Origin of the sequence: Bradyrhizobium sp. 41S5 (genome assembly GCF_011516665.3) — a bacterium.
Taxonomy (GTDB): domain Bacteria; phylum Pseudomonadota; class Alphaproteobacteria; order Rhizobiales; family Xanthobacteraceae; genus Bradyrhizobium; species Bradyrhizobium quebecense.
Window position 1 is genome coordinate 6906625 of sequence record NZ_CP083721.1, and the last position, 56073, is coordinate 6962697.

The following is a 56073-nucleotide window of genomic DNA, read 5'->3' on the forward strand; positions in this document are numbered from 1 at the left end:
GGTAGAGCCGGAGCTCGTCGCCGTCGTTCCACGGGCGCGGCAGTTGCAGCTCGTAAAAGATGCCGAATTTCATGGCGTCACTCCCAAGGTCGTCCCGACCACTTGTGGTGGTCCCGACCGCTTGTTGTTTTCGATCAGTCTAGTGCCGCCCCGGGTCAAGTCTAGCCTCGAGCGCGAAACCGCAATTCCGCGCGGCGGGAGACTGCTTGCTTGGGACGCATGAATGTTTAGCTTGTGCGGGTGCGAGTCGCGGCGCTATCGGTCGCGCGCTCATTCTTCCGAAAGCCACATGACCACCTTTACGCCGCACCAGGACTCCGCGCTGAAAGCCGTTGCCGACTGGCTGAAATCCAAGCCGGGCAAGAACGGGACCCCGCCGGTGTTCCGCCTGTTCGGCTATGCCGGAACCGGAAAGACCACACTTGCCCAGCACATCGCCGAAGGCGTCGAGGGCGAGGTGAAATTCGCGGCCTTCACTGGCAAGGCGGCGCTGGTCATGCGCAACAAGGGCTGCGACAGCGCCTCCACGATTCACTCGCTGATCTACCGCGCCCGCGAATCGGGCGTCGAGCAACCGAGTTTCGAGCTGTGGGATGACGCGCCGGCCTCAAAGGCCAAGCTGATCGTGATCGACGAATGCTCGATGGTCGATGCCGAGCTCGGCCGCGATTTGATGTCGTTCGACTGCCCGTTGCTGGTGCTCGGCGACCCCGCGCAATTGCCGCCGATCCAGGGCGGCGGGTTCTTCACCGACGCCGAACCGGACGCGATGCTGACCGAGGTGCACCGCCAGGCGCAGGACGATCCGATCGTACGGATGTCGATGGATATCCGTGAGGGCCGCGAGCTCGAGATCGGCCGCCATGGCGAGAGCGAGGTGGTGTCGCGCAAGGAGCTCGATCCGGACCGCGTGATGCGCGCCGACCAGGTGCTGGTCGGCCGCAACAACACGCGCCGCGCCTACAACATGCGGATGCGGCAGCGGCTAAACATCGAAGATCCTCTCCCCGTCGCCGGCGACAAGCTGGTCTGCCTGCGCAACAACCGCAAGAAGGCGCTGTTCAACGGCGGGCTGTGGCGGGTCAAGGCGCGCGCGCAGTCGAAGTCCAAGATCATCACCATGCGCGTGATGCCGGACGAGGATTTCGGCCACAAGGTCACCAAGGTGTCGGTGCGCGGCGAATGCTTCGACGGCGGCATCGAGGGCATTCCGTGGGAGCAGCGCAAGCCCTATGACGAGTTCGACTACGGATACATACTGACCGTCCATAAGTCGCAGGGTTCGCAATGGGACGACGTCGTGCTGTTCGACGAGAGCTTTGCGTTCCAGGACTCGCGCGCGAGGTGGCTGTATACGGGCATCACGCGCGCCGCGAAGCGGCTCAGCGTGGTGGTGTGAACGTCCCGCGCGCTCCATAGGACCCGTCATCCTGAGGTGCGAGCCTTGCGGCGCAATTGCGCCGCTGGGCGAGCCTCGAAGGATGAACGGCCCGGCTGCTGGCCGTTCATCCTTCGAGACGCCGCTCCGCGGCTCCTCAGGATGACGGGTGTAGGGCACCTACCTCCTTGAACGGCCGGCATTTCCCTCACGAAACCGTGTGACCGGCGCCGTAACAAAACGCCCCTTCGCCCGTATTTTGAAGCGTCGGAGCAGCCCGGCCCGATTTGCCAATGCCGGCTCCCGCTCTAGACTGGCCCCCAATTGCGATCCCACGAGGAACCCATGCCCAAAAGCTCCCTCAGCCGCCTCTCGCTTTACGCCGCCGCGATCGGCGCGCTGGCCGTCACAGCTTTTGCCGTTGCGCCCTCGCTTGCCGGCGAGGACGCCGTGGTTATCCCGCCGCCCGCCGCGAGCGCGCCGGAAACCGGTATCAAGACCGCGGTGCTCGCCGGCGGCTGCTTCTGGGGTGTGCAGGGTGTGTTCCAGCACACCGCCGGCATCGTCAGCGCGGTGTCCGGCTACTCCGGCGGCAGCAAGGCGAATGCCGACTACGAAAAGGTCTCGACCGGCAGCACCGGCCACGCCGAGTCCGTCGAAATCAAGTACGACCCGCAGAAGATCTCCTACGGCAAGATCCTGCAGATCTTCTTCTCCGTCGTGCATGACCCGACCCAGCTGAACCGCCAGGGCCCCGACTCCGGCACGCAGTATCGCTCGGCGATCTTCACCACCAGCGACGAGCAGAAGAAGGTGGCGGACGCCTACATCGCCCAGCTCAACGCCGCCAAGGTATACAAGAAGCCGATCGTCACCAAGGTCGGCGCGCTGGAGGCGTTCTATCCGGCGGAGGGCTACCACCAGGACTATCTGACGCTGCACCCGAGCCAACCCTATATTGCGTATAACGACATCCCGAAGGTCGAGAACCTGAAGAAGATCTTCGCGGAGAATTACATCGAGAAGCCGACGCTGGTGAGCAGCACCAAGGTCACCAACTGAGGCGACGCTTCCCGTCATTGCGAGCGAAGCGAAGCAATCCATGTCGCGGCAAGCGGAAAGATGGATTGCTTCGTCGCTTCGCTCCTCGCAATGACGATCAAACCAAGGAGGTTGAATGTCCGATACCAAAACCGACGGCAAGGTCCGCAAGAGCGAGGCCGAGTGGCGCAAGGAATTGACGCCGATGCAGTACGCCGTGCTGCGGGAAAAGGCGACCGAGCGGCCGTTCACCGGCGAATATGAGCATGATCCCCGCAAGGGCACCTATGTCTGCGCCGGCTGCGGGCAGCCGCTGTTCGAGTCCGACCAGAAGTTCGATTCCGGCTGCGGCTGGCCGAGCTTCTCCAAGCCCGCGGCCGAGAGCCATGTCGACGAGGAGCGCGATGTGAGCCACGGCATGATCCGCACCGAGGTGCTGTGCTCGAAATGCGACGGCCATCTCGGCCATGTCTTCAACGACGGCCCTGGCCCGACCGGCCTGCGCTACTGCATCAACTCGGCGGCCCTGAAGCTCGACGAGAAGAAGTAACAGCGGCCAACTCCGCTCGTCATGCACGGGCTCGACCCGCGCGTCCATCAAGCAATGAGTCTTTCGCCATTGCCGGGTCGTGCCCGGCAATGACGACGGTGGATCTGGCAAGTATCCTGGCCCCACTTCGAACAATTTCTCCGCCCCGCGCGACCAAGAACCGGTCGCGCGGGGTTTTGTTTTGGCGCGGCCGTCCGTCTGCGCGCGTAAACACAAGGAAATTTCGATGTCGCCAATTCCAGCAAAGCTTTTGTTTGGTCTCGGTCTTGCCAGTCTCATCATCGGCAGCGCCGCGAGCCTGCCGGCGTTCGCCGCCGACAAGATCTCGCTGTTCAAGGTCATCACCTCCAAGGACGAAATCGTCATCGGCCTGACGGATGCCGATCTCGCGCAGGTCGAGGGCCAGAATGCCGGCGGCATCGCCAAGATGCTGGTCGCCAAGGGCTCGATGAGCGTCTGGCAATACGCGGTGCACAAATCCGCTTCCGGCGATCTCGAACAAGCGCCGCTGCACAAGGTCGGCCTGATCGCCAGCGACTCACTGCGCGTCGAGCCCTACCCGACGCCCCTGAAGGTGCTGCCGATCGACGAGAGCAGGAAATGACGGCAACGCGCCCGACAACATCCTCGTGATCGGTCGGCGGCCTTAACGACTCGCGCCCCGGAATGTGCTTTGCTCCGAATTCGCGGGGCCGTCGGCGTCTCGCCGAGCGGCTGCCGCCTCTTCTGAGGAGGGCGCCATGTCGCTCGGACTGATCCTCATCATCCTCCTGCTGGTTATCCTGCTGGGCGGCTATAGCGGCCGCATCCGCGGCTATGGCTATGGTCTCGGCCACTCCGGAATGGGCCTTTTCGGGGTGATTTTGATCGTGGTCGCGATCCTGACCTGGCTCGACAAGATTTAATGGCTATAAGCCATTGAAATCAATTGATTTATTTTGATTGACCGCGTGCCATGCGCGGATTCGGCATGTGCCCTGCCGGGGGCGCTTCTGGGGTCGCATTTTTGTCAAAGAGGCCTATATTAGGGATCGAAATGACATGTACGGCGCGCCGCCGATTATAGGCCGCCGTCCCCCAAAATCCCTTTCGCCGCTCTATGCCAAGAACACAAGAGGTCGTCGACCATGCGTCCCCTGCGTCCGTTCAACTATAATACGTCCGCCGAACTGTTCCCTGCCGCGATCCGCAAGAAGAAGCGGGCCGGCTTCGCCTACCGCCGTTTCGGCACTGCCGCCGAGGCCGTGCAGTTCGCGATGGAGCAGCTGCCGGCGGATTCGCTGAACGGCGCCTATCTCCAGGTCGAGGAAGCCCGTTTCGACCAGAACGGCATCCGTTCGCTGTATGAGAGCGAAGGCTTCCCGCTGCCGCGCCGTCCGCGCACTGAGCCGGCCCAGACCGACGCCGACGCCGCGTAGACTTTCTACTCACCGCTCAACGAAAAGCCCTCGGACCGATCCGGGGGCTTTTGTTTTGAGGTTATAGTCTGGGCTGCTTGTCGAGCCAGCGCCGCAGCATCCGCACATTGCGCATGTTGGCGCGGAACATGACGTCGAAGGCATCGCCCGCCACCGGCACCATGCCGACCACGCCGTCGACCGCGACATTGGCCAGCATCCGCGCGGTGATGTGCCAGGGCGCGCCCAGCAAGCGGGCCTCGCGCACCAGCCACAGCGAGATCGCGGTGGTGATGAGATCGCCGATCACCGGGATCAGGCCGATCAACCCGTCGATGCCGTAGCGGACATTGGTGCCCGGCACGACGAAGGCGACGTCGAGCAGCTTTGCGATCATCTCCAGCCGCGCCAGCCGCTCCTCGCGCGTCAGATTGCCGAACGGGTTGGCGGTGGAGTTGCGGAAGTCGAAGCGGAAGCCTTCCTGAAAGCCTTGGAACTGCGGATGCAGCGGACCATCGCCGAGCTCGCGCCCGTCCTGATCGATGACCTTGCCGCGCGCCTGCGCCCCGCCGAACGGCGGCCGCGATCGCGTGGCGTGGGGGGAGAAAATGTCGTCCTCGGGCATGGCCATCAAATGGTAACGCAGGCAGGTGGTTCAAGTTGCGTCACATTACCACTGTGTCACGTTCAAGGCCGTTCAAGCCGCGTCACGTGCCGCGCGCCGCCGACGGCGTCAAGCCGAAGCGACGGCGGACGGGAATGTCCGCCGTTTTGCCTGCAACGATCAGCGAGAGGTTTTCGCGCGAAGCGTGAATTGGCGAGATGCTCTGTTCGCCTCGCCTAATAGACGCCCTTGTTCATCGTTCTGAGCCGCTGGGCCAGCGTCCTCATCACCTTCAGGGCAAAATGCGGTGTCTGGCCGACGAGGAAGAGGAACTGCTTTTCCGAGACCGGGACGAGCTCGACATCCGTGAGCGCCGTGGCGGTGGCACTCCTTGGCTCGTTGTCGATCAACGCCATTTCGCCAAAGATCGTGTCAGGCGCCAGCTCAGCCATGGTCTTGTTACCGACCTGAATGCGCACATAGCCGCTCTTGATCACGAACAGTTCGTTGGCTTGCTCGCCTTCGCGAAAGATAAGGCCGCCGGCGCGGACCAGGCGCGTTTCGATGTCGTTGCCCGTCAGAAGGCTGAAGCTTGCATCTGCCACTCGAAATTCCTTTCCCCGAATCCGGATGCAGATCTCCTACATCCGGTTGCCTTGCTGCTCCGGCTAAAACAAATGCGCGAAAACAAAGTAGAGCAGGCCCGAGATCAGCATCGCCACCGGCAAGGTCAGAACCCAGGCCATGGCGATGTTGCGGACTGTCGACCATTGCAGGCCGGATCCGTTTGCGGTCATGGTGCCGGCGATGCCGGACGACAACACATGCGTCGTCGACACCGGCAAGCCGTATCCGTCGGCGGCCGCGATGGTCGCAGCCGCCGTGATCTCGGCGCAGGCACCCTGCGCATAGGTCAGATGGGTCTTTCCGATCTTTTCACCCACCGTCACGACAATCCGCTTCCAGCCGACCATCGTGCCGAGACCGAGCGCAATGGCGACCGCAATCTTCACCCAGGACGGGATGAATTTGGTCGCGGCATCCAGCGAGCCCTTGTAGCGATTGAGCGTCGCGACATCGGCATCGTTCAGCCCATTGTCGCCGCTCTTCATGAGCAAGCGCAACGCCTCCGACACCAGGTACATGTCGTTGCGCGTGTTGCCGACGGCCTCGGCCGGGAATTTCGCCAGCGAACCGTACTGAACGACCTGGTCGCGGATTTCGCCGACGAGAACGGCAAGTGACGGATAGGTATCGTCGGTGAGTTGCCGAAGGGCGATGTAGTTCGTCACCGCCGGACGCGGATTGCCCGTCACCTTGCGATCAGCTCCCCTATCCTCGATCACCTTGCTCGCCGCCGCCGAATTCGCGGTGAATGCCGCGATCTGGCTCGCAGGCATCGCGCGGTTGAGCGCGTAAGCGGTTGGGACCACTCCGATCAGGATGAGCATGATCAGACCCATGCCCTTTTGACCGTCGTTCGATCCGTGGAAGAAGCTGACCAGGGTGCAGGTCAGGATCAGGATGCCGCGGATCCACCATGGCGGCGGCTGATCGCCTCTCGGCTCGCCGAACAGCGCCGGCGTTGCGCGCAACAGCGCGGTTTTCAGCCCGTAGAGCAGGATGGCAGCGAGCGCAAATCCGAACAGCGGCGACAACAGCAGCGCCTTGCCGATGCTGACGGCCTGCGACCAATCCACGCCGGAGGTTCCCTCCCGTCCGTGCATCAGGGCATTCGCGATACCGACGCCCATGATCGATCCGATCAGGGTGTGCGAACTCGAGGCAGGCAATCCGAAGTACCAGGTACCCACGTTCCAGATGATGGCGGCGATCAGCAGCGCAAACACCATCGCGAAACCGGCGCTGCTGCCGACCTGAAGGATCAACTCGACCGGCAACAGCGAGACGATGCCGAAAGCAACGGCACCGCTGGAGAGCAGCACACCGATCAGATTGAAGAGCCCCGACCAGACAACGGCAATGTGGGCTGGCATCGAACGGGTGTAGATCACGGTGGCGACGGCGTTCGCCGTGTCGTGAAAGCCGTTGACGAATTCGAAGCCGAGCGAGATCAACAGCGCCACGAACAGCAGCAGGAACGCGAGATAGGATGTCTTGCCGACGCCCGTCGCGCCAACATCCGCGTAGATGCTGTAGGCCACGAACAGCAGCGCGGCGCCGATCACGCCGAGATAGATGATGCCGGTGAGAGGATGAAAGCCCTTCTCGAGATTGGGCCCGCCGCTGCGCGCAGGCTCGATCGAACCAGGTAACGCCACATCGCTCATGCATCGCCCTCACGGCCGCGGGAGGACAAAAACGGCCATGTGACATTGGGACTACGTTTACATGACGCCCATGTGACAGTTCCATGAAAGGCAATGCGGCCGGCGCCTAATCAATTGACAAGATTTGCTATAATTACGCGAGCCGCAGCTCGCCGTGCGTTAGCCTGGCCCCTGTCCGGCTGCGATGCGCTCAATGCGCCGACCAGTCAAAATCGTCGATCGCGTCAAAAGCTGACGACTTCTGCTTTCCCCAAGCAACGCGTACATGCCCTAATGCTGGGATGCCGGCGTCGCCGGCACGTGCTGCTCCTCGGCATATTTGTGCGCCAGCCAGGACGTGATCACACCCGGGATGAAGCCGACCATCCCGTACAGGATGAACTGCACCGCACCGCTCTCGGAGCCGTGCGAGGCGTAGGTCAGCGCCGCGCCGACGAACGCTACGAGACCTACGATCAGCATCCGCACCGTCGGCGTGATCCGCCGCATATGCATCAGGATGTCGTCGACCGCGCCGAACATCAGCGACGGCACGATGCCGAACAGATAATTGTATTGCAGCGACTTCACGAACACGACGAGAAGCTTCGTCACCTCGCCGCCATTGGTCTCGGTCCAGTAGCCGGACTGATAGGTGGTCATCAGCAGCAACAGGAAGCCGCCGATGAACGGCCCGATGGCTGCGAAGATCAGATAGCGTTTCATGGCGTGCCCCTGCCCGACATCAGGCGAGTGTAACGCAGTCACGCGACGGTTCTAGGGAAAATCGAAAGCGCCCGGTAATGTTCCGGGATCTTCGCGTCGATGCGCTGCAACAGCCGGACTTCGCTGCGATACGGAATCACCCGGACTCAGCCGGGCGATGAGAGCGTGAGTACCGAGGTGAGCGTTGAAGCTGTTACTCACCCCATGCCGCGAAGGCGTCGTTGAAGGCGCGTTCGCCGGGGGCGCCCTTTTCGATCGCGATGATGGCGCGGCGCTGGTTGGTGTAGACCAGCGGCACGTCGAACCAGGAGCGCTCCTTCAAGAGCTGCAGATTGCGCGAGCGGTCGGCGTCGACGTTGGAGAGGCCGACTAGGAAGAAGCCGTCGGTGACCTTGACCGCGAGCCCGGCCAGCGGCGTGCCGCGCGCCTGCTCGTTGGACTTCATCAGGATGCCAGGCACGTTGCCGACGCCGCCATTGGCGAAGTCCTGCGGCAGGATGAAGGTCAATTCCGCGGTGTGGCTCGCCGGCAGCGATGAATCGGTGTTGCGGCGGAACGACATCGTCATCTTGAACTTGCGATCGGGGATGTCGATGTCGGCGCGCACGGCGATGTCAGGCTTCTGGTTGCCCGAGCCCTTGACCTGCTCAGTGCGCCAGACCACCGAACCGACATATTGCTTGCCCTTCGGATCCGACGGGTCCTCGTCATAGAGCACCACGCGCTGCGCCACCGGAGCGACCGGCTCGCCCGACGACGACGGCTGGCCGACGCGGTCGGTGATCTTCTTGCTCGAAGGCGTCGCCGTGGCGTCCTTCGGCGCCTCGACGGGGGCCGAGGATTTGAAGAGGCTGCTGACGAGGGTGGCGGCCTGCTGGTGGAACAGAAAGCCGGTGCCGACCAGGATCAGCAGGATGCCGATCGCGATCGCGGTCTTGAACGGGAACGTCGAACCGACACGCGGCCGCTTCGGCTCGCGCTCGGCATTGCTGACCCGCGAGCGTGGCGGCGGCGCCTGGGGCGGCTGCGGGGCGTAGCGCTCCGCCTCCTCGATCGACTCCTCGTGGGAATACGGCGCCTCGGGATCGCCGCCGCGGTTTTCGAGGCTCGGCTCAAGCCGGTCGAATTCCGGCGAGGGCGACGGCACGTTGGCGTAGGTCTTGCGCGCGTTGCGGCTGGCTTGCGCCGCGGCCCGGCCGAGATCGTCGGCGTCGGCGGTGATGTCGCGGAAGCCGCGCACACCGGGGGCTGCCGGCGGCGTCGGGGGCGGCGCGCCTTCCGGCCCACGGCGCGGCGCAGCCGGCCGGGCGGCCGACGCCTGGGTATCGGTGCCGGTAGCAACCTGCGGGTTCTGCGGCCGCGGCGGGGCCGGCGGCGGCGCATCGGGACGCAAATTGCGCGGCGGGCGGGGTTCGGCCGGCGGGCGCGGGCGGGCGGCATTGTCGGCGGAATTGGCCTCGGGCGGCCTTGTATTTGCCTCCGGCGGTCTTGCACTTGCCTCCGGCGGCCTTGGATTGGCCCGGCGCAGCGGGTCGCTGCTGCGGGCCGCCCCGCCGCCGGGGCGCGAGGCCTCGCGGGCGCGCTGCGCGGCTTCGGACTCGACCTTGCGCACCGCCTCTTCCAGCGACAGCCGTTCGCGGGTGATCTCGGATTCGGAGAGCGGCGGCTGCACGCCGCGGAGCTGCTGGATCAACGCCGTCCGCGCCCGCGCATACAGCGCACGGCGGGCTTCGCCGGGGGCGTTGGGGTCCAGTCCGGCGATGGCACGGGCGATCAGCGGGTAGTAGTCAGCCATTTCCACACAATTGGTGGGATATAGGTAATATCCCGTTAAGCCTCGAACGGATTCTGTACCAGAATAGTATCTTCACGTTCCGGGCTGGTGGAAAGCAGGGTGACCGGGCACCCCACCAGCTCCTCGACCCGGCGGACATACTTGATGGCCTGGGCCGGCAGGTCAGCCCAGGACCGCGCATTGGCGGTCGGCTGCTTCCAGCCCTCGATGATCTCATAGATCGGCTCGATGCGGGCCTGCGCGCCCTCGCCCGCCGGCAGGTGGTCGATTTCCTTGCCGTCGAGCTTGTAGCCGATGCAGACCTTGATGCTGTCGAACCCGTCGAGAATATCAAGCTTGGTCAGCGCCAGCCCGGCAATTCCGCAGGTGCGGACGGTCTGCCGCACCAGCATCGCGTCGAACCAGCCAACCCGGCGCTTGCGCCCGGTGTTGACGCCAAATTCCTTGCCGCGGCGGCCGATTTCCTCGCCGATCTCGTCGTTCAGCTCGGTCGGGAACGGACCTTGGCCGACCCGGGTGGTGTAGGCCTTGCAGATGCCGAGCACATAGCCGACCGCGCCCGGACCCATGCCGGTGCCGGTCGCGGCCTGCGCCGCCACCGTGTTGGACGACGTCACATAGGGATAGGTGCCGTGGTCGACGTCGAGCAGCGCGCCCTGCGCGCCCTCGAACAGGATGCGCTTGCCCTCGCGGCGCTTGATATCCAGCAGCCGCCACACCGTCTCGGCATAGGGCAGCAGTTTCGGCGCGAACGCCGTCAGTTCGGCGAGAATCCCCTTGCCATCGATCTCCTCCAGATTGTTGCCGCGGCGCAGCGCGTTGTGGTGCGCCAGCAGGCGTTCGATCTTGTGCGGCAGGGTATCGAGATCGGCGAGATCCATCAGGCGGATGGCGCGGCGGCCGACCTTGTCCTCATAGGCCGGGCCGATGCCGCGGCGGGTCGTGCCGATCGAGGTGACGGCGTTGGAGGATTCGCGCAGCGAGTCGAGCTCGCGATGCAGCGGCAGGATCAGGGTGACGTTCTCGGCGATCCGCAGATTGTCCGGTCCGACCGCAACGCCCTGGCCCCTCAGCTTGGCGACCTCGTCGAGGAAGGCCTGCGGATCGAACACCACGCCATTGCCGATCACCGCGAGCTTGTTCGGGCGCAGCACGCCGGAGGGCAGCAGCGCCAGCTTGTAGGTCTCGCCATTGATCACGAGCGTATGGCCGGCATTGTGACCGCCCTGGAAGCGCACGACGATGTCGGCCTGTTCCGACAGCCAGTCGACGATCTTGCCCTTCCCCTCGTCACCCCATTGGGCGCCGACGACGACAACATTGGCCATTGCGAAGATGTTCCCTTCAGGTGCTTCAGAGACCATGATCGCGGCGAAAACGCGTCCGCCCACAGCGATCATGCATGACATGCCCAGCCCAAACCGCGGCGCCCGGCCGCGCGCACGCAAGGCGCCTACCGGATAAAGGAAGCGGGTCGGCTGCGCAAGCAAGAAGGGGGTCGTTTGCGCCTTTTAGAGGGGCGACAAGCCTTTGATATCCCCTGAAAATTCCATGCCGCGCCCGGTCGCGCCGGACTGGCGGGAATTTAATGTTGGGTCGGCCTGACCCTGACCGTACGGCCGATTGATCGCCGGGCCCATTGCGGCGATCATTAGCCCGTATCAACCGGCCCGGACCATGCCCAATTCGACCCAAGCGACGATGGCGCTGCGCAAGCTAGGCATTGCCTTCAAGCTCCACACCTATGTCTACGATTCCAGCGCCGAGAGCATCGGGCTGCAGGCGGCGGAGGCGCTCGGGGTCGACCCGAACCGCATGCTTAAGACGCTGATGGCGGAGGTCGACGGCAAGCCGGTCTGCGCCGTGGTGCCGTCCGACTGCGAGGTCAGCATGAAGAAGCTTGCCGCAGCCCTCGGCGGCAAGTCGGCCAGGATGATGCGCCCGGCCGATGCCGAGCGGCTGACCGGCTATCATGTCGGTGGCATCAGCCCGTTCGGCCAGAAAAGGAAAGTGCCGACCGCGATCGACGAGACCGCGCTCACGCATGTCAGCGTGTTCGTCAATGGCGGCCAGCGCGGCCTGCAGATCGAGATCGATCCGAACGACGCCGCGCTTGCCGCCGGCGCCACGATGAAGGCGCTGGTGGCGACGCAGGATTAAAGCTTCGGTTCCGATTGAATCAGAATCGCAGCTCTAGATTCTTGTTTTGACGCGTTTTCTTCACGCGAACCGGTGCCCACTTCGCTCGAAGACGCTCTGCGCGATCAATGCGAGGGCTTGTCCCTGTTGAACTCCGCGCCGACATAGTCGGACAGGCCGGACAATTCCTCCGCCGAAATATCGTTGACGTTGAGCCTGAGCTGCATGATCGCGAGGTCGAGCAGATGTGCGGCGAAGGTCGCGCCGGCCGCCGTCACGATGCTGCGCTGCTCGATCAACACCGCGATGACGTCGCGCAAACTGCGCAATTGCACTTGATCCATGGCCCTTTGCCCGATGCTGGCCGTCGTGATGTGTGTTGTCATTGGGATACCGATTGTAGTGTGCTGATGGACGCCGCGCTGGCGGATGAAATGTATGGCAGGCGCTCGGCTTCCTCGCCGAGATGCCGGATGCGCGATGGCAGCTCGCGGACTTCGATGTCGATCGTCATCGGCGGCGGAATCAGCGTCACCGAGGCTTTCGGCCACGGCGCCGGATTCGGGCTGACGGCGGTGAAGCGATAGGCCGCGGCGATCTCGAGCGCGAGCAATTGCAACTCGAGCATCGCAACCCCCATCCCGGCGCAGGCGCGCGGGCCGGCGCCGAACGGGATGTAGGCGTCGGTGTTGTAGCGCCGCGTCATCAGGAAGCGGTCGGGATCCTCGAAATGCCTGGGATCGCGCTGCAACTGCCAGGGACAGATCAACAGCGAGGTGCCGACCTTGAGGTCGCGCCCGCCGATCGTCACCGGCTGCATCACCTCGCGCGAGAACCACCAGGCGCTCGGATAGAGCCGGCAGACCTCCTTGACAAACGTCGCGCTCAGATTGGCGCGCTTCACCGCGTCAAGTCGCAGCTCGCCGTCGTCGCCAAGGCACTCTGCCGCCTCGTCGGCAATGTCGTCCATCAGGGCGGGATCGGCGGCCATCTGGTAGAACATCCACGCCGCCGTCGAACCCGTGGTGTGATGGCCGGCCAGCAGCAGGGTCAGGATCTCGTCCTCGAGATCGCGATCGCTCAGGCCGAGCGCCTCGAGATCCCGCAACGCGCTGCTTGAGCCCGCCTTGCGGCGCAGGCGCTGCACCACCGTCGACATCGCAAGCTTGGCGCAGACCCGGTTCTGCCGGCGCCGGTACCAAGCCACCGGACCGAACGGCAACGCGCGGAACATCTCCTCGGCCAGATCGTCCTCGATCACGCCGACGGCCTGAACCAGCGCTTCCTCGTCACCAGACGACATCAGCTGGGAGCCGAAGATCGCGACGCAGATGGTCCGCAACGCCAGCATCGCCGTGACATGATGCGGATCGAACGATCCGAGCCGGGCCAGGCTGGCGCCGACCGCGCGGATCTCGGCGCACATATGCGGCAGGAATTTCTCGACGCTGCCCTTCGCCATGTGCTTCTGCAGCACCGTCCGCCGCCGCTTGTGCTCCTCGCCGCTCAGCATCAGCGAGCTGCGCCCGAGCACCGGCGTCAGCTTCTTGATCAGCTTGCCCTTTCCGATGTCGGTCTCCGGCGCCTTGAGGATCGGGCGCAGCAGATCGGGATCGTTCACCAGAAAGACGGGCGCAGGACCGAGTCGCAGAGGCACGAGCCCCAGTTCGGCCTCGTTGCCGCGCGTCAGCAACAGACGCAGCGGGTCACGCTGGAATGCTCGAACGTCCGAGAACATGTGAGGCATCGTGAATCTCCAATTGCCGTCCAAGGTCGAGGAATTTGGTCAGGCCGGGATTGTCGGCGAGACCAAGCGGGATTTCTCCGGCAAGCGCCGTCAGCGGGCGGCCCATGCGATCCTTGCCGATCACCTGCGGCGGGCCGTAGCGGCGGGTGCGGATGTCCATGCGGGTGAGAAAGCGCTCGTAGGAAAGGTCGGCGAGCGCCACGAGCGCCGCCGCCCCGCGCAGCTCGGCGAAGCGGAACATCAGCGCGTAGTTCACGCGTGCCGTCCGCGACCTCGCGACACCAGGCAGCACGCCGAAACGGCTGATTTCCCAGGCATCGCGACGGCTCGGAAAGCGGCGCACCGCAAGCTGCGGGAACACCGACTTGGTCAGATAGGGATAATCGGTGCGGATCGCCCGGAAGCCGCCGACCAGCTCGACGCCTGAGAACAACAGGCAGTGCTCGGTATACCAACAGTCGAACTGATCGCGTTCGACGTCGCCGGTCGTGCTCAGAAGCCAGCCGCAATGGTCGACGAACAGGCGCTTGCGCAGTCGCAGCATCGCCCCGACATGCGCCGGATCAAGCTCTTCCCTGGTGATGAGTGCATGATAGCCGTCCAATGAATGCGGCATTATCCTTTCCTCCAAATGCGGGACATCTGGAACGAAAGGGGTTAACTGTGGTACCCCCGAAAACCGGGGGTTTTAGTCAATGGGCCTGGTAGACGCGATTTCGACCATCGAGGCGTCGGATACCATCGACGAGCTCAGCTCGTCATTGCACCGTATCGTCCAGAACTACGGCTTCTCGGGCTTCGCCTTTGTCGATGCCGGCCGGCCCGACCTTGACCTGCCCTATCATGTCGGCACCTTTCCCGACGCCTGGAAGCGGGCGTATGTGCAGAACGAGTTCGTCCATGCCGATCCGGCGCTGGCACGGTCGCGACGCACCAACACGCCATTCAGCTGGAGCAGCCTGAAGCTGCCGGAGCGAAGCGGACACAAGCGGGCGCCCGAGGCCAAGACGATGGATGCCGCCCGCGAGTTCGGATTCAAGGACGGCTTCGTGGTGCCTTTCCATTACCGCGACCGGCTCGGCGCCGTGCACTCGAGCTCGACGGTGTTCTTCTGGGAAGACGAGCGGCGCGACTTCGACAAGCTGTTCGTCTGCCATCGCCATGAACTGCATCTGTTGATGATCTACTGGGTGCAGCGGGCGATGGACATCGTCAACCGCGACCAGCGCAACGCGCCGACCATCCTGAAGCCTGCCGACGCCGCCGAGACCATCAAGCTCACGGGACGGGAGAAGGAAGTGATCGCCTGGGCGGCACGCGGCAAGACCGTGGCCGACACCGCGCAGATCCTCGGTATTTCGCCGGAGACGGTTGAAGGCTTCATCAAGCAGGCGCTGCGCAAGCTCGAGGCCTCCAACAAGACGCACGGGGTGGCGAAGAGCATCGCGCTCGGGATCATCGACCTGTGAGCGGCGCCGCGCGGCCGTCGCGGCGCTCTGAGGGCTGCTTCCGTGCGCGCTGCTTCCGTGCGCCCGGTATCGTCGCGCTCGGCGGCAACGCCGCGAACTGTGGCAAGGTCACACACCCGGGTTGGATTTGCCTCAACGATCACCCCCAGATTGCATTCGCGTACGATCTTGATGATAAGGCTGCGGCCCGATGACAGGGATTTCAGACCATGGGTGCGTATTGCAGTGCCCGCCCGGCGCGACTGCCGAGCTGTCGTGAAAGCACGGTTCGTCCTGCCCCTCGCCCGGTGCGCCGGGACCGATTGTCGATCCGGGTGATCCGTAGAAGTCCCGTCGCGACGAACCGCTGTTCCATCTGCTACCAATCATCGTCGCGGACATGCTGTCGACGGACGTAGCTGGAGATCGCCCAAGCGCACCATGAGCACATCGCAGGACGACCAGATCGATCAACTGGTGCAGGCGCGCTGGCGCGCAATCGGGCTGTCGCAGGCCGATCTCGCCGAGATCCTGTGCGCGGGGGCCTCCCTGCAAAGGAACGGCGTGGACGGCACCGTCAAGATCGATACCGGCCGCCTGGCGACCGTCGCCGAGATGCTCGGGATCGCCGCCGACATCCTCAATCACCGGCCCGCCGCCACCGCGCAGACACAAGGCGGCCAGGCGTCGGAATCGCTGCAATCCCTGCTCGAGCTGCGCATGCTGCGGGTATTCCGCGACGTCAAGGACCCTGACACCAAGCGGATCCTGATCGAGCTCGCCGAGCAGATCGTCAAACGCCAGACCACGCCATCCGCGACCGGCTAGAGGCTTGTCGCGGATCGGCCTGGCAAAGCGCCATCGCGCCTTCCGTAAGAGGCCTTCGCGCATGGTCGCGATGCGTCGATCCCCATTGATAGAACGGCGGAATCCGTGTCTGTGACGGGGCGCCGGGGCGATCCATACCGGCCCGGCGACGGCCGGGCGGGCGGGCCGCGGCGCCGTGAACCCGGGCCTTTCGCATGTCTGCCACCGATTCCTCCACAACGCCTGCGTCCGGCTCCTGGATCGCCAACCAGCCATATCTATTGCTCTGCATCACCGCGATGTGCTGGGCCGGCAATGCCATCGTCGGCCGGCTCGCGGCCGGCCATATTCCGCCGGTGACGCTGTCGTTCCTGCGCTGGTTCGTGGCGTTCCTGATCATCCTGCCGTTTGCCTGGAAGCACCTCGCCAGCGACTGGCCTGCGATCCGCAAGAATCTCGGCATCATGATGCTGCTCTCGATGACCGGCATCAGCGCCTTCAACACGCTGCAATACTGGGCGCTCGAGCACACCCAGGCGCTGAACACGCTGTTGCTGCAATCCTCCGTACCGCTGATGGTCGCGCTGTGGTCGCTGATCCTGCTCGGCGCGCGGCTGACGCCGGCGCAGCTCTGCGGCGTGTTGCTGTCGCTCGCCGGCGTCCTGGTGATCCTGCTGCACGGCGATCTCACGACGCTGTCGAAGATCGAGTTCAACAAGGGCGACCTGATCTTCATCGCCGCGCTGGTGATCTTCGCGCTGTACTCGGTGCTGACCCTGAAGCGGCCCAAGATCCATGGCCTGTCGGTCGCGGCCTTCACCTTCGGCTGCGGCGCGCTGTTCCTGATCCCGTTCCTGATCTGGGAACTCGGCACGCGTCCGGTGATGCAGCTCACCACCAGCAATCTGCTGTCGCTGTTCTATGTCGCGGTATTCCCCTCGACGGTGGCCTATCTGTGCTTCAACCGCGGTGTGCAGCTGATTGGCGCCAACCGCGCCGCGCCGTTCTTCCACATGGTTCCGGTGTTCGGCACCATCATGTCGATCGTGTTCATCGGCGAGCATCCGCAGGCCTTCCATTTCATCGGCTTCGCGCTGGTGCTGGCCGGCGTCTTCGCGGCGTCGCGGAGGCAGTCGGCCTGATCTTGCCCGCCGGAGACGCGGTGACTATCCGCCGCAAATCCGCTATCTCTTGAAGTCTGCTTCGCGGACAGGTCCCCAACGCATGGCGCGCGCCAGCAATCTCGTGATCGGCACCCTGACGCTGGCCCTGATCGCCGGCTCGCTCGGCGGCTGGCTGGGCTATCAGCGCTATGCCGGCATCAAACGGATGGTGCCGCTCCGCGTCGTGTTCGAGGGCTCGGCCTCCGGCCTGCGCCGCGGCGGCAGCGTCAACTTCGCCGGCGTGCGGATCGGCGAGGTGGTTTCGATCAGGCTCGACCGTCACCGCGTGGTGGCGATGACGCGGATCGAGGGCAACGCCCCGATCAAGAAGGACACCCAGGTCGGCCTCGAATTCCAGGGCCTCACCGGGATCGCCTCGATCTCCTTCACCGGCGGCACCGACGATGCTCCGCCGCCTGCGCTCGGCGCCGACGGCATTCCCGAGCTGACCGCCGACGCCGAAGGCACGATGGGCATCCAGGAGAAGCTGCGCGTCGCGCTGCGCAATGTCGATCGCGTCATCACCGAGAACGAGGCCGACATCAAGGACTCGCTGCTCGGGCTCGAGAACTTCACCAACTCGCTGTCCGGCAGTGGCGAGCTGATCGCGGGCTTCATCGATGCCGCCGAGGACGGCGTCGACGCGGTCGACAGCAAGTTGACGTCCGCCGACAAGTTCCTGAAGGGCTTCGGTAGCGACAAATATGGCGGCGAGTTGCTGCCGACCGTGATCTCGCTGCGCGAGCTGATCCAGAGTTTTGACAAGAAATCCGGCGCCATGATCGCCGAGACCCGCAAGACGCTCACCGACGTCAGCCAGTCGGTCAACAAGTTCAACGAGAAATTTGTCCCGCCCGCCGCAAGGCGCTAGCCTCGCGTTCCAGCCAAGAACCAAGAACATCGGAAACGCCCAACGTGCACGACCGGACCGCAGCCCCTGCCTCGCCTCCCGCAACCGTCAACCGCGCGGCGAGTGCCGTGCCCCGGCATTTGCGACGCTATCTCACGCTCGACGATTTCGAGCCGCAGGCACGGCGGCTGTTGCCGAAATTCCTCTATGGCTACATCTCCGGCGGCGCCGAGACCGACGCGGCGCGGTCAGACAATCGCAGGGCGTTCGACGAATACGGCTTCGTGCCGCGGGTGCTGAAGGACGTCTCCGGCCGTGACCAGACCACGACGCTGTTCGGCAAGACCTACGCCTCACCGTTCGGGATTCCGCCGATGGGCTCGTCAGCGCTGTGCGCCTATCGCGGCGACATCGTGCTGGCGCGCGCCGCGGCCGCGGCCAATGTCCCGATGATCCTCTCGGCCTCCTCGCTGATCACGCTGGAGGACGTCCGCGCCGCCAACCAGCAGGCCTGGTACCAGGCCTATCTCGCCGGGCTCGACGAACGCATCGAGCCGCTGGTCGATCGCGTCGCGGCGGCCGGCTACGACACCTTCGTCGTCACCGCCGACGTGCCGGTGCCGCCCAACCGCGAGAACAACATCCGCAACGGCTTCCAGGTGCCGCTCGAGATCACGCCTCGGGTGTTCTGGGACACCATCACCCATCCGGACTGGCTGCTGAGCACCTGGGCCCGCACCGTGTTCAATCACGGCATGCCGCATTTCGAGAACATGGACGCCAAGCGGGGCCCGCCGGTGCTGTCCAAGAATTTGATGCGCAATATCGGCAGCCGCGATCAGCTCGCCTGGAAACACGTCGAGCTGATCCGCAAGCGCTGGCGCGGCAAGCTCGTCGTCAAGGGGCTGATCTCGCCGGAGGATGCGCGGCTGGCGCGCGAGCACGGCTGCGACGGCGTGATGGTTTCCAACCACGGCGGCCGCCAGCTCGACTACACCGTCTCCGCGCTGCGCACGCTGCCGGAGATCGCGGCACAGAAAGGTAGCATGACCGTGATGATGGACGGCGGCATCCGCCGCGGCACCGACGTGATCAAGGCGCTCGCGCTCGGTGCCGACTTCGTCTGGATCGGCCGCCCGTTCCTCTATGGTGCGGTGGTCGCGGGCGAGGCCGGCGTAGCGCGCGCGATCTCGCTGCTGCACGCCGAGATCGACCGCGACCTCGCGCTGCTCGGCATCCGCAGCCTGAAGGAGATCACCCCGGACCTGGTGCGGAAATATTGAACTCACGCATAGCGCGCCGCGCCCATGCAGAGCGCGGTGATCGCGAGCAGCCCGGCCGCGACGCGCTGGGCGACCGCGAGCCGCGAACGTGCGGTTGACGGTTCGGCCGCGCCATCGCGCAGCTGCCTGATAGCGCCGCCGCCGACGATGATCTGCACGGTGATCGCGGCCAGCGCGGCAAGCGCGCCGCCCGCCAGGATCTGCTCCGACAGCGCGAACGAACCTTCATGGACCAGGCGCCACAGTGTGGCGCCGGTCACGATCGCAACCGTCGCCGCACCGATTTGCGGAACCAGCAGCTTTTCGCCACCGAGGCCGCCGGTGCGCGCCAAAGTGAAGCTGGAGCCGGCCCAAAACACCGATGACAGGACGTGAAGGGACAGGGCTATGATGAGGACGGTCTGCATGATCTCGCTCCAAGGGCGCTGGAAATTAGATATACATAATGTATAGTAAATCTGACGAATGCAAGGCCAACCGATGCCGCCGCGCAGCTATGTGAGCCCGGCGCGCAGCGCCGCCGCCGCTGAGACCCGCGAGCGCGTGATCGAGGCGGCTGCGCGCACGCTGCGCGAAGGCGAGAGCATTGCGCGCTTCTCGCTGGATACGGTGGCGAAGGCCGCCGGCGTGACGCGGCTGACGGTCTATAACCAGTTCGGCTCCCGGCGCGGGCTGCTCGAAGCCGTGTTCGACGAGATCGCGCGCCATGGCGGGCTGCATCAGCTCGCCGACGCCATGGCGATGGCCGATCCGCGCGCCGCGCTCGACCGCATGGTCGAGATTTTCTGCGCATTCTGGAGCCGTGATTCCGCGGTCGCCCGCCTGCACGACGCGATGGCGACCGATCCCGAATTCGCCGAAGCCTTGAGCGAGCGCAACGAGCGTCGTCGCCGCGGCGTCACCGCATTGGTCGACCGCATCGCGGGCAAGCATGCCTCAGCGCAGGTCCGTAAGGACGCCGTCGACCTGATCTTCGCACTGACGAGCTATCCGACCTTCGCCTCGCTCAGCGCCGGGCGGTCGAGAGATGAAGTCTGCCGTGTGGTGCAGACCGCGTGCCGCGCGGCGCTGGCTAATCTGTCAGACCCGTCATCCTGAGGTGCGAGCGCTTGCGAGCCTCGAAGGATGAATCGGCCACAGTCGGGCCGTCGACCCTTCGAGGGCCGCTGAAGAAGCGGCCACTCAGGGTGACGGAGATGGATTGGCGTACACGGGTTCAGTCAAGAGACGTGCGTCTCGCTCCTCACCCCACCTTGAACTTGCTGTAGGCCTCGCGCGTCGCGATGATGACGTGCTCCTCGCAGCCGTTGCGGCGATGCGGGTCGCAGCGGGTCTCGTAGTCGGTCGAGGTCATCATGTCGAGGAAGGCCGCGACGCTCGGGTAGCTGACCAGCGCGAGGTAATCCCAGCGCTGGCCGGCCGGTTCGCCCAGCGCGACCGTCTCGGCGCTGCCGGTCCAGAGCAGCGTGCCGCCGCGTGCCTTGATCATGGGGACGGTGAGCGCGCTGTAGCGCAGATATGCATCCCAGCCCGAGCCGTCGCCGTCGAGCGACCGCTGACGAAATCGCATCAGATTGACCATGACGACCGGAGCCTCTTGATCCAGTTCGCCCAAGCCTTTGACGTTCAAGAGATCGACACCCATCCACCAGCTCCCGCCCAAAGTCGCATCAGTCCCAGCCGGGTCGGTCCGGCCGCAACGATTATGTCACATCGCGGGACTACCCTGAAATGCCGGCAGGCCGTAAGCTCGTCACCCGATCTCGGAGGTCAATGCCGTGATGACCCTTCCCGAACTTGCGGCCGACGCGCTCGGCAAATTCCTCGGCGAATACATGCAGCGCCGGTTCGGCTCTTCGCAGACCCAGCTGGTCGAGATGGTGCCCTCGATCGCGCGGATTGCCATCGAATGCATCGGCAACAGCGACGCGCTCTATCACAATGTCGAGCATACCATGCTGGTGACCCTGGCCGGCCACGCCATCCTGCGCGGCCGCGCGCTGCACTCGCACATGAGCGCCGAGGATTATGCGCATGTCATCGTCGCCTGCCTCACCCATGACATCGGCTATGTGCGCGGGCTGTTCGATGCCGACGACCACAACGGCTATCTGGTCGCTGCCGATGGCCGCAAGGTGATCCTGCCGCGCGGCTCGTCGGATGCGGCGCTGATGTCCTATCATGTCGACCGTTCGAAGATCTTCGTGATGGAGCGGCTCAAGGGCGTCGCCCTCCTCGACAAGGAGCGCATCGCGCGCGCCATCGAGGGCACCCGCTTTCCGCAGAGCGCGCCGGACGGGAATGAGGAGTTCAGCGAGGAGGCCAGCCTGCTGCGGGCCGCCGACCTGATCGGCCAGCTCGGCGATCCCCATTACATCCGCAAGGCCAACGCGCTGTACATCGAATTCGAGGAGGCTGGACTGAACCACCAGCTCGGCTACGATTCGCCGGCCGACCTCGTCGACCTGTATCCGCGCTTCTACTGGGACAGCGTCGCGCCGCATGTGCAGAAGGCGATCCGCCACCTCAACATCACCTCCAGCGGACGGCAATGGATCGCCAACCTCTACAGCAACGTGTTTCGCGCCGAGCGCGACATCTCGCTGTCGGGGCCGCAGAGGTAGGCGAGGATGCAGCGCAATCTCTCCGCTCGTCGTCCCGGCGAAAGCCGGGACCCATAACCACAGGTTTGAGTTGTTAGAAGGCTGTGGCCCAGCCTCGCGCAACAATGACCTTCGGTGGTTATGGGTCCCGGCTTTCGCCGGGACGACATCGAGTATGTTGCGTCATCGAGAGGCATATATTCACGGTCTCTCAGGATGACGGGTTCTGTTATTCCGCGGCGGTGTAGCTCCCGCGCCAGATTGCGGCCCCGCACGCATGGCTCCAATCCTCTCTTTCGTCTTGTGGCGGCGGCGGAATCGGGCGCAACATCCACCAGACAATGACCGCCTTGCCCGCACCTGCCACAACCCCGCGCTATCAGCCGCTACACTGGCTCAACAACCAGCCCTATCTGCTGCTCAGCCTGACGTCGCTGTTTTGGGCCGCCAATATCGTGCTGGCGCGGCATGTCGGCAGCCATGTGCCGCCGGTCACGCTGACCACGATCCGCTGGTTCGGCGTGTTCCTGATCCTGCTGCCGTTCGCCTGGCCGCATCTGAAGGAGGACTGGCCGAAGCTGCGCAGGGCACTGCCGCTGATGCTGCTGTTGTCCGCGGTCGGTTTCGCGTTCAACAACGCGATCTCCTACTGGGCGATGCAATATACCGAGGCGTTGAATGCGCTGCTGATCCAGTCGGCGGGGCCGCTGTTCGTGGCGCTGTGGTCGCTGATCCTGTTCGGCGTCCGGTTGACGCCGGCGCAGCTTGCCGGCATCGCGATCTCGCTGGCCGGGGTGCTGACCATCATCCTGCGCGGCGACTTCTCGGCGCTCGCCAGCATCAGCTTCAACCGCGGTGACATCATGTTCGGCGCCTCGCTGGTGTCGTTCGGGCTGTATTCGGCGCTGATCCCGCGGCGGCCGAAAATCCATCAGCTCTCGCTGATCTCGTTCACCACCTGCTGCGGTGCGCTGATGCTGCTGCCGGTGGCGGCGTGGGAATTCGCCAACGGCGTGACGCTGAAGCTCGACGTTCTGACCTTTGCCACGCTGGGCTACACGCTGATCTTCCCGTCCACGCTCGCCTATCTATTCTTCAACCGCGGCGTCGCATTGATCGGCCCGAACCGCGCGGCGCCGTTCTTTCATCTGGTGCCGGTGTTCGGCTCGGCGATGGCGATCCTGCTGCTTGGCGAGACGCTCGCACCGTACCATCTGATCGGCTACGCGCTGGTGCTCGCCGGCGTCATCATCGCTTCGCGGCAAGGATCGGCGAAGCGCTAGCTGACGCCGGGGATATGGCTAGAGCGTTTTCGAGCGAAGTGGGCACCGGTTCGCGTGAAGAAAACGCGTCAAAGCAAGAATCTAGAGCTTCGGTTCTGATTCAATCAGAACCGAAGCTCTAGCCTGCCTTGCGCAAGCCGGCGGATTTGCGTGGCGAATGTGGCTTTGCCGCCAGCGTTTCCGTGATGAACTCGATAAACCGCCTCACCTTGGCCGGCACGTGGTTACGCGAGGCGCAATAGACGTAGAGCGGAAAACGCTCGTCGGGCCAGTCGGGAAACAGCTCGATCAGCGCGCCGCTCCTCAGGTGATCGTCGAGGCCGAGATCGATCACCTGCGCGATGCCGAAGCCGGCCAGGCAAGCGCCGAGCTTGGTTCCTGAATCGGTCACGGTGAGCCGCCCGTTGACCGCCACCGGCACGACCTCGCCGCCGCGCCAAAACTCCCAATCGAAGGGACGCCCGGTCGCCGCGTCGATTGCCAGGATGCACTGATGGTCGCGGCTCGCCAGCTCCCGCGGATCAAGCGGCCGGCCGTGCCGTTCGAGATAGATCGGCGAGGCCACGGTGAGCACGCGCGCATCGAGGACGCGGCGCGCAATCAGCGCCGACGGCGCCGGCTCGCCGAAACGCACCGCCAGATCAAAACCGTCGCTGACCAGATCCGCGATCCGGTCGCGGGTCTCGATCCGCAGCTCCATGCCCGGATTCTGCAGCAGGAACTCGCTCAGCTTCGGCGACAGCACCATGCGGGAGAACAGCGGATCGACATTGACCCGCAGCCTGCCGCGGACCGCATCGCGCGATTTCGCGGTCTCCGCCGCCGCCTCGCCGATCCCGGCCAGATGCGCGGCAACCCGCTCGTACAGCGCACGTCCTTCCTCGGTGAGCTCGACGGCGCGGCTGGTGCGGTGAACCAGCCTGGCATCCAGGCGCGCCTCGAGCTTGGCGATCGCCTTGCTGACCCCGGATTGCGTCATGCCGAGCCGTTCGGCGGCCCGGCCAAAACTGCGCGCATCCGCCAGCGCCGCGAGGACTACCAGGCCGCCAACCAGTCGACCGTCAACTTCGTCCATGCCGATGCCTCTCAGTCATCCAAGAGATGACCGCCCAGTCGTAGCACTCCGCCACCATATCGGCCACTGTCGGCGCAGATCACCGGTTCGATCCGGTGAGGCCACCGCCACATCATCCGCTACGGAGATTTTGCAATGAGCGACATCCAGGCCATCGCATCCGCGATCGACGGATATTTCAACCTGATGTATGACGTCGACGATAGCCGGTTCCGCGACGTCTTCTCCGATGCCTGCATCGTGCACGGCATCCGGGACGGCAAGCACACGGTGCGGTCGGCCGCGGAATTCCGCGACTTCCTCCGCAGCCGTCCCTCGCCGGCGTCGATGAAATCGCCGCGCGAGGAGGCCATCGTCAGCATCGACCAGACCGCGTCCGATCTGGCCATCGCCAAGGTGCGCGTCAGGGCTGGCCAGACCGGTTTCATCGACCATCTCGTGTTTCATCGGATCGACGGCAGGTGGCTCATCACCACCAAGGCCTTTCACGTCGCGCAGATCTTCCCGGCGGGATCGTAGCGTCCCCAACCAATATTTCTGAATATCGGAATTATGAGGCTGATTTGCCCGACGTGTCAAGTTGCCTGGTCGACCGCCGGCCGCCATCGGCTACTTTGCATGGGGTTGTTTTCGATATTTTTGGCAGCCCGCCCCCGGCGACGGCCCGGGAGTAGCCATGCGGCGAAAGGCTGCTCCCGGCTCCCGCCAATTCCGTCATCCTGAGGTGCGCGCTCTCGTGCGCGTCTCGAAGGATCGACGGCCACCAGCCGGGTCGCACATCCTTCGAGGCTCGCCCGGCGGCGCAATTGCGCCGCAAGGCTCCCACCTCTGGATGACGGGGATGCGCAGTCGTGGAATCGCTGGGTAGGTTGCGCTTCGCTAGCTAACCCACCCTGCGCGATCCGTCACGCCGCACGCACCTTCTGCAGGAACTCGTCGACCGCGTTGCGCAGCATGCCGGACTGGGTGTCGAGCTCGCGCGCGTTCGACAGCACGTCGCCCGCCGCGGTGCCGGTGGCGGCGGCCGCGGTGGTGACGCCGCCGATATGGGCGGAGATCTCGCTCGAGCCGGCCGCGACCTGCTGGATGTTGCGTGCGATTTCGCGCGTCGCATCGCCCTGCTGGTCGATTGCGGTCGAGATCGAGGCCGTGATCTCGCTCATCTGCGCGATGGTCGCGGTAATGCCGCCGATCGAGGTCACCGCTTCGCCGGTGGAGGCCTGCATCGCGGCGACCTGCGCCGAGATCTCCTCGGTGGCCTTCGCGGTCTGGTTGGCCAGCGCCTTCACCTCGGAGGCGACCACCGCGAAGCCGCGGCCGGATTCGCCGGCGCGCGCCGCCTCGATGGTGGCGTTGAGCGCGAGCAGGTTGGTTTGGGCGGCGATCGAGTGAATCAGCTTGACCACCTCGCCGATCTTCTCGGCGCCGGTGGAGAGCGCTTGCACGGTCGCATTGGTGCGCTCGGCATCGGCCACCGCCTGGCTTGCGACTTCGCTGGAACGCGCCACCTGGCGGGAGATTTCCGCAACCGAGCTGGAGAGCTCCTCGGCCGCCGCGGCGACGGTGCCGACATTGTTGGAGGCAGAGTCGGAGGCAGCACCGACGGTCGCGGCCCGCGCGCTGGCGTCGCTGGCGGTCGCGGTCATCGACTGCGCCGTGGTCTGCATGCCGGCGGCGGCGGAAGCCACCGTGCGGACGATGCCGTTCACGCTGCGCTCGAAGTCGCTCGCAAGGTCCTGCATCGCGCTGCGCCGCTCGGCGGCGGCGCGCGCCTGCGTCTGGGCCTCGGCCTGCTCGAGGCCGCGGATGCGGATCGCATTATCCTTGAAGATCTGCACGGTCGCCGCCATCCCGCCGACCTCATCGCCGCGGCCGACGCCCGGGATGTCGCCGTCGAGCTTGCCGTCGGCGATGTCGCGCATGCGTGCACCGAGCAGATTGAGCGGCCGGGAGATGCTGCGACCGATCAACCAGGCGACCGAGCCGGAGATGATGCCGATGCCGAGGATCGCAAGGCCGAGCAGCCACGCAATCGGCCGCATCTTGGCGTCGATATCCTCGAGATAAGCGCCGGTACCGATATACATGTCGAAGCCGGGCACCGCGACGGCATAGCCGAGCTTGTGGATCGGCGTCTCCTGGCCGGGCTTCACGTAATCATAGAACAGCAGAATCTCGCCCTTGGATTTCACGCCGTCCATCAGTTCCTGTGAGAGCTTGCGGCCATTGGTCACGACGTCCATGCGGTTGGTTCCGACCTGCTTCGGATCGGGCGCCAGCACCGTGATGCCGTTGTAGTCGGTGCCGAACAGATAGCCGGCGCCGTTGTCATAGGTCATGGCGTTGGCGCGCTTGCCGAACTCGGCCAGCGCGGCCTCCTTGGTCATCTTGCCGGCGTCGACTTCCTTCTTCAGGCCCGCCGCCATGTTCTTCGCCATCTCGACGATGGCCTTGGCCTGGTCGATGCGAGCATTGGTCATCTCACGCTGCATCAAGTGACCGGCGAGGATGCCTGCCGTGCACAGACCAAGGAGGGTCACCCCCACCAGAATGCCGAGCTTGGGGGTGATCTTCAGATTTGACAGCTTCACGGGGATCTCCAGAAGAGGCGGGGAACGCGACGCGATTGGCGGATTGATTCCGCTCACCGTAATGTGAGACCCTTTACCTGATGGTTACGGAGGTTCCCCGTAGAAGCCCGGAGAATTGGGCCGCGGACCAACCGGCAATTGTGGAGCGAACAGCGCCGCTCGCGTAGAAGTAGGGATAGCGGTGATCCAAGCCGCGCTCCGGCAAGCAAGAACATCAAGAAGCAAACCAGCAAGAAGCAAGAACAGAAGACCTCACATCGGGAGCAGACAATGTCGAAATTCAGGGTGGTGACGCCGAAGGGCGCGAGCTTTACGGTCGCCGGCGGCGGCTATGATTATGAGCGCGAGGCGCTCGATCCGATCGGCGCGGAGATCGTCGAGGCGCCGGCCAACGAGGCCGAATTCATCGCCGCGGCACGCACCGCGGACGCGATCTATGCCAAGGGCATGCCGATCACCAAAGCGGTGATCGATGCGCTCGAGAACTGCAAGGTGATCACGCTCGGCAGCGTTGGCGTCGACTCGGTCGACGTCAAGGCCGCGACCGCCCGCGGCATCCCGGTCACCAACATCCCCGACACCTTCATCGAGGAGGTTGCCGACCACGCCATGATGCTGCTGCTCGCCGGCTTCCGCCGCCTGATCGAGCAGGACAAGATGGTGCGCAGCGGCCGCTGGGCGGAGGGCCGCCCGACGCTGCTGAAGATTCCGCGACTGATGGGCCAGACGCTCGGCTTCATCTCGTTTGGCCGCGTCGCCCGCGCGGTGGCGAAGCGCGCCGCGCCGTTCGGCCTCAGGATGGTGGCCTACGATCCCTTCATTCAGGAAACGCTGATGTACGACCACGGCGTGATCCCCTCGACGCTGTCGGAGGTGCTGTCGCAGTCTGATTTCGTCTCGATGCACGCCCCGGCGCGGCCCGAAGTGCATCACATGCTGACCGAGAAGCATTTTCGTCAGATGAAAAAATCCGCCATCTTCATCAACACCGGCCGCGGCGCCACCGTCGACGAGGAATCGCTGATCAAGGCGCTGCAGGAGGGCTGGATCGCCCACGCCGCGCTTGACGTGCTGGAGAAGGAGCCGCCGTCGCACAACAATCCGATGCTCGGGATGGACAATGTTACCTTGACCGCCCACGTCGCCTCGGCATCGGCACGTTTTGACGAAGCGCGCAAGCGCCGGGTCGGCTACGAATTGTCACTAGTGCTGCAAGGCATGTGGCCGGTAAGCTGCGTCAATCCGTCGGTGCTGCAGAACACCGCGCTGCGCCGCTGGCAGCCCGTCAGCATGGATCGCGGTCCGAACAGCTGAGGCGGTAATGCGCTTTACGCGCGAAGGCCTCGTCTCGCTGTCGATACGGGCCCTTCGCGCGGCGGGCGTGCCGGGACGACAAGACCTTCACCGGCGGCCAACGCCGGGAAGGAACAACAAGAACAGACAAAGCAGGGAGTGCAAACGACATGAAGTACGAGGTCACGCGTCGCGACGCGCTGGCGCTGGGAGCTTCCGCGGCGGCACTGGCAATCACCGGCGCTGCGGCGCAGGACGCCTCGAAGGTCAAGGCTGCCGACGTGGCGGCGCCGTCGCTGCCGATCGAGAAGGGCGCGACCTTGCGCATGCTGCGGCCGGTGCGCTTCGTCCAGGCCGACGAGGACGTGTTCCGCGCCAACGCCAAGAAGTTCACCGACAAGACCGGCGTCGAGATCAAGGTCGACTTCGTCGGCTGGGAGGACATCAACCAGCAGACCGCGGTGACCTCGAACTCCGGCGCCGGCCCCGACATCATCATCGGCTTCGGCGACGCGCCGCACATCTATATCAACAAGCTGATCGAATTGACCGACGTGGCCGACTATCTCGACAAGCGCTACGGCGGATGGCTCGCGCTGGCAAAACGCTATGGCATGCGCTCGAAGTCGAAGAGCTGGATCGGCCTGCCGTTCGGCGCCTCGGGCGGCCCGCTGGTCTACCGCAAGTCGCTGGTCAACGCGGCCGGCTTCGACAAGGTGCCGGAAGACCACGCCGGTATTCTCGAGCTCTGCAAGAAGCTCAAGGCGGCCGGCAAGCCGGCGGGCTTTGCGCTGGGCAACGCCGTCGGCGACGGCAACGGCTTCGCCAATTGGCTGTTGTGGTCGCACAACGCCGCGCTGCTGGATGAGGAAGGCAATATCATCATCAATAGCAAGGAGACGATCGCCGCGTTGAAATACCTGAAGGAGCTCTATCCGACCTTCATCGCCGGCACGCCGTCGTGGAACGACGTCTCCAACAACCGCGCCTACTCGTCGCAGGAGATCGGCCTGACCGCCAACGGCGTCTCGCTGTACTTCTCGCTGAAGAACGATCCCGCGACCAAGGCGATCGCCGACGACACCGAGCATCAGTTCCTGCCCAAGGGGTTGGCATCGACCTCGCCGATGTCGGGCCTGACCCTGAATGCGATGGTGTTCAAGCACAGCCCCTATCCCAACGCGGCGAAGGCGTTTCTGCAATTCATGCTGGAGAAGGAACAGTACGAGCCGTGGCTCAACGCCAATTCCGGCTACTGGTCGCAGCCGCTCGCGGCTTATGCCGACGCTGCGGTGTGGTCGGGCGATCCCAAGGTCGCGATCTTCAAGGACACGATGAAGAGCCCCTATTACAATGGCTACAAGGGGCCGATCTCGACCGCGACCGGTGCGGTCAACGCCGACTATGTGCTGGTGCAGATGTGCGCCTCCGTCGCCACCGATGCGGCCACGCCCGAGGCTGCCGCCGCGGAAGCCGAGCAGCGCGCCAAGCGGTACTTCCGACGGCAGAACCGGTAACGACGGTCATTGAACTGCGAAACTGAATCAGCCGTCATTGCGAGCGAAGCGACGCAATCCATAGCGCCGTAGACGAGAAATGGATTGCTTCGTCGCTTCGCTCCTCGCAATGACGAGAAGACGAGCATTCAATGTCCGTAACGACCCTCCCATCGCGCGGCGCAGCGCTCCGGCAACCAGGCTGGCTCGCGCGCCTGTTCGACTACAAGCCGTTCCTGATCGTGATGTGCCTGGCGCCCGCGATCGGCCTGCTGCTGGTGTTCCTCACCTATCCGCTCGGCCTCGGCATCTGGCTCGCCTTCACCGACACCACGATCGGCCAGCGCGGCATCTATATCGGGCTCGAGAACTTCCAGTATCTGCTCAAGGATCCCTTGTGGTGGAACGCGGTGTTCTACTCGATCTTCTATACCGCGGTCGCAACCTTCGGAAAATTCGCGCTCGGCTTCTGGCTGGCGCTGCTGCTCAACAACCATTTTCCGTTCAAGAGCCTGATCCGCGCCATCGTGCTGCTGCCATGGATCGTGCCGACGGTGCTCTCCGCGCTGGCGTTCTGGTGGATCTATGATCCGCAGTTCTCGATCATCTCCTACCTCCTGGTCGACGTGCTGCACCTGCGCGACAGCAGTGTCGACTTCCTCGGCTCGCCCTGGCCGGCGCGGTTCTCGCTGATCGCGGCCAATATCTGGCGCGGCATCCCGTTCGTCGCAATCTCGCTGCTGGCCGGACTGCAGACCATCTCGCCCTCGCTCTATGAGGCGGCGATGCTCGACGGCGCCACCTCCTGGCAGCGCTTCCGCTACATCACCTTCCCGATGATGATGCCAATCCTGGCGATCGTGATGACGTTCTCGATCATCTTCACCTTCACCGATTTCCAGCTCGTCTACGCCATCACCCGCGGCGGCCCGGTCAACTCGACCCATTTGCTCGCGACGCTGGCGTTCCAGCGAGGCATCGCCGGCGGCGAGCTCGGCGAGGGTGCCGCGATCGCGGTCTCGATGATCCCGTTCCTCGTGTTCGCGACGTTGTTCAGCTACTTCGGCCTTGCCCGCCGCAAATGGCAGCAGGGAGAAGCCAATGACTGACGTTGCAGCCCAATCCTCCAACGTCGCCAGCGCCACGCCCGACACAATGGCGTGGGATTCCCGCGCCCGGCGCGTGGTGATGATCTATTTGCCGCTCGCCTGCTTCATCCTGATCCTGCTGTTCCCGTTCTACTGGATGACGATCACCTCGTTCAAACCGAACGCGGAGCTCTTGAACTACAAGGAGCACAATCCGTTCTGGATCACCTCGCCGACGCTCGCGCATGTCAAGCATCTGTTGTTCGACACGTCGTATCCGCGCTGGCTGAAGACCACCATGCTGGTCGCGATCGGCTCGACCTTCCTGTCGCTGTTCGCCTCGACGCTCGCCGCCTACGCGATCGAGCGGCTGCGCTTCCGCGGCAGCCCCTATGTCGGGCTCGGCATCTACCTCGCCTATCTGGTGCCGCCGTCGATCCTGTTCATTCCGCTCGCCACCGTGATCGTGCAGTTCGGCCTGTTCGATTCGCCCTTGGCGCTGATCCTGGTCTATCCGACCTTCCTGGTGCCGTTCTGCACCTGGCTCCTGATCGGCTACTTCAAATCGATCCCCTACGAGCTCGAGGAATGCGCGCTGGTCGACGGCGCGACGCGGCTGCAGATCCTGTGGCGGATCACGCTGCCGCTCGCGGTGCCCGGCTTGATCTCGGCCGGCATCTTCTCCTTCACGCTGTCCTGGAACGAGTTCATCTACGCGCTCGCCTTCATCCAGAGCGGCGCCAACAAGACCGTGCCGGTCGCGATCCTGACCGAGCTCATCACCGGCGACGTCTACCAGTGGGGCGCGCTGATGGCGGGCTCGCTGCTCGGCTCGCTGCCGGTCGCGCTGTTCTACTCGCTGTTCGTCGACTACTACGTGTCGTCGCTGACGGGAGCGGTGAAGGAATAGCGGAGCATCGGTCGAAGCGAACTCAGCCTTTCCCGTCATCCTGAGGAGCGCGAAGCGCGTCTCGAAGGATCGACGGCCACCGGCGGGGCCGTGCATCCTTCGAGGCTCGCTCCGCTCGCACCTCAGGATGACGGGAAAAGAAGTGCGGCCTAGGTCAGTGAGGCTTGGTACTACCGCGGCACGAACGCGACCGGCACGCTGAAAGCCATCGAGCCCTGCGTGACCTCGGATGGAAAGGCCGGAAACGGTAGGGCCTGCCGCACCATCGCCAGCGCCCGCGCGTCGAAGGTCGGATTGCCGGAGGAGCCGCCGAGATGGCTCGACAGCACCTGCCCGCCGCGGCCGAGCGTGAACACCAGGCGGACCACGCCGCGCTGGCCGTTGCCCCCGGCCGGATAGGAATGGAAGCGCAGCAAATGCGCGCGAACGCGTGCGTTGTAGGCCGCGATCGCCGACGCGGCTGCGCCGGCGCTGATCGCGGATGCCGCGGGCGCCTGACGCTCGGCGCGGCTCGGCGCGCTGGTGCGAGGTGCCGGCGTCGCCTCGGATGGCTTCTTTGCCTCCCGGCGGACCACCCTCGGCTTGATGGGTTCGGGCTTCTGCTCCGGAACGACCTTCGCGGGTTCGGGCTTCGGCGGCGCGGCCTGCTGCTTCTGCTCCGGCGGCGCCGTCACCTCGGGCTTCTCCTGCAGCGGCGTCGGTGCGATCTCCTCCTGCACGGTCTGCGAGGCGGCAGGCTCCGGCGGCGACGCGTCAGCCTCCTGCATCGCCGGGCCCGGCGGCAGTTCGGTCTCCGAAATCGCCCGCGAGGACGTGATCGGCGTCAGGTCGACCAGCACCGCGGGCACGGCAACGCCCGGCGGCGGCGCCGAGACCCAGGTGATGCCGAGCGCAATCAGCGCCGCATGCGCTGCCAGGATCGCGGCCGCCGACAGGCCCCACCGCCGCAACCTGATATCGTCGCCCGCATCATGAAGCCCATACGCATTCATCGAGATTCGTCTTGTTTGCGCATGATCTTGCCGGAAAACCGGTACCCACTTTTCCGGATCATGCGCTAGCTGCGCCCGTCGAGGCCGACCAGCGCGATCTTGAGATAGCCGGCATTGCGCAGCAGGTTCATCACCTCCATCAGGTCGCCATAGCTGACTGCCTTGTCGGCGCGCAGGAAGATGCGCTCGTCCTTCTTGCCCTGCGTGGCGCCATCAAGTGTCGCGGTCAGCGCGTCGCGCGCGATCACGTCCTCGCCAACCGCGACCGAGAGGTCGGGCTTCACCGTGACGAACACCGGCTTGTCCGGCCGCGGCTGCGGCTCGGCGGTCGAGGCCGGCAGATCGACGCCGAGATCGACGGTCGCGAGCGGCGCCGCCACCATGAAAATGATGAGCAGCACCAGCATCACGTCGATGAACGGCGTGACGTTGATCTCATGCGCTTCGACCAGGTCGTCGTTGCCGCGACGCCGGCCACCGAACGCGCCGCCAGAGCCAAGCTTCGCGCCCATCGCCTACTCCGCGGCGCGCGCCAGCCGGAACAGGCTGCGATCGCCCTCGCGGCTGACCAGCAGCATCACCATGACCGAGGCGTCGCCGAGCAGCGCGCGGTAGGCCGCGATCGAACGCGTCAGGTGATTGTAGATCACGACAGCCGGAATCGCGGCCACCAGACCGAGCGCGGTCGCAAGCAGCGCCTCCGCGATTCCAGGCGCGACCACCGCGAGATTGGTGGTGTGGGCCTCGGAGATGCCGATGAATGCATTCATGATGCCCCAGACGGTGCCGAACAGGCCGACGAACGGCGCGGTGGCGCCGATGGTGGCGAGCACGCCGGTGCCGCGCGCGATCTGCCGCGACATCGCCGCCTCGACCCGCTCCAGCCGCAGCGCGATGCGCTCCCTGAAGCCGTCGTCGAACATGCCACCGGAGAGCGCCGCCTCGCGCGACGCCGACTGCACGATCTGCGCCACCGCATCGCTGCCGTCGCGGCTCGCCTGCTCGACCTCGGCAAGCTGCGTGTCGCGCTCCAGCAGGCCGATCCGCTGCCGCGCAAGCGTCGTCTTGCGGCGGATCTCGACGGTCTTGGCGAGCCAGACCGTCCAGGTCGCGAGCGAGGCGAAGGCCAGGCCGATCATCACCGCCTTCACGACGATGTCGGCGCTCTCGAACATGCCCCAGGGCGAGAGGTTGCGCGGCAGCAGCGCGGCGTCGGCTGCGGCAAGGCTCGCGCCCGGAAGCATGCCCAACGTGGCGCCCGCCAACGTTCCGATGCGTCGCCCAAGCCTGCGATGCGACATGCTCGCCTCCCGTCCTTCGTCGGTCTCAGCCCGCTTTCGGTGCAATGCGATCCGCCAGCGCGTGGAAGCGCGCCAACTGGTCGCCGCGCAACGCGCGCGTCTCGTCGCGGCCGACGAACACCTTGAACATGATGCCGCCGTCGAGATTGATGAAGGCGATGAAGGCCGACACCTTGCCCATGAAGGGCCGCTCGACGAACGCGATCGCCGCACAGCGCTCATGCCTGAGATGGCCGTGCAGGCCCTTTGGTTGCATCAGGTTTAAATAGCCGCGGCCCACTTCGCCTTTCGGAATGGCGCCGGTGAACTCGAAGATCGCATCATCAGTGTGCACGATCAGCGTCACCTCGCCCCATTCCGCGATGTCCTGCATCGCGGCCGCGAACTCGGCGGCGCCGATCCGCACCATGCCGCCCGGGAGCGCCTCGAGCACCGCGCGCGGCGTCACCTTGCGCTCACGCGCGACGTCCTCGATCACTGCGCCGGGATTGTCGGCCATGTAGGCCTTCAACCCGGCAAGCTCCGCGTTCTGCACGGCCGCCTCCGTCACGCCGGGCTCTTGGCGCGCTCGGTGATCAGCACCTCAAAGCCTTCGAATTTGGGATGGCCGAGATAGAGGCTGCCGCCGGTCTCGTTGCCTGCACGGGAATGCGCGCGGCGGAACGCATCGGACTTGGTCCAGTCCTCGAACGCTCCCTTGCTGGCCCACACCGTGTGGGTCGCATAGAGCGTGTGGTCCTCGGCCTCGGGGCCCTTCACGAGGTGAAACTCGATGAAACCCGGCAGATCGCCGAGATAGGATTCGCGGGTCTTCCAGACCGTCTCGAACGCCTGTTCCTTGCCCTTGATCACCTGAAACCGGTTCATTGCGATGAACATGTAATCCTTCTCCTGTTTGGCGGCGGATGCACGGGATCCTGCCGGTTGATCTCGTTGATATCATGAATGCGCCAAGGAATACGCCAAGGCCGCGCTGGGGGCACCAGCGCGGCCGGAGCAACCTGGATGGAATGATCGGCTCGTCGCCTTACGCTCCACCTAGGTGAATCCTGAGCCCGGCCTTGTAGACGGTGCCCGGACCGGGGCTCGAGAACAGCACGTCGTTCTGCGTCGTGCCGTCGGTCGAGGAGCCGGGGATCGCATAGGGCCGGTAGTACTGGTTCAAGAGATTGTCGACCGACGCCGTGAAGGTGATGTCCTTGGTGGCGTTCCAGGTCAGATAGAGATTGACCAGCTCGTAGCCGGTCGAGGGCAGATAGCCTGCCGGCAGGTCGTTGTTGGCGCCGAACGAGGACCATTGCGCGGCGATGATCAGCGAGCGGTCGAGCAGGCGGACGCCGCCCGTCGTCGTCACCTTGCGCGGCGTGATGGTGGCGAGCCCGACATTGGTCCCGGTGTTCCGGCCGCGCATCAGATGGCCGGCGACCCCCACGAACCAGTCACCCGCGTCATACATCGTCTCGAGCTCGAAGCCTTCGATGCGGGCGTGGGCGATGTTCTGGTACTGGTAGAACTGGCTGAAGCGTCCGAACGGCGTCGTGGTCGGCGCCGATGGAACGAGGTCGATATAGCCGTCGACGTCGTTGTGGAACACATTGATCTTGCCGCGGAACGAGTCGTTCGCGGTGAAGATGCCGTCATACTTCAGATTGATACCGGCTTCCTTGTTCTTGCCGACCTCGGGCCGCAGCGCCGCATTGGGCAGGAAGCAGAACAGGCCGCTGGTGCCGTCGGGGCAGTTGAACAGCGCCGGCCCGCCGCCGGTGGCGTGGCCGCCCGAGATCAGGGTCTCGGTGATCGACGGCGCGCGATAGCCTTCGGCATAGCTCACATAGGGCGTGAAGCCGGTCACCGGCGAGACGCCGACCGTGATCTTCGGCGACAGCCGGTCGCCGCTGGTCGTGGTGTTGATCGAGGTGAGCTCGTAGTGGTCGTAGCGGACCGCATTGACGAGTTCGAGCCAGGTCGAATAGTTCTGCTTCAACTGCACGAAGCCGCCGGACACCGTGCGCTGGCCGCCGGGCGTCGTGATGTTGGAGTTGCCGCGGGAATCAAAAGTCTCGACATCGTCGCGGAAGGCGTCGAAGCCGTAGGTCACGGCGTTGCGCCAGTCGCCGAAATTGAAGCGCGAGGTGTTGTTGACGTCGAGGCCGACGGTGTCGAGCGAATAGCCGCGCTTGTCGCCAACGCAGCCGGAGATGTTGTTGCCGGGATTGGCCAGCGTGCAGACGCCGCCGCCTGACGTGATGCGGTTGTTGTAGGTCTTGACCTGGTCGTTGTCGGTGCGGTTGCCGTAGACCGAGATGTTCCAGTCGAACAGCATGTCGTCGGGCTTGGAGTATCGCCAGCTCAGCGTACCCGTGTAATTCCTTGCATCGGAGGCGTAGACCGAGGAGCCTGCGATCGCGGCCAGCGGCGCCGTCGTCGTGGTCGGGCCGCGGTTTTGCTGACCAATATTGTACTGGTAATCCTGGAAGACACCGCCGATCTTGAACTCGTGGCCTTCGGCCGGGCGGATCGTCACCTTCATCAGGCCGGCCGCGATATCGTTGCCGGTGTTGCCGATCTCGGTGCCCGCCCCGTCCTTGTAGTTGCTCTGGGTGCGGTAGACCGCGCCGCCGAACACATCGACATTCGGATCGGCGCGCAAGCCGCCGAACACCGAACCCATGCCGCGGTCCTTGTTGCTGCCGTAGGACCCCGACATGTCGACGCCCCAGCGTTCGCCGGGACGCACCACATCGTCGATATCCTTGGTGCGGAACGAGACCACGCCGCCGATCGCGCCGGAGCCGTAGATATTCGCGGTCGGGCCGCGCACCACGTCGACGCCGCCGATCAATTCAGGATCGAGGAAGAAGGAGCCGTTGGCGTTATGGCCGGTGCGCTGATAGTTCTGCCGCGCGCCGTCGACCACCACGGCGACGCGGCCGAAGTCCTGCAAGCCGCGGATGTTGATGACGGTCGCCGGATCGTCGCCTCGCTCCTGGAACGAGACGCCGGGCACGTTATAGAAGATGTCGGACACCCGGTTCGGCTGCAGGCCCTGAATCTGCTCCAGCGTGACGGAGCTGACCGGCGCCAGCGCGTCGATCGCGCGCTCTTCGGTCTTGGATGCGACAGCCGTGATGGTGTCGAGCGATTGCACCGGCACCGCGCCGATCTGTGCGCGCGCATTCATCGCCGGCGACGCCGCTGGCTGCGGTTCGGCCGCAGGCTTCGGCTTGCGCTTGGCCTGCTTCGGCCGCTCGGTTGCGGGACGCGCAGCCGACGCATCGGCGGTTTGCGCCAAACCGCCTGCCGGCATCGCTGCCGATAATGAAAACACCGACGCACCCAAAATCAAGGCGCGCGAAACCCTAGCCCCGTCAGCCATTCCAGCCCCAGCCCGATCATCGCATTTCTGGTTGGCTGGCGTGCGCTCCACTGAGCGGCTTGCTGGCTACGTTGCGATGCAAGCGACAAGCTCGCATCGTGTGATGATTGGTTACGAGCCGGCAACAAAACGGTCAAGAATGCGGCAGCGCTGTTTACATCGATTGTAAAGTGCAGCCGTTGGAATGCGCCCTCGCCCGCTTATACAAGCAAGCATCATTTGAAGATTTCGTAGGCGCAGCACCAAGAGCATGTCGGCAACTTCCGGAGACAACATCGGCGCGGCGGGAAAACGGGCCTTATCCGCGTCTGACGCGGCCAAAACGCTCATCATGCACGGGAATCGCCTCGACAGCCGCGACCTGTTCTCGGCTGAGCGCGAAATCATCATCGTGCATGGCGAAGTGCGTTACCGCTTGCGGTTGACCTCGCAGAACAAGCTGATCCTGACCAAGTGACCGCCCCGATGACAATTTGTCGCACGCTCGCTCTGCTCGCGTTCTCCTGTCTGCTGCCGATCGGCACAGCGATCGCCGAGGGCATCACCGTGCACGACGCACGCGACCGCGACGTCGTGATCGACGATCCCACGCGGATCGTCTCGATCGGCGGCGCGATCACCGAGATCCTCTATGCGCTCGGGTTAGAGCACCGCATCGCCGGCGTCGATGCGACCAGCGTCTACCCGCCATCCGCGCTGCGAGAGAAGCCCGACGTCGGCTACATGCGCCAGCTGTCGCCGGAGGGCGTGCTCGGCCTGCACCCGTCGCTGGTGCTCGCGGTGCAGGGCTCCGGGCCGAAGGAAACCATGGACGTGCTGGAGGCGGCCAAGGTGCCGCTGGTGCTGGTGCCGGAGACGTTCTCGGAGGCCGGACTGGTCGAGAAGATCAGGCTGGTGGGCCACGCCATGGGCGCCGACCCGCGCGCCGCCTGCCTGGCCACGGCGGTGGAGAGCGACCTCACACAACTGCGCACACTGCGCGCCAAAGTGACAAAGCCGGTGCGCGTGATGTTCGTGATGTCGCTCTTGAGCGGCCGGGCGTTGGCCGCGGGCCAAAAGACCGCCGCGGACGAGATCATCCAGCTCGCCGGCGGCATCAACGCGATCGACGGTTACGACGGCTACAAGCCGGTCAACGACGAAGCCATCGTGGCGGCGAAACCGGACGTCGTGCTGTCGATCGATCGCGGCAAGGACTCGCTGACGTCGGATGCCGTGTTCGCGCATCCGGCCTTCGCACTGACACCGGTCGCGGCCAACAAGGCCTTCATCTCGATGGAGGGGCTTTATCTGCTCAGCTTCGGACTGCGCACCGCGGCCGCGGCGCGCGACCTCTCGGTCAAGCTCTATCCGGCGCTGGCGCCGGAGGCCGCCAACTTCAAGCCGGCAGCGCTGACCGCGAACTGCCGGCAATGAGCGTGCTGGCCGAACGTCCCGCGCGTGCGAAACGACGGCGCGCCGGCGTGTCGCTGCGGCCGGCGGCGACACTCACCCTGCTCTGCCTGCTTGCGGCGCTCGCAGCAATCGCGCTGGTCGCCCTGACGGTCGGCGCCGCGGGTATCCCCATGGCACGGCTTCCCGCCGCGCTCGGACTATGGGCCGACGGCGCGGCCAACCCGCTGCTGGCGCGCGACCAGCTCGTGGTGTGGTCGATCCGGATCCCGCGGATCGCCGCGGCCGCGATGGTCGGCGGACTCCTTGCCGTATCAGGCACAATCATGCAGGGCCTGTTCCGCAACCCCCTCGCCGATCCGGCGCTGGTCGGCGTCTCCTCCGGCGGCGCGTTTGCCGCCGCAGTGGCGATCGTGTTCACCGACAGCCATCTCGGCGAGAGCCTGCGCTTCCTGCAGCATCAGCTGCTGCCGATCGCGGCCTTCGCCGGGTCGCTGATCACGACCATCGTGCTGTATGGCATTGCCAGCCGCGGCGGCCGGACGTCGATTGCGATCTTCCTGCTGGCCGGGCTTGCGATTGCCGCGATCGCCAATGCCGGCATCGGGCTCCTGGTCTTCGTTGCCGACGACCGCCAACTGCGCGACATCACCTTCTGGATGCTGGGTTCGCTGAGCGGCGCGACCTGGAGCAAGCTCACGGCGCTTGCCCCGATACTGGCCGCGGCGCTGATCGCCTGCCTCTCGATCGCGCGCGGACTCGACGTGCTGGTGCTTGGCGAGGCCGAGGCATTCCACAGCGGCGTCGACGTCGAGCGGCTGAAGCGGATCTCGATCGTGCTGGTGTCGGCGATGACCGGGGTCGCGGTCTCGGTCTGCGGCGTGGTCGGCTTCGTCGGCATCGTGGTGCCGCATCTGCTGCGGCTGGTGATTGGACCCGGGCATCGCCTGCTGCTGCCGGCCTCCACATTGCTCGGTGCGATCCTGCTGGTCGGCGCCGACACGGTGGCGCGCACCATCGTGGCCCCCGCTGAGATGCCGATCGGCATCTTGACCGCGGCGATCGGCGCGCCGTTCTTCCTTGCCATGCTGCTGCGCCAGCGCTCCCTGGTGTCGCTATGAGCGCGCTGCTGGAGGCGCAGTCGGTATCGATGAAGGTCGGCGGCGCAGCGCTGGTCGATGCGGTCTCGCTGCAGATCGCCGCCGGCGAGATGGTCGCGATCGTGGGTCCCAACGGCGCCGGCAAATCGACCCTGCTGCGGATGCTGTCGGGCGATCTCCGTCCGTCGCGCGGAACGATCCGGCTCAGGCAGCGCGACCTCAACGCCTATGGTCCGCGCGAGCTGGCGCAGCGCCGCGCGATGCTGTCGCAGCATGTTAACGTCACCTTCCCGTTCACGGTCGAGGAAATCGTCAGCATGGGCGCCGGCGAGAGTCCGCGCGCGGTGACGCGCGCGCTGGTCGCCGCGGCGCTGGACGAGGTCGGGCTGGCGCATTTCCGTTTCAGGCAATTGCCGACGCTGTCCGGCGGCGAGCAGCAGCGCGCGCATTTCGCTCGCGTGCTGGTGCAGCTCGCCTGCGGCGAGGCGCTGCACGGGCCGGGACTGTTGCTGCTCGACGAGCCGACCTCGAGCCTCGATTTACGGCATCAGATCGACCTGGTCGAAACGGCAAGGCGGCGCGCCGCGCGCGGCACCGCCGTGATCGCGATCCTGCACGACCTCAATCTCGCGATGCGGTTCGCCGACCGCATCCTGCTTCTGCATCGCGGCCGGCTTGCTGTCGACGGCGACCGTGCCGCCGCGATGCAAGCGGACACGCTGAGGCAGATCTTCGAGATCGACGCCCCGATCGACTATACCGCGAGCGGCGTGCCCTTCCTGCTGCCGCAGACGATGCAGCCGGCGGGCAAGGCGACGTAACGCCGCAAGGCTTATCCCGTCGCAACATCCGCGGTTCACAAAACTGTCAGCCGGCTGTAACAGGCGGCTCGGAGAACACCGCATCGTTTGTCCTTTGGGAGATCAACCATGCGCCTGTCACTGCTCTGTTCCGTCGCCTCGATCCTGCTCGCCACATCGGCGTTCGCGCAGAGCGAGGGCGAATTCCCGGCGACGCTGGCAGGACACGCCGTGATGCCGGCGGAGAGCTTCATCGACGCCCCCGCGGATGCCCCGAACGATTTGAAGACATCGGGCAAATACACCACCGGCAAGCGCGTCGATGCCATCGGCACCGCGATGGGCAAGTCCTACGAGCGGCCGACCGGCGTGTCGCTGCCATTCAAGGGCCAGCCTCTGCAAGGCCATTCCGGCATCAAGACGATGGCCGACGGCTCGTTCTGGGTGATCACGGACAACGGCATGGGCGCGCGCTACAACTCGGCGGACTCGATGCTGTACCTGAACCGCTACAAGATGGACTGGGCGAACGGCAAGATCGAGCGTCAGGAGACCGTGTTCCTGCACGATCCCGACAAAAAGGTGCCGTTCCGCATCGTGCATGAGGACACCGCGAAGCGCTACCTCACCGGCGCCGACTTCGACACCGAGGGCTTTCAGATCATCAACGACACCTTCTGGATCGGCGACGAGATCGGGCCCTACATCCTCAAGGCCGACAAGACCGGCAAGATCCTCGCGGTGTTCGAGACAGTCGCCGACGGCAAGCCGGTGCGCTCGCCGGATCACTGGGCCGTGCAGTCGCCCGGCGCGCCCGGCGCAAGCTACATCAACGTCAACCTGCGACGCTCCAAGGGCTATGAGGGCTTTGCCTCCTCCAAGGACGGCAAGTTCCTCTACGGCCTGCTCGAAGGGCCGCTGTGGGATGCCGACAAGAAGGACCGGGAGAAGGTCGACGGCAAGGAAGCCTCCCGTATCCTCGAATTCGACGTCGCGGCGGAGAAGTTCACCGGTCGCTATTGGCAATATGTGTTCGAGCAGAACGGCAACGCGATCGGCGACTTCAACATGATCGATCCGACCCAGGGCCTTGTGATCGAGCGCGACAATGGCGAAGGCACCGCCGACAAGGCCTGCCCGCAAGGCCAGCGCGGCGAGAACTGCTTTCCTGACCTCGCCAGGTTCAAGCGCGTCTACAAGATCGAGTTGTCGGACGCCAATGTCGGCAAGCCGGTGCGCAAGATCGCCTATATCGACCTAATGAAGATCCGCGATCCGAACCACAAGGCCCGCAAGCCGCTCAACGACGGCGTCTACACCTTTCCGTTCTTCACCATCGAGAATGTCGACCGCGTCGACGAGACCCACATCATCGTCGGCAACGACAACAATCTGCCGTTCTCCTCGAGCCGCGATCCGAACAAGGCCGATGACGACGAGTTCGTGCTGCTCGAAGTCGGCGACTTCCTGAAGGCGAAGTGATAGGTTGCGCTTACCGTTAACAACAGCGTGATCGCCCGGCTTGACCGGGCGATCCAGGGCGGTTTCAACCGGTCGTCGCAACACTCCATCAAAAGGAGGCTGCGATGAAGAGGTGGAGTGGGCATTCGGATCGAGGTGAGCGAACGATCCAGAGGTCGCCATATCGGCCTCGCGAGGTCCTGCGAGAGAAGCGTAGGCCGTTCTGGATCGCGATTGCAGCGGGGCGATCGAGCGAGGATGCTGCGATTGACGCCGGGGTGTCGCCGGTGGTCGGAGTACGCTGGTTCCGGAGGGCGGGCGGCATGCCGCCAACACATCTATCGCGGTCGTCAAAACCGCCATCAGGGCGCTACCTTTCATTCGCCGAACGAGAGGAGATCGCGATCTTGCGTGCACAGGGCCAGGGGGTACGAGCCATCGCTCGTCAGCTCGGTCGCCCTCCCTGCACGATCTCTCGTGAACTTCAGCGCAACGTGGCCCGCCGCCACGGCGCTCCAGAATACCGAGCTACGACGGCACAATGGCACGCTGATCAATCCGCCCGGCGGCCAAGGCCGGCGAAGTTGGCGCAGAATCCTACTCTGCGAGATTATGTGCAGGACAGGCTTGCCGGTATGATCGCTACCGTGGACGGGGCGTCCCTCGCCGGCCCGAAGGTCGTGTGGAAGGGGCGCCGGGCCGTGCATCGACAGAATCGGCGCTGGGCTACGGCGTGGAGCCCGGAACAGATTTCTCGCCGTCTTCGGCTCGACTTTCCCGGGGATGAGACGATGCGCATTAGTCACGAAGCCATCTATCAGGCACTTTATGTGCAAGGTCGTGGAGCTTTGCGCCGCGAACTGACGGCTTGCCTGCGCACTGGGCGGGCGCTGCGGATGCCGAGAGCGCGCATACGTAAAGGCCGGAGCTTCATTCCTTCCGAGATCATGATGCCGATCGAGCCGTGCCGGGCCACTGGGAAGGCGATCTCATTCTGGGCCTTGGCAGTTCTGCGATCGGCACCTTGGTGGAACGCACGACACGCTTCACCATTCTGCTGCATCTGCCGCCCCTGGCGGAAGGAGTTCATGTGAAGAAAGGATCTGCGCTCGCCGGTCATGGTGTTGAGGCCGTGCGCGACGCGATTACCCGCACGATCTTCACCTTGCCTGAACAATTGCGGCGGTCGCTGACATGGGATCAAGGGGCTGAACTGGCTCAGCACGCACGATTGAAGATCGATGCGGGCGTGCAGGTCTACTTTTGCGATCCTCACAGCCCATGGCAACGCGGCACCAACGAGAACACCAATGGGTTGTTGCGCAAGTACTTCCCAAAAGGCACCGATCTCGGCATACATAATGCCGACGACCTTGAGGCCGTGGCTCTCGCACTCAACGCCAGGCCTCGAAAAACCCTCGGCTGGAAAACGCCGGCCGAAACTCTCAACGAACTGCTCAGTGCGAGCAAAAGTGTTGCGACGACCGGTTGAAACCGCCCAGTATTCCAGAGGCGTCTGAGTTCAATCGATAAGCCGCGGCGTACTGGATGCCCCGCTCAAGGCGGGGCATGACAGTGAATTTTCGGAAACAGTCCCCGCCATCCTCCGATCAGAAAGGTTGTTCTACAATTGCTCTTCTAGCAACGCGCTCGATGATGATAGCCTCGGTCGAGGCTTGAATCGCTTTGGGGCAAATCATGCGAGAAAAATCCAGCCTGACCTACATCGAGGCGTTCATCGCCGCGGGCTTCGTTGCGTACCTCAGCTGGGACCAGAGCTGGGGGCTTCCGCCGGGACTGGTTGCTTTGCTTCTCGGCGTGACCGTCTACTTTGCTTACCTGGCCTTGATGCGACGGTTGGTGAGATTTCATCAGAACAGCCATGAGATCGTGGCGACGATCTTGGCCGTTGCGTGGGGCGTGCTGGCTTACCTGGTCACGGTTGCGCTGCAGGCGGGATTCGCCAGTCAGATACCCGCCTCGCTGCTGATGCATCTGTGGCCCTGGATCGCGGCGCTGGCAGCTTTCATCGGAGCACTCGCCAGCAAAGTGCGCTTCATGGACGATGTTCGCGAATATGTCGTCGGCCGTCGCGCACGCTGGGACAATCAGCAATGGCTGGAGGAGGACGCGGGCTTCTAGCCCGCGTTCGCCGTCAAGCGTCACTCCTTCTTGGTCCGGTAATCCCCGAACGTCGTGTCGCGCTGGTCGAGCTGGGCCTTCACGCTGCCGCCGTCGCGGCGGAAGCCGGCCATGTAGGCCTTGCTCGCCTCGGTCGTGAAAGCCAGGGCCTGGATTTCGGTGCCGGCGCGCATCGCGGCGCGGGCGCCCATGATTTCCATCGCGCGATGCACGCTGCGCTTGTTGAGCTGCTGCAGCTCGACCGGCACCTTCGCCGCGCGCTCGGCGAAGTCCAGCGTCTTGCTCTCGAGCTCGGCAAGCGGGAACGAGCGGGTCGCATAGCCCCACTGGGCGGCCTCGCGGCCGGACATCGCATCGCCCGTCAGCATCAATTCCATGGCGCGACGCATGCCGACCAGCCAGGGGTGGTACTGCATGTCGGGCGGGCTCATCAGCCGCACCGGCGGATAGCCGATCTGGGCATCGTCGGCGACATAGACCACGTCGCAGGCGGTCGCGAGCTCGGTGCCGCCGGCGAGGCAATAGCCGTGCACCTGCGCGATCACCGGCTTTGCCAGATCCCAGATCGAGAACCAGCCCTCGACGACGTGGCGCGACCACTGGCCGGGGCCGGGCGCCGAATGATAAGGCTGGTCGACGCGGTTGTCGGCGGAGAGATCATAGCCTGCCGAGAAGCACGGACCCGCGCCGCGCAGGATCGAGATCGAAATGTCCGGGTCGCGATCGGCCTGCTCCAGCACCTCGAAAATCTCGCCGCGCAGGCGGTTGTTCAGCGCATTGCGCTTCTCGGGCCGGTTCAGCGTGATACGGCGGACGCGCGGACGCGGATCATCGACGATGATGTGCTGGTAGCTCATGGATCCTCCCGATCTCGGCTTTTTGCCGTTGGCAAAGTGATGCCCGAGATCGGGAGGGAAGTCATCGGCTGCCGGTGCAGATCAGCCCGCCGGCACCATCACGACGCCCTTGTCCTTGGGCCAGCGCATCCGCCAGGCGAAGTTGATGTCACGGACCTCGCCGGCCTTCGCCTCGAACGCCCATTCCAGCACCCCGCGCCTGTCGCGCAGATTGGTTGTCGTCGCCGGCGTCGACGACGGCAGCATCTCGACCACGATATCGTCGTTCTCGCTGACCGGGAGCTGATCCTGGATCGCGACCTTGATCGGGAAGTCGTGGCCGTTGCGCACCGTGGTCTTGAAGGCGCGCTCGTCGGTCTTCGACGTCGTCACGATCAGGCCGGCGGAACCTTCATTGCGCTTCACCACCGTGCGCTCGATCTTGACTTTGTCGTCGGCGCCGAAGCCGAGCCGCACGGTCTCGTCCTTGGCGGCGGTGGCCATCCGGCTGCGGCCGACAAAGATGCCGTCGCGATAGATCGAGACTTGCCCCGGCAGCAGCGGCGCCTCGTCGGCCTGCACGAAGCTCGCCTCCAGGAACGCGGTCGGATCGATCACCGGGACGGCGCGGATTGCGAGATCGGGGGTGATCGTCGCCGTCGAGATGCGCAGGCTCTTGGCGCCCTCGTTGGCGGAGACGCTGACGCGGCCGGGAATCTTGAAGGTGGCCTGGAATGCGCCGACGTCAGCGGTGGCTTCTTGTTCCGCTATGAGCGCCCCTGCGCCAAAACGGAATTCCCTGAGTGCGTCGGCCGCTGGTGCGGGCGCCAAAGCCGCGCGCTGTTGCACGCTGTCAAGCACTTTGCCAGCGGCCGCCACCGGCCGCGGCGGCTGCGGATACTGCACGATCAGCGAATGGAGATCGGGCGCGTTGCCGCCGCGGGCGACGCGCACGGTAGAGACGGCGAGCGCTACGTTCGACCAGTCCTCGCCGGTCGCCTGGGTGATCTCGGCGCGGCGCACCAGCTCGATCGCCGGCTTGCGGTCCTTGGCGCCGGTGTCGAGACGGGCGTCGTAAATCGGCATCCAGCGGGCGTTGCGCACCGCATAGGTCACCCGCAATGTCGCGCGGGTGGCGGCAGCGGAGGCAAGCTCGATCCGCACCTCGAGCTTACTCGGCGGCTTGGCGGCGCGGTCGGCTTCAAGGCGCGCGATCTCGCGATCGATGTCGCGCTGCTTGCGCGCGGCGTCGCGGATCGCGGTGTCGGCGGTTGCGACTTCGTCCCCGACTGCAGAGAACGCGACGCGCCACTCGCTGACCGGACGCGCCTCGCCCTTCTCGCCGATCCCGACCGGCGAGGCCTCCGCGAAATGCTCGGCGAATTTCCGCCGCGCCTCGGCCGAGGTGATGATCCCCTGCAGATCCTCACGCTGATCCCGCAACGCCTCGATCCGCTTGTCGATCTCGGGCAGGTTCGCCGGCTCCACCGGGCGCGGCGGCCGCGCGTCGATGGCGCCGATCGTCAGCTTACCGCCCGCCTCGCCCTCCACGCGGAGCGAGGACGGATCGAGGCCCATCGGGAAATCCTTGGCGACGAGCGTGTTGTCGCCGGCGGGCAGATCGAGCGTGATGACGCGGGTGACGCTGGCGCCATCGGGATAGACGGTCACGGCGTCGACCTGCGACGCCGCATCGAGACTGGCCGCATGGAGCGGCCCGGCAACCAGCGCCCCCGCCAGCACCAGGCTGGTGGTCACAAGACAATTCGCAATCTTTCGCATCACATCCCTCCAGGAAACATCGCATCGCGCGAGACCAACGGTGCGCTGGGCTCAGAGCGCGCCGTTTCTCGTGGTGAGACGCAGCGAGGAAAGGACTGGTTCGATTGAGGTTTCCCTGCGGCACCACCGTGGCGCCGTCGCGGCTGCCGGATGGCGTGGCGATGTCTTTCGGGCGTCAGCGATCCGCCCTGCGCCGGATCAACAGGTAATTCGGCACGAAGCCGGCAATGGTGATGGCGATCATGATCCACCAGCCGCGCTGAAACGCCGCGATCCGCTCAGTCATTGAGGCCGGCGTTGCCAGGATCGCGATAAAGATCGCGACGCCGATCGCAAGCGCGGCCTGCCGGATCATGTTGATGACACCGGAGCCGGTTGCGAACGACGACGGCGGCAGCGAACCGGCGCCGACGCCCATCAGGGTCGGAAAGGTCAGCCCGACGCCGATGCCAGTGAACATCATTCCGACCACAAAGGCAGGCATGTCGGGGTCAACCCCAAGCAACGTTGCCCAGATCGCAAGACCGCCCGCGAACGACGCGATCCCGGCGGACACGACGGCCGCGGCGCCAAATCGCGCGATCAGGCGGCGGGCAAACAACAGCGAGGTGAACGGGACAAGCAGCGGACCGGGCGCGATCGCAAGGCCGGTCTTCAGCGCCGACCAGCCCCACACCGTTTGCTCCCACAACGCCACCGACAGCAGCATCGCGCCGAAGGCCGCCGAGTATGGCGCCATCACCAACGTCGCCCCGGTGAACGGCCGCACCTTGAACAACGCAGGATCGACGAAGGGATTCTTCGAGTTGAGGCAGTGCCACGTAAAGGCAGCGAGCGAGACGGCTGCGATGGCAAAGCCAAGCACGACGCCGCGCGAACCCCATCCCCAGTCATTGGCCTTCACGATCGCAAGGGTGAGCGCACCGATGCCGCAGGTGACCAGTAGCGCCGCCCATGAACTCGGACGCGGCACGTCATGGCCGGGCACTTCCGGCAGTTTCAACCATCCGATGATCAGTGCGACGATGCCGATCGGGACATTGACGATGAAGATCCAGCGCCAGTCGAAGGTGACGAGCACGCCGCCCGCCAGTGGCCCGAGCGCGGCGGCAAGGCCGCCGATCGCCGTCCAGGTCCGCACCGCGCCGGGACGCTGCTCGGGCGGGAACGACGCCAGCAGCAGGCCGATCGAGGTCGGGGTCATCAATGCCGCGCCGGCGGCTTGCGCGATGCGGGCGACGACCAGCAATTCGACGTTGGGCGCGAGCGCACAGGCCGCCGACGCGGCCGTGAACAGCGCAACGCCGAGCAGGAAGCTCAGATTGCGGCTGTGGCGTTCGGCGAGCCGGCCGAAAAACACCAGCAGCGCCGCATAGACGATCGCGTAGCCATTGAGGATCCAGGACAAATCCTCGAGCGAGGCGCCGCGGAATTCCTGCGCGATGTTCGGCAACCCGACATTGACGATGAACAGGTCGAGGTTTGCGAGGCAGATGCCCACCGATACGATCGCGAGCACCTGGCGCGACGTTGCTACGCGGGACCGCGGCCGCGCGTCAGTTCCGATAGCCAGCCCGATCGTCTCCGCCTCGATCTCCGGCATCACATCCTCCAATTATGTGCATATGCATCTATTGCCATTAGGTGCATATGCATGTATCTGTCAAGCCTAGTTTGGAGGCAGCGATGGTGAAAACGGAACCCAGCCGGTGCAATCTCACGGCGTTGCGCAAGGCGACGCGGCGCGTGTCGCAGCTCTACGATCAGGTCCTGGCGACATCCGGCCTGCGCGGCACGCAACGCGCCATTCTGGTCCACATCAGACGTTCGGGCGCGCCGACGATTGGCGAGCTGGCCGCTGCGCTGGTGCTCGACCGCACCGCGCTCAACCACAACCTCAAGCCGCTGGAGCGCGACGGCCTTTTGACCATCACCGTCGACAAGAATGACCGGCGCAGCCGCCTGGTTCGGCTGACCAAACGCGGCGAAGCCCGGCTTGACGAGTCGCAGGCCGCCTGGCGTGAGGCGCAGGAGCGCTTCGAGACCGCCTTTGGCACGAAACAGGCGGCGGATCTGAGGCAGACGCTCGAACTGATTTCCACGCTCGAGTTCGGCGAACGCGCGGCGGATTTGCCGGCAACATAACCGGCTTCAAACGGAAGTGGCCCGGCGTTGCTGCCGGGCCACTCGTTCTGACACGATCAGGATCGATCGCGCTTAGCTGTAAATCTCGAACAGGCCTGCGCCGCCCTGACCACCGCCGATGCACATGGTCACGACGCCCCACTTCGCCTTGCGGCGGCGGCCTTCCTGCAGCAGGTGGCCGGTGAGCCGGGCGCCGGTCATGCCGAAGGGATGGCCGATCGCGATCGAGCCGCCGTTGACGTTGTACTTCTCGGGATCGATGCCGAGCTGGTCACGCGAATAGAGGCACTGGCTGGCGAAGGCCTCGTTGAGCTCCCAGAGATCGATGTCGTCGATCTTCAGGCCGTGGCGCTTCAAGAGCTTCGGCACGGCGAACACCGGACCGATGCCCATCTCGTCGGGCTCGCAGCCGGCCGAGGCCCAGGCGACGAAGCGCCCCATCGGGTTGAGGCCGCGCTTCTCGGCATCCTTGGCTTCCATCAGCACCACCGCTGCGGCGCCGTCGGACAGCTGGCTGGCATTACCGGCGGTGACGAACTTGCCCGGACCCTTGACCGGCTCGAGCTTGGCAAGGCCTTCCAGCGTGGTCTCGGGGCGGTTGCACTCGTCGCGGTCGACGACGTAATCGACGATCGACTCGGCCTTGGTCGCCTTGTCGACCACCTTCATCTTGGTCTTCATGGGGACGATTTCGTCCTTGAACTTGTTGGCCTGCTGCGCGGCCGCCATGCGGCGCTGCGACTCCAGCGAATACTCGTCCTGGTATTCACGGCTGACCTTGTAGCGCTCGGCGACGATGTCGGCGGTGTCGATCATCGCCATGAAGATGGCGGGCGCGGTCTTGAGCAGGTCCGGATCGATCGATTCCTTCGGCGAGCCGCCGCCGGGAATCGAGATGCTCTCGACGCCGCCGGCGACGATGCAATCGGAGCCGTCGGAACGGATCGAGTTCGCAGCCATCGCGATGGTCTGCAGGCCCGACGAGCAGAACCGGTTCACCGAGACACCCGCGGTCGACTTCGGCAGGCCGGCGAGCAGCGCCGCCTGGCGGCCGATGTTCGGCGCGCCATGCGCGCAATTGCCGAGATAGCAATCCTCGACATAGTCCTTGTCGACGCCGGCGCGCTCGACCGCGTGCTTGATGGCGTGCCCGGCCAGCGACATCGGCGGGGTGATGTTGAATCCGCCACGGCCGGACTTCGCCAGGCCAGTGCGCGCGTAGGAAACGATTACGGCTTCACGCATTGTTTTCTCCCTCTGAGATCGCCGGATAGTGGCGCGTCTTGACGCCTTCGTACACATATTTTGGACGCTGCAACAGGAATACCAGACGCCCCGGAACGGCAAACGCCGCCTCCGGGGCCGGAGACGGCGTCATGTTCCGCAGATCGGAATTTGGGTGTGCTCGAACGCTATCGCCGCTCGTCATGCCCGGGCTTGACCCGGGCATCCACGTCTTTGCGCCACGCGACGGTAAGACGGCATGGCCGGGTCAAGCCCGGCCATGACGATGGAGAGAGCAGTTAGAACGTCAGCGCCTTGGCCTGCTTCACTTGCGGCAGCGACTGCACCTTGGCGAGCAGATCCGCTGGCACCGCACCGTCGACCTCGACCAGCGCGATGGCGTCGCCGCCCTGCTTGACGCGGCCGAGATGGAAGGTCGCGATGTTGATCTTGGCATCGCCGAGCAGGCTCGCGAACGCGCCGATGAAGCCCGGCTTGTCCTCGTTGGTCACGTAGATCATCGACTTGCCGAACTCGGCGTCGACGCGGATGCCCTTGATGTCGACGAGGCGCGGCTTGCCGTCAGCGTAGACGGTGCCGGACACCGAACGCTCCTGGCGCTCGGTGGCGACGGTGACCGTGATCAGGCTTTCGTAGTCGCTCTGCGCGGCGCGGACGACCTCGTCCACCACCATGCCGCGCTCCTTGGCAACGACAGGCGCCGAAACCACGTTGACCTCGCCCAGCATCGGCCGCAGCAGGCCCGACAGCACCGCCGAGGTGATCGCCTTGATCTTCATCTCGGCGACGTGGCCTTCATAGGTAATCGTGGTCTTGAGGATGCCGCTCTCGGTGAGCTGGCCGGCGAACGAGCCGAGCTTCTCGGCGAGCTCGATGAACGGCTTCAGCTTCGGCGCCTCTTCCGCTGTTATCGAGGGGAAGTTGACCGCGTTCGAGATCGCGCCCGACAGCAGATAGTCCGACATCTGCTCGGCGACCTGCAGCGCGACGTTCTCCTGCGCCTCGGTGGTGGAGGCGCCGAGATGCGGGGTGCAGATCACGTTGGGATGGCCGAACAGCACGTTCGACGTCGCCGGCTCCTCGACGAACACGTCGAAGGCAGCGCCCGCGACATGCTTTGAATTCAGCGCATCGACCAGCGCCTGCTCGTCGACCAGGCCGCCGCGCGCGCAGTTGATGATGCGCACGCCCTTCTTCATCTTGGCGATCGCGGCCGCGTCGATGACGTTGCGGGTCTTCTCGGTCAGCGGCGTGTGCAGCGTGATGAAATCGGCGCGCTTGAGCAAGTCGTCGAGCTCGACCTTCTCGACGCCGATGTCCTTGGCGCGCTCCGGCGACAGGAACGGATCGAACGCGATCACCTTCATGCGCAGGCCGAGTGCGCGATCGGCGACGATCGAGCCGATATTGCCGCAGCCGATCACCCCGAGCGTCTTGGCGGTGATCTCGACGCCCATGAAGCGGTTCTTCTCCCACTTGCCGGCCTGGGTCGAGGCGTCGGCCTGCGGGATCTCGCGCGCCAGCGCCAGCATCAAGGTGATGGCATGCTCGGCGGTCGTGATCGAATTGCCGAACGGCGTGTTCATCACGATGATGCCCTTGGCGGTGGCGGCCGGAATCTCGACATTGTCGACCCCGATGCCGGCGCGGCCGATCACCTTCAGCTTCGTCGCCTTCTCGATGATCTTGGCGGTCGCCTTGGTGGCCGAGCGGATCGCAAGGCCATCATAGTTGCCGATGATCTCGGCGAGCTTGTCCTTGTCCTTGCCGAGGTTGGGCTGGAAGTCGACCTCGATGCCGCGATCCTTGAAGATCTGCACGGCGGCGGGAGACAGCGCGTCGGAAATCAGAACCCTGGGTTTTGTCATGTGACTGTTCCTCTGCCCTGCAGCGGGCGGGTCTCTTGGACCAATGTGGTGAAGTCTCTGATCACTTCTCCCTCTCCCCGTTCTTACGGGAAGAGGGTTGGGGTGAGGGCAGCCACGGGCGAGAAACAAGCCGAGAAGGGCCCCTCACCCGGATCGCTGCGCAATCCGACCTCTCCCCGCAAGAACGGGGAGAGGTGACAAGAGAAAGCTTAGGCCGCCTTGGGCAGCGCTGCCTTGGTTTCGGCGAAGGCCCAGTCGATCCACTGCGTCAGCAGCTCGACATCCTTGGCCTCGACAGTGGCGCCGCACCAGATCCGCAGGCCGGCCGGCGCATCGCGGTAATACGCGAAGTCGAACCCGGCGTTCTCCTTCTCGACCAGCGCGACCAGCTTCTTGCAGAAGTCGGCCTGAGCGTCTGATGGAAGCGAGGTGATCGCGGGATCGGTGAACTTCAGGCACACCGAGGTATTGGAGCGGATCGCGGGATCCCTGGCGAGGAAGTCGATCCAGGGCGTCCGCGCCTTCCAGTCGGCGAGCGCCTTGGTGTTGGCATCGGCGCGCGCGATCAGCGCCTTCAGGCCACCGATCGACTTCGCCCAGTTCAGCGCATCGAGATAGTCCTCGACGCAGAGCATCGACGGCGTGTTGATGGTCTCGCCCTCGAAGATGCCCTGGTTGAGCTTGCCGCCCTTGGTGAGGCGGAAGATCTTCGGCAGCGGCCAGGCCGGCTTGTAGGTCTCGAGCCGTTCCACCGCGCGCGGCGACAGGATCAGCATGCCGTGCGCGGCTTCACCGCCGAGCGCCTTCTGCCAGGAGAAGGTGACGACGTCGAGCTTGGCGAAATCGAGCGGCTGCGCGAAGGCGGCCGAGGTCGCGTCGCAAATCGTGAGGCCTTCACGGGTTGCGCTGATCCAGTCGGCGTTCGGCACGCGCACGCCGGAAGTAGTGCCGTTCCAGGTGAAGACGACGTCGGACGCGGGATCGACCTTGGCGAGATCGGGGATTTCACCGTAAGCCGCGTTCAGCTTGGTGACGTCCTTCAGCTTCAATTCCTTGACGATGTCGCTGACCCAGCCCTCGCCGAAGGATTCCCAGGCGAGCGTGGTGACGGGCCGCGCGCCGAGCAGCGACCACAGCGCCATCTCGACCGCGCCGGTGTCCGACGCCGGCACGATGCCGATCTTGTAGTCCGCAGGCACCTCGAGCACTTCACGCGTCAGTTCGATCGCGAGCTTGAGCTTGGCCTTGCCGACCTTCGCACGATGCGAGCGGCCGAGGGCGGCGTCCTTGAGATTGTTGGGGTTCCAGCCGGGGCGCTTGGCGCAGGGGCCGGAGGAGAAATGCGGCACATTGGGCCGCGAAGCGGGCTTCGCTGCAGTCATAATCTACCCTTCCAGATAGCTGCCTCTCGGTGGGGAGAGGTTTCCCGCCGTCGGAAATAGTGGAAGGGCACCAAAACGTCAAGGAAGTTCCGACTTTTCCGGGACAGTCGGGAGATCACGGCTGATTGATGGAGCGTCCTCGACCTGCTGCATCGACTCCTGATCGAGCAAATCTGCCGCGAGAGTCATGATCTTAACTGCCCTGCGCCGGCTCGATATTTTCAAAATGCTCTTATCGCCGGCCTGCACGATGTACTCGTTGCCGACCCGCACGATCGAATAATCCGACATCCAAATCCCCAGTTGCCCGCCGCCCCGTGGGAGACGCCCGACATACCGGACTCGTTCCGACCGGTAAATTCACGGAGACCGGCTTAGTTTATTGGCTGTTAACCGGATAGCGCAGCTGCGGCTACCGCAAGCATTGCCGTGTGTGCGGCACAACTTCGTGAGCGCACGTCAAAAGCGGAGCGTCATGCCGACATGGCTGCGCGCGAATCCGAGCCGCTCATAGAAGCGCTGCGCATCGATGCGCGTGTGATGCGTCAGCAGCTCGACGAGCATGCAGCCTTGCGCGCGCGCCTCCGCGACCGCCCACTGCACGAGCTGCTCGCCGATGCCGCGGCTGCGGCAGTGTGTTGCGACGCGGACGTCCTCGAGCAGGCCGCGCGAGCTGCCCTGCGAGCTGATACCCGGCAGCACCGCAAGCTGCAGGCAGCCGACGACGGCGTCCTCCCCGTCGACGGCGACGACAAGCTGCAGGTTGGGATCGCGCTCGACCCGCGCGAAGGCGTCGTAATAGCTTTGCGGCAGCGGATCCTCGATCCGCTCGCGCGCACTGCCGAGCGGATCGTCCGCCAGCATGCCGACGATGGCGGCGACATCCTCGCGGCGAGCACGGCGGATCGTGATCGATGAAGCTTCACGCATGGCGAGGCTTACCCGAGATCAGCGGACCGGCGGCAGAGCGAGCACATGCTCGGCATCGGCGATCCAGCGGCGGGTCATGGGATAGCGCGCGAGCGCGAGGCCGCCATCCTCCGCAACGCGCGTATAGGCAAGCAGCGAGACGTCGGCGAGCGAGAACGCATCGCCGACCAGGAACTGCGCGCCGGCAAAATGCCGCTCCAGATGATCGAGCGCCACATAGCCGCGCTTGATGAGGTTCGGATCGATCTCCGACACCGCCTTGCCGAGATACACGGTCTGAAAGCGGCAGACGGCGACATAGGGCTCATGGCTGTTCTGCTCCCAGAACATCCAGGCATCCATCTGCGCCGCGCGATAGGGATCGCCGGGGATCAGATCGCTGCCGCGCGCGAGGTAACGGATGATGGCATTGGATTGCGCGAGCGTGCGGCCGTCATCCAGCTCGACCGTCGGCACCTGGCCCCAGCCGTTCAGCTTGAGGAATTCCGCTGTCCGGCTGCCGCCCTTCATGGTGTCGATCTCGACCCATGTGTAAGGCAGCGCCAGTTTGTCGCACACCCACTTCACCTTCAGGCAATTGCCCGAATTGGCGTCGCCGTAGATTTTCATCTGAGGTCGCTCCGCTTGCGGAGCAACATCCGATCAGCCGCAAATCGCGGTGTCAAGCGACGCAGCGCGCATCAGAACTTGTAGCCAATGGCGGCACGTACGCTGTTCTGCGTGACCGACGTGTTCTTGACCGGCATGAACTTGACGTATTCCCACTCGCCGCGCACGAAAACACAATTCCACAGCATGTATTCCAGGCCGAGACCAGCGGTCCAGCCGGCAACGTAGGCGTCCGTTTTCGCATCCGTCGCGGTTTGGGCAAACTGCGGAAGCGCAAAGGTGGTCGAACTTCCGTCAGCAAAGTTGATCGTTCGGTTCACGGAGCTTGTGACCGTGCGCGAAACGTCCATTCGGCCGACCGCGAGGCCGCCGAATGCGTAGGGCAGAAAGTCACCGGTTGCCCAACCTGCGCGGCCGCGGAATGTCATCTCATCCTTGAGCTTCAGCGAAGCGCTTCCATTCAACGTCACGCCGTCGGCGGCAGTGGCGCCGGCCGGCAGGACCAGGGTTGGCTGAGCGACTTGAATCGGACCCAGACTTCCGGAGGTCGTTGTCGTCAGGCCGGACCAATAGGTATAGTTCGCCTCGACACCCACCACGACGTCGTCAAATTGATAATTGCGCCCGACAAATGCTCCGAAGCCCGAGCTTTGCGCATTGACCCGACCCAACAGATTGAATTGCGACGTCGGATCCTGAAGCGTGGTGTTGCGAAAGATGGAATTGGTCAGGGAAGCAACGCTGCCCCCGAAGTCGGTGTTAATCCATGTCTGGCCGACCTGACCGCCGGCATACCAGCCGTCCCAGTTTCTGGTTGGCGCGCTGGAAGCGGGAAGACTGCCGCGAAGGAAATCAGGCATGTCGGCCGCCTGTGCGCCGGTCACCGCCCCGAACATCATCGCCGCCAGCAAGAACCTACGCATTGCAACGCTCCATCCCACTCACCGAATGCGCGTTGATCATCGCCTGTTAACCTTAACCAAACGTTGTCGCCGACGACTTTCGACCACCCAAGTTGCAGAAGGTCGCGACATGACACGACAAAGAAAAAACGGCGCGGGATGATCCCGCGCCGTTTCAATCGTTAACCGAGAAGGCTCGAAATTAACCCTTGCGGATCAGCGGGGGCGGCGGCGGAGGGGGCAGCACGTCGCAGCAAGGCAAGGCGAAGCGGA

At 64.8% G+C, this 56073-nt stretch carries 58 protein-coding genes and 1 pseudogene (2 of these 59 cut by a window edge); 28 read left to right on the forward strand and 31 right to left on the reverse strand.

The window, feature by feature from the left end:
• Positions 1-73, reverse strand: the 5' portion of a protein-coding gene (locus HAP47_RS33220; protein ID WP_173640959.1) for an LLM class flavin-dependent oxidoreductase. 1133 nt of this gene lie to the left of the window's left edge; the window shows 73 of its 1206 coding nt (coding positions 1-73); its start codon is at positions 71-73; the stop codon falls past the left edge of the window.
• 216 nt (positions 74-289) lie between these two features.
• On the opposite strand from HAP47_RS33220, the gene HAP47_RS33225 reads away from it, so the two are divergent.
• From HAP47_RS33225 to HAP47_RS33250, 6 genes are all read left to right on the forward strand, one after another.
• Positions 290-1399: an ATP-dependent DNA helicase gene (locus HAP47_RS33225; RefSeq protein ID WP_173640958.1), complete on the forward strand. Its 1110-nt coding sequence runs from the start codon at positions 290-292 to the stop codon at positions 1397-1399.
• A 324-nt stretch (positions 1400-1723) separates the two neighbouring features.
• Positions 1724-2440, forward strand: a complete 717-nt coding sequence (gene msrA / locus HAP47_RS33230; RefSeq protein ID WP_173640957.1) for a peptide-methionine (S)-S-oxide reductase MsrA — start codon at positions 1724-1726, stop codon at positions 2438-2440.
• 115 nt (positions 2441-2555) lie between these two features.
• Entirely contained in the window at positions 2556-2969 is a 414-nt protein-coding gene (gene msrB, locus HAP47_RS33235) for a peptide-methionine (R)-S-oxide reductase MsrB (protein ID WP_173640956.1), read from the forward strand.
• 226 nt (positions 2970-3195) lie between these two features.
• Entirely contained in the window at positions 3196-3573 is a 378-nt protein-coding gene (locus HAP47_RS33240) for a hypothetical protein (RefSeq protein WP_173640955.1), read from the forward strand.
• A 136-nt stretch (positions 3574-3709) separates the two neighbouring features.
• Positions 3710-3874 carry a DUF3309 family protein gene (locus tag HAP47_RS33245; RefSeq protein WP_173640954.1) on the forward strand — a complete coding sequence of 55 codons (165 nt, stop codon included), beginning with the start codon at positions 3710-3712 and terminating at the stop codon, positions 3872-3874.
• Positions 3875-4096: 222 nt separating this feature from the next.
• Positions 4097-4387 carry a hypothetical protein gene (locus tag HAP47_RS33250; protein ID WP_173640953.1) on the forward strand — a complete coding sequence of 97 codons (291 nt, stop codon included), beginning with the start codon at positions 4097-4099 and terminating at the stop codon, positions 4385-4387.
• A gap of 61 nt (positions 4388-4448) precedes the next feature.
• Here the strand turns inward: HAP47_RS33250 and HAP47_RS33255 are convergent, their stop codons facing one another.
• The 6 genes from HAP47_RS33255 to HAP47_RS33280 form a co-directional block, all read right to left on the reverse strand.
• Positions 4449-4997 (reverse strand): DUF4112 domain-containing protein, encoded by a 549-nt coding sequence (locus tag HAP47_RS33255; protein ID WP_173640952.1) that lies wholly within the window; start codon positions 4995-4997, stop codon positions 4449-4451.
• Between the two features lie 209 nt (positions 4998-5206).
• Positions 5207-5575 carry a Crp/Fnr family transcriptional regulator gene (locus tag HAP47_RS33260; protein WP_173640951.1) on the reverse strand — a complete coding sequence of 123 codons (369 nt, stop codon included), beginning with the start codon at positions 5573-5575 and terminating at the stop codon, positions 5207-5209.
• 63 nt (positions 5576-5638) lie between these two features.
• Positions 5639-7261 carry an inorganic phosphate transporter gene (locus tag HAP47_RS33265; protein ID WP_173640950.1) on the reverse strand — a complete coding sequence of 541 codons (1623 nt, stop codon included), beginning with the start codon at positions 7259-7261 and terminating at the stop codon, positions 5639-5641.
• 270 nt (positions 7262-7531) lie between these two features.
• Positions 7532-7966, reverse strand: a complete 435-nt coding sequence (locus tag HAP47_RS33270; protein ID WP_173640949.1) for a DUF5413 family protein — start codon at positions 7964-7966, stop codon at positions 7532-7534.
• Positions 7967-8159: 193 nt separating this feature from the next.
• Positions 8160-9761, reverse strand: a complete 1602-nt coding sequence (locus tag HAP47_RS33275; RefSeq protein ID WP_173640948.1) for a hypothetical protein — start codon at positions 9759-9761, stop codon at positions 8160-8162.
• Between the two features lie 35 nt (positions 9762-9796).
• On the reverse strand, positions 9797-11089 hold the full coding sequence (locus HAP47_RS33280; protein WP_173640947.1) for an adenylosuccinate synthase: 1293 nt from the start codon (positions 11087-11089) through the stop codon (positions 9797-9799).
• 349 nt (positions 11090-11438) lie between these two features.
• Here HAP47_RS33280 and ybaK point away from each other — a divergent pair, with 349 nt between their 5' ends.
• Positions 11439-11921, forward strand: a complete 483-nt coding sequence (ybaK, locus tag HAP47_RS33285; protein ID WP_173640946.1) for a Cys-tRNA(Pro) deacylase — start codon at positions 11439-11441, stop codon at positions 11919-11921.
• A gap of 104 nt (positions 11922-12025) precedes the next feature.
• Here the strand turns inward: ybaK and HAP47_RS33290 are convergent, their stop codons facing one another.
• The 3 genes from HAP47_RS33290 to HAP47_RS33300 are packed head-to-tail and all read right to left on the reverse strand — an operon-like array spanning position 12026 to position 14263.
• Positions 12026-12244 carry a hypothetical protein gene (locus HAP47_RS33290; RefSeq protein ID WP_173640945.1) on the reverse strand — a complete coding sequence of 73 codons (219 nt, stop codon included), beginning with the start codon at positions 12242-12244 and terminating at the stop codon, positions 12026-12028.
• 38 nt (positions 12245-12282) lie between these two features.
• Complete coding sequence (locus HAP47_RS33295; RefSeq protein WP_231168539.1) at positions 12283-13647, reverse strand: cytochrome P450; 1365 nt, start codon at positions 13645-13647, stop codon at positions 12283-12285.
• A complete protein-coding gene (locus HAP47_RS33300) occupies positions 13607-14263 on the reverse strand; it encodes an acyl-homoserine-lactone synthase (RefSeq protein ID WP_173640944.1) in 657 nt (218 codons plus the stop codon). The genes HAP47_RS33295 and HAP47_RS33300 overlap by 41 nt, the downstream gene beginning before the upstream one ends.
• A gap of 79 nt (positions 14264-14342) precedes the next feature.
• Here HAP47_RS33300 and HAP47_RS33305 point away from each other — a divergent pair, with 79 nt between their 5' ends.
• The 5 genes from HAP47_RS33305 to HAP47_RS33325 all read left to right on the forward strand — a co-directional run bounded on the left by HAP47_RS33305 (position 14343) and on the right by HAP47_RS33325 (position 19198).
• Positions 14343-15116, forward strand: coding sequence for a LuxR family transcriptional regulator (locus HAP47_RS33305; RefSeq protein ID WP_173640943.1), 774 nt, complete (start codon positions 14343-14345; stop codon positions 15114-15116).
• 420 nt (positions 15117-15536) lie between these two features.
• Complete coding sequence (locus HAP47_RS33310) at positions 15537-15923, forward strand: hypothetical protein (RefSeq protein WP_173640942.1); 387 nt, start codon at positions 15537-15539, stop codon at positions 15921-15923.
• Between the two features lie 194 nt (positions 15924-16117).
• Entirely contained in the window at positions 16118-17044 is a 927-nt protein-coding gene (locus tag HAP47_RS33315) for a DMT family transporter (protein WP_173640941.1), read from the forward strand.
• 82 nt (positions 17045-17126) lie between these two features.
• Positions 17127-17936 (forward strand): MlaD family protein, encoded by an 810-nt coding sequence (locus tag HAP47_RS33320; RefSeq protein WP_173640940.1) that lies wholly within the window; start codon positions 17127-17129, stop codon positions 17934-17936.
• A gap of 107 nt (positions 17937-18043) precedes the next feature.
• On the forward strand, positions 18044-19198 hold the full coding sequence (locus HAP47_RS33325) for an alpha-hydroxy acid oxidase (protein ID WP_173640939.1): 1155 nt from the start codon (positions 18044-18046) through the stop codon (positions 19196-19198).
• 2 nt (positions 19199-19200) lie between these two features.
• Here the strand turns inward: HAP47_RS33325 and HAP47_RS33330 are convergent, their stop codons facing one another.
• Complete coding sequence (locus tag HAP47_RS33330) at positions 19201-19605, reverse strand: hypothetical protein (RefSeq protein ID WP_173640938.1); 405 nt, start codon at positions 19603-19605, stop codon at positions 19201-19203.
• 58 nt (positions 19606-19663) lie between these two features.
• Between HAP47_RS33330 and HAP47_RS33335 the strand changes: the two genes are divergently transcribed.
• Entirely contained in the window at positions 19664-20296 is a 633-nt protein-coding gene (locus HAP47_RS33335; protein WP_231168541.1) for a TetR/AcrR family transcriptional regulator, read from the forward strand.
• Between the two features lie 145 nt (positions 20297-20441).
• Here HAP47_RS33335 and HAP47_RS33340 read toward each other — a convergent pair whose 3' ends face one another.
• The gene (locus HAP47_RS33340; protein WP_173640937.1) at positions 20442-20843 is read right to left on the reverse strand and encodes a DUF1330 domain-containing protein; all 402 of its coding nucleotides are present in this window, start codon (positions 20841-20843) and stop codon (positions 20442-20444) included.
• A 133-nt stretch (positions 20844-20976) separates the two neighbouring features.
• Between HAP47_RS33340 and HAP47_RS33345 the strand changes: the two genes are divergently transcribed.
• Together HAP47_RS33345 and HAP47_RS33350 are read left to right on the forward strand one after the other, a co-directional pair.
• Complete coding sequence (locus HAP47_RS33345) at positions 20977-21822, forward strand: metal-dependent phosphohydrolase (RefSeq protein WP_173640936.1); 846 nt, start codon at positions 20977-20979, stop codon at positions 21820-21822.
• Positions 21823-22142: 320 nt separating this feature from the next.
• Positions 22143-23084 carry a DMT family transporter gene (locus HAP47_RS33350; protein WP_173640935.1) on the forward strand — a complete coding sequence of 314 codons (942 nt, stop codon included), beginning with the start codon at positions 22143-22145 and terminating at the stop codon, positions 23082-23084.
• Positions 23085-23202: 118 nt separating this feature from the next.
• Here HAP47_RS33350 and HAP47_RS33355 read toward each other — a convergent pair whose 3' ends face one another.
• Entirely contained in the window at positions 23203-24159 is a 957-nt protein-coding gene (locus tag HAP47_RS33355; RefSeq protein WP_173640934.1) for a LysR family transcriptional regulator, read from the reverse strand.
• A gap of 135 nt (positions 24160-24294) precedes the next feature.
• Here HAP47_RS33355 and HAP47_RS33360 point away from each other — a divergent pair, with 135 nt between their 5' ends.
• Entirely contained in the window at positions 24295-24678 is a 384-nt protein-coding gene (locus tag HAP47_RS33360) for a nuclear transport factor 2 family protein (RefSeq protein WP_173640933.1), read from the forward strand.
• Positions 24679-25064: 386 nt separating this feature from the next.
• On the opposite strand, the gene HAP47_RS33365 is transcribed toward HAP47_RS33360, so the two are convergent.
• On the reverse strand, positions 25065-26750 hold the full coding sequence (locus HAP47_RS33365; RefSeq protein WP_173640932.1) for a methyl-accepting chemotaxis protein: 1686 nt from the start codon (positions 26748-26750) through the stop codon (positions 25065-25067).
• 270 nt (positions 26751-27020) lie between these two features.
• Here HAP47_RS33365 and HAP47_RS33370 point away from each other — a divergent pair, with 270 nt between their 5' ends.
• The 4 genes from HAP47_RS33370 (at position 27021) to HAP47_RS33385 (ending at position 31537) form a co-directional block, all read left to right on the forward strand.
• Positions 27021-28064: a C-terminal binding protein gene (locus HAP47_RS33370; protein WP_173640931.1), complete on the forward strand. Its 1044-nt coding sequence runs from the start codon at positions 27021-27023 to the stop codon at positions 28062-28064.
• 149 nt (positions 28065-28213) lie between these two features.
• Positions 28214-29560 (forward strand): ABC transporter substrate-binding protein, encoded by a 1347-nt coding sequence (locus HAP47_RS33375; RefSeq protein WP_173640930.1) that lies wholly within the window; start codon positions 28214-28216, stop codon positions 29558-29560.
• Positions 29561-29691: 131 nt separating this feature from the next.
• A complete protein-coding gene (locus HAP47_RS33380) occupies positions 29692-30648 on the forward strand; it encodes a carbohydrate ABC transporter permease (protein WP_173640929.1) in 957 nt (318 codons plus the stop codon).
• Positions 30641-31537: a carbohydrate ABC transporter permease gene (locus HAP47_RS33385; protein ID WP_173640928.1), complete on the forward strand. Its 897-nt coding sequence runs from the start codon at positions 30641-30643 to the stop codon at positions 31535-31537. The genes HAP47_RS33380 and HAP47_RS33385 overlap by 8 nt, the downstream gene beginning before the upstream one ends.
• Before the next feature lie 170 nt (positions 31538-31707).
• Here the strand turns inward: HAP47_RS33385 and HAP47_RS33390 are convergent, their stop codons facing one another.
• From HAP47_RS33390 to HAP47_RS33415, 6 genes are all read right to left on the reverse strand, one after another.
• Entirely contained in the window at positions 31708-32529 is an 822-nt protein-coding gene (locus HAP47_RS33390) for an energy transducer TonB family protein (RefSeq protein ID WP_173640927.1), read from the reverse strand.
• Positions 32530-32594: 65 nt separating this feature from the next.
• A complete protein-coding gene (exbD, locus tag HAP47_RS33395; RefSeq protein ID WP_173640926.1) occupies positions 32595-33041 on the reverse strand; it encodes a TonB system transport protein ExbD in 447 nt (148 codons plus the stop codon).
• 3 nt (positions 33042-33044) lie between these two features.
• The gene (gene exbB / locus HAP47_RS33400; protein WP_231169026.1) at positions 33045-33773 is read right to left on the reverse strand and encodes a tonB-system energizer ExbB; all 729 of its coding nucleotides are present in this window, start codon (positions 33771-33773) and stop codon (positions 33045-33047) included.
• An 82-nt stretch (positions 33774-33855) separates the two neighbouring features.
• On the reverse strand, positions 33856-34329 hold the full coding sequence (gene hutX / locus HAP47_RS33405) for a heme utilization cystosolic carrier protein HutX (protein WP_210285603.1): 474 nt from the start codon (positions 34327-34329) through the stop codon (positions 33856-33858).
• 47 nt (positions 34330-34376) lie between these two features.
• Positions 34377-34709, reverse strand: coding sequence for an antibiotic biosynthesis monooxygenase family protein (locus HAP47_RS33410; RefSeq protein WP_050630406.1), 333 nt, complete (start codon positions 34707-34709; stop codon positions 34377-34379).
• A gap of 148 nt (positions 34710-34857) precedes the next feature.
• On the reverse strand, positions 34858-37206 hold the full coding sequence (locus HAP47_RS33415; RefSeq protein WP_173640925.1) for a TonB-dependent hemoglobin/transferrin/lactoferrin family receptor: 2349 nt from the start codon (positions 37204-37206) through the stop codon (positions 34858-34860).
• A gap of 250 nt (positions 37207-37456) precedes the next feature.
• On the opposite strand from HAP47_RS33415, the gene hemP reads away from it, so the two are divergent.
• From hemP to HAP47_RS33450, 7 genes and pseudogenes are all read left to right on the forward strand, one after another.
• Complete coding sequence (gene hemP / locus HAP47_RS33420; protein ID WP_173640924.1) at positions 37457-37663, forward strand: hemin uptake protein HemP; 207 nt, start codon at positions 37457-37459, stop codon at positions 37661-37663.
• A gap of 8 nt (positions 37664-37671) precedes the next feature.
• Positions 37672-38622 (forward strand): heme/hemin ABC transporter substrate-binding protein, encoded by a 951-nt coding sequence (locus tag HAP47_RS33425; protein ID WP_173640923.1) that lies wholly within the window; start codon positions 37672-37674, stop codon positions 38620-38622.
• A complete protein-coding gene (locus HAP47_RS33430; protein ID WP_173640922.1) occupies positions 38619-39719 on the forward strand; it encodes a FecCD family ABC transporter permease in 1101 nt (366 codons plus the stop codon). Before HAP47_RS33425 ends, HAP47_RS33430 begins: the two co-directional genes overlap by 4 nt.
• Complete coding sequence (locus tag HAP47_RS33435) at positions 39716-40519, forward strand: heme ABC transporter ATP-binding protein (protein ID WP_173640921.1); 804 nt, start codon at positions 39716-39718, stop codon at positions 40517-40519. The genes HAP47_RS33430 and HAP47_RS33435 overlap by 4 nt, the downstream gene beginning before the upstream one ends.
• A 108-nt stretch (positions 40520-40627) precedes the next feature.
• A complete protein-coding gene (locus HAP47_RS33440; protein ID WP_173640920.1) occupies positions 40628-41980 on the forward strand; it encodes an esterase-like activity of phytase family protein in 1353 nt (450 codons plus the stop codon).
• 104 nt (positions 41981-42084) lie between these two features.
• Positions 42085-43451: pseudogene (locus HAP47_RS33445) on the forward strand (IS30 family transposase).
• Positions 43452-43657: 206 nt separating this feature from the next.
• A complete protein-coding gene (locus HAP47_RS33450; RefSeq protein ID WP_173640919.1) occupies positions 43658-44101 on the forward strand; it encodes a hypothetical protein in 444 nt (147 codons plus the stop codon).
• Between the two features lie 20 nt (positions 44102-44121).
• Here HAP47_RS33450 and HAP47_RS33455 read toward each other — a convergent pair whose 3' ends face one another.
• From HAP47_RS33455 to HAP47_RS33465, 3 genes are all read right to left on the reverse strand, one after another.
• Complete coding sequence (locus HAP47_RS33455) at positions 44122-44958, reverse strand: enoyl-CoA hydratase-related protein (RefSeq protein WP_173640918.1); 837 nt, start codon at positions 44956-44958, stop codon at positions 44122-44124.
• 81 nt (positions 44959-45039) lie between these two features.
• Entirely contained in the window at positions 45040-46719 is a 1680-nt protein-coding gene (locus HAP47_RS33460) for a mucoidy inhibitor MuiA family protein (RefSeq protein ID WP_173640917.1), read from the reverse strand.
• A gap of 175 nt (positions 46720-46894) precedes the next feature.
• The gene (locus HAP47_RS33465; protein ID WP_173640916.1) at positions 46895-48322 is read right to left on the reverse strand and encodes an MFS transporter; all 1428 of its coding nucleotides are present in this window, start codon (positions 48320-48322) and stop codon (positions 46895-46897) included.
• Between the two features lie 143 nt (positions 48323-48465).
• Here HAP47_RS33465 and HAP47_RS33470 point away from each other — a divergent pair, with 143 nt between their 5' ends.
• The gene (locus HAP47_RS33470; protein ID WP_231168543.1) at positions 48466-48864 is read left to right on the forward strand and encodes a MarR family winged helix-turn-helix transcriptional regulator; all 399 of its coding nucleotides are present in this window, start codon (positions 48466-48468) and stop codon (positions 48862-48864) included.
• A gap of 72 nt (positions 48865-48936) precedes the next feature.
• Here HAP47_RS33470 and HAP47_RS33475 read toward each other — a convergent pair whose 3' ends face one another.
• The 8 genes from HAP47_RS33475 to HAP47_RS33510 form a co-directional block, all read right to left on the reverse strand.
• Complete coding sequence (locus tag HAP47_RS33475) at positions 48937-50109, reverse strand: thiolase family protein (RefSeq protein WP_173640915.1); 1173 nt, start codon at positions 50107-50109, stop codon at positions 48937-48939.
• Between the two features lie 278 nt (positions 50110-50387).
• Positions 50388-51977 (reverse strand): phosphoglycerate dehydrogenase, encoded by a 1590-nt coding sequence (serA, locus tag HAP47_RS33480; RefSeq protein WP_173640914.1) that lies wholly within the window; start codon positions 51975-51977, stop codon positions 50388-50390.
• 209 nt (positions 51978-52186) lie between these two features.
• The gene (locus tag HAP47_RS33485) at positions 52187-53359 is read right to left on the reverse strand and encodes a phosphoserine transaminase (protein ID WP_173640913.1); all 1173 of its coding nucleotides are present in this window, start codon (positions 53357-53359) and stop codon (positions 52187-52189) included.
• Positions 53360-53437: 78 nt separating this feature from the next.
• Positions 53438-53650 (reverse strand): hypothetical protein, encoded by a 213-nt coding sequence (locus HAP47_RS33490; RefSeq protein WP_173640912.1) that lies wholly within the window; start codon positions 53648-53650, stop codon positions 53438-53440.
• Positions 53651-53818: 168 nt separating this feature from the next.
• Positions 53819-54289, reverse strand: a complete 471-nt coding sequence (locus HAP47_RS33495) for a GNAT family N-acetyltransferase (protein WP_173640911.1) — start codon at positions 54287-54289, stop codon at positions 53819-53821.
• Between the two features lie 18 nt (positions 54290-54307).
• Positions 54308-54898, reverse strand: coding sequence for a glutathione S-transferase family protein (locus tag HAP47_RS33500; protein ID WP_173640910.1), 591 nt, complete (start codon positions 54896-54898; stop codon positions 54308-54310).
• Positions 54899-54969: 71 nt separating this feature from the next.
• Positions 54970-55821 carry an outer membrane protein gene (locus HAP47_RS33505; protein ID WP_173640909.1) on the reverse strand — a complete coding sequence of 284 codons (852 nt, stop codon included), beginning with the start codon at positions 55819-55821 and terminating at the stop codon, positions 54970-54972.
• Between the two features lie 181 nt (positions 55822-56002).
• Positions 56003-56073 carry the final stretch of an outer membrane protein gene (locus HAP47_RS33510; RefSeq protein ID WP_173640908.1) on the reverse strand. 781 nt of this gene lie beyond the right edge of the window, so 71 of the gene's 852 nt are visible here — the last part of the coding sequence; its start codon lies beyond the right edge, outside the window — the gene reads right to left on this strand; its stop codon occupies positions 56003-56005.

Bases quoted from the DNA above. Each gene is read 5' to 3' on its own strand.
- HAP47_RS33225 (WP_173640958.1), top strand. From the start codon at position 290: ATGACCACCTTTACGCCGCACCAGGACTCCGCGCTGAAAGCCGTTGCC.
- msrA (WP_173640957.1), top strand. From the start codon at position 1,724: ATGCCCAAAAGCTCCCTCAGCCGCCTCTCGCTTTACGCCGCCGCGATC.
- msrB (WP_173640956.1), top strand. From the start codon at position 2,556: ATGTCCGATACCAAAACCGACGGCAAGGTCCGCAAGAGCGAGGCCGAG.
- HAP47_RS33240 (WP_173640955.1), top strand. From the start codon at position 3,196: ATGTCGCCAATTCCAGCAAAGCTTTTGTTTGGTCTCGGTCTTGCCAGT.
- HAP47_RS33245 (WP_173640954.1), top strand. From the start codon at position 3,710: ATGTCGCTCGGACTGATCCTCATCATCCTCCTGCTGGTTATCCTGCTG.
- HAP47_RS33250 (WP_173640953.1), top strand. From the start codon at position 4,097: ATGCGTCCCCTGCGTCCGTTCAACTATAATACGTCCGCCGAACTGTTC.
- HAP47_RS33255 (WP_173640952.1), bottom strand. From the start codon at position 4,997: ATGGCCATGCCCGAGGACGACATTTTCTCCCCCCACGCCACGCGATCG.
- HAP47_RS33265 (WP_173640950.1), bottom strand. From the start codon at position 7,261: ATGAGCGATGTGGCGTTACCTGGTTCGATCGAGCCTGCGCGCAGCGGC.
- HAP47_RS33270 (WP_173640949.1), bottom strand. From the start codon at position 7,966: ATGAAACGCTATCTGATCTTCGCAGCCATCGGGCCGTTCATCGGCGGC.
- HAP47_RS33275 (WP_173640948.1), bottom strand. From the start codon at position 9,761: ATGGCTGACTACTACCCGCTGATCGCCCGTGCCATCGCCGGACTGGAC.
- HAP47_RS33280 (WP_173640947.1), bottom strand. From the start codon at position 11,089: ATGGCCAATGTTGTCGTCGTCGGCGCCCAATGGGGTGACGAGGGGAAG.
- ybaK (WP_173640946.1), top strand. From the start codon at position 11,439: ATGCCCAATTCGACCCAAGCGACGATGGCGCTGCGCAAGCTAGGCATT.
- HAP47_RS33290 (WP_173640945.1), bottom strand. From the start codon at position 12,244: ATGGATCAAGTGCAATTGCGCAGTTTGCGCGACGTCATCGCGGTGTTG.
- HAP47_RS33295 (WP_231168539.1), bottom strand. From the start codon at position 13,647: ATGCCTCACATGTTCTCGGACGTTCGAGCATTCCAGCGTGACCCGCTG.
- HAP47_RS33300 (WP_173640944.1), bottom strand. From the start codon at position 14,263: ATGCCGCATTCATTGGACGGCTATCATGCACTCATCACCAGGGAAGAG.
- HAP47_RS33305 (WP_173640943.1), top strand. From the start codon at position 14,343: ATGGGCCTGGTAGACGCGATTTCGACCATCGAGGCGTCGGATACCATC.
- HAP47_RS33310 (WP_173640942.1), top strand. From the start codon at position 15,537: ATGAGCACATCGCAGGACGACCAGATCGATCAACTGGTGCAGGCGCGC.
- HAP47_RS33315 (WP_173640941.1), top strand. From the start codon at position 16,118: ATGTCTGCCACCGATTCCTCCACAACGCCTGCGTCCGGCTCCTGGATC.
- HAP47_RS33320 (WP_173640940.1), top strand. From the start codon at position 17,127: ATGGCGCGCGCCAGCAATCTCGTGATCGGCACCCTGACGCTGGCCCTG.
- HAP47_RS33330 (WP_173640938.1), bottom strand. From the start codon at position 19,605: ATGCAGACCGTCCTCATCATAGCCCTGTCCCTTCACGTCCTGTCATCG.
- HAP47_RS33335 (WP_231168541.1), top strand. From the start codon at position 19,664: ATGCAAGGCCAACCGATGCCGCCGCGCAGCTATGTGAGCCCGGCGCGC.
- HAP47_RS33340 (WP_173640937.1), bottom strand. From the start codon at position 20,843: ATGGGTGTCGATCTCTTGAACGTCAAAGGCTTGGGCGAACTGGATCAA.
- HAP47_RS33350 (WP_173640935.1), top strand. From the start codon at position 22,143: ATGACCGCCTTGCCCGCACCTGCCACAACCCCGCGCTATCAGCCGCTA.
- HAP47_RS33355 (WP_173640934.1), bottom strand. From the start codon at position 24,159: ATGGACGAAGTTGACGGTCGACTGGTTGGCGGCCTGGTAGTCCTCGCG.
- HAP47_RS33360 (WP_173640933.1), top strand. From the start codon at position 24,295: ATGAGCGACATCCAGGCCATCGCATCCGCGATCGACGGATATTTCAAC.
- HAP47_RS33370 (WP_173640931.1), top strand. From the start codon at position 27,021: ATGTCGAAATTCAGGGTGGTGACGCCGAAGGGCGCGAGCTTTACGGTC.
- HAP47_RS33375 (WP_173640930.1), top strand. From the start codon at position 28,214: ATGAAGTACGAGGTCACGCGTCGCGACGCGCTGGCGCTGGGAGCTTCC.
- HAP47_RS33380 (WP_173640929.1), top strand. From the start codon at position 29,692: ATGTCCGTAACGACCCTCCCATCGCGCGGCGCAGCGCTCCGGCAACCA.
- HAP47_RS33385 (WP_173640928.1), top strand. From the start codon at position 30,641: ATGACTGACGTTGCAGCCCAATCCTCCAACGTCGCCAGCGCCACGCCC.
- HAP47_RS33390 (WP_173640927.1), bottom strand. From the start codon at position 32,529: ATGAATGCGTATGGGCTTCATGATGCGGGCGACGATATCAGGTTGCGG.
- exbD (WP_173640926.1), bottom strand. From the start codon at position 33,041: ATGGGCGCGAAGCTTGGCTCTGGCGGCGCGTTCGGTGGCCGGCGTCGC.
- exbB (WP_231169026.1), bottom strand. From the start codon at position 33,773: ATGCTTCCGGGCGCGAGCCTTGCCGCAGCCGACGCCGCGCTGCTGCCG.
- hutX (WP_210285603.1), bottom strand. From the start codon at position 34,329: ATGGCCGACAATCCCGGCGCAGTGATCGAGGACGTCGCGCGTGAGCGC.
- HAP47_RS33410 (WP_050630406.1), bottom strand. From the start codon at position 34,709: ATGTTCATCGCAATGAACCGGTTTCAGGTGATCAAGGGCAAGGAACAG.
- HAP47_RS33415 (WP_173640925.1), bottom strand. From the start codon at position 37,206: ATGGCTGACGGGGCTAGGGTTTCGCGCGCCTTGATTTTGGGTGCGTCG.
- hemP (WP_173640924.1), top strand. From the start codon at position 37,457: ATGTCGGCAACTTCCGGAGACAACATCGGCGCGGCGGGAAAACGGGCC.
- HAP47_RS33425 (WP_173640923.1), top strand. From the start codon at position 37,672: ATGACAATTTGTCGCACGCTCGCTCTGCTCGCGTTCTCCTGTCTGCTG.
- HAP47_RS33430 (WP_173640922.1), top strand. From the start codon at position 38,619: ATGAGCGTGCTGGCCGAACGTCCCGCGCGTGCGAAACGACGGCGCGCC.
- HAP47_RS33435 (WP_173640921.1), top strand. From the start codon at position 39,716: ATGAGCGCGCTGCTGGAGGCGCAGTCGGTATCGATGAAGGTCGGCGGC.
- HAP47_RS33440 (WP_173640920.1), top strand. From the start codon at position 40,628: ATGCGCCTGTCACTGCTCTGTTCCGTCGCCTCGATCCTGCTCGCCACA.
- HAP47_RS33450 (WP_173640919.1), top strand. From the start codon at position 43,658: ATGCGAGAAAAATCCAGCCTGACCTACATCGAGGCGTTCATCGCCGCG.
- HAP47_RS33455 (WP_173640918.1), bottom strand. From the start codon at position 44,958: ATGAGCTACCAGCACATCATCGTCGATGATCCGCGTCCGCGCGTCCGC.
- HAP47_RS33460 (WP_173640917.1), bottom strand. From the start codon at position 46,719: ATGCGAAAGATTGCGAATTGTCTTGTGACCACCAGCCTGGTGCTGGCG.
- HAP47_RS33465 (WP_173640916.1), bottom strand. From the start codon at position 48,322: ATGCCGGAGATCGAGGCGGAGACGATCGGGCTGGCTATCGGAACTGAC.
- HAP47_RS33475 (WP_173640915.1), bottom strand. From the start codon at position 50,109: ATGCGTGAAGCCGTAATCGTTTCCTACGCGCGCACTGGCCTGGCGAAG.
- serA (WP_173640914.1), bottom strand. From the start codon at position 51,977: ATGACAAAACCCAGGGTTCTGATTTCCGACGCGCTGTCTCCCGCCGCC.
- HAP47_RS33485 (WP_173640913.1), bottom strand. From the start codon at position 53,359: ATGACTGCAGCGAAGCCCGCTTCGCGGCCCAATGTGCCGCATTTCTCC.
- HAP47_RS33490 (WP_173640912.1), bottom strand. From the start codon at position 53,650: ATGTCGGATTATTCGATCGTGCGGGTCGGCAACGAGTACATCGTGCAG.
- HAP47_RS33495 (WP_173640911.1), bottom strand. From the start codon at position 54,289: ATGCGTGAAGCTTCATCGATCACGATCCGCCGTGCTCGCCGCGAGGAT.
- HAP47_RS33500 (WP_173640910.1), bottom strand. From the start codon at position 54,898: ATGAAAATCTACGGCGACGCCAATTCGGGCAATTGCCTGAAGGTGAAG.
- HAP47_RS33505 (WP_173640909.1), bottom strand. From the start codon at position 55,821: ATGCGTAGGTTCTTGCTGGCGGCGATGATGTTCGGGGCGGTGACCGGC.